56 protein-coding genes (1 of these 56 only partly in view) are annotated in these 55,120 nt (G+C 66.2%); 29 read left to right on the forward strand and 27 right to left on the reverse strand.

Annotated elements, in window-relative coordinates; all coding sequences use genetic code 11:
- Window positions 1-46: 46 nt before the first annotated feature.
- The gene (gene treS, locus ACRCUN_RS19125; RefSeq protein ID WP_462143201.1) at window positions 47-1,819 is read left to right on the forward strand and encodes a maltose alpha-D-glucosyltransferase; all 1,773 of its coding nucleotides are present in this window, start codon (window positions 47-49) and stop codon (window positions 1,817-1,819) included.
- Window positions 1,819-3,153 (forward strand): maltokinase N-terminal cap-like domain-containing protein, encoded by a 1,335-nt coding sequence (locus ACRCUN_RS19130; RefSeq protein WP_462143202.1) that lies wholly within the window; start codon window positions 1,819-1,821, stop codon window positions 3,151-3,153. Before treS ends, ACRCUN_RS19130 begins: the two co-directional genes overlap by 1 nt.
- 7 nt (window positions 3,154-3,160) lie before the next feature.
- Here the strand turns inward: ACRCUN_RS19130 and ACRCUN_RS19135 are convergent, their stop codons facing one another.
- The gene (locus tag ACRCUN_RS19135; protein ID WP_462143203.1) at window positions 3,161-4,267 is read right to left on the reverse strand and encodes an acyl-CoA dehydrogenase family protein; all 1,107 of its coding nucleotides are present in this window, start codon (window positions 4,265-4,267) and stop codon (window positions 3,161-3,163) included.
- Between the two features lie 8 nt (window positions 4,268-4,275).
- A complete protein-coding gene (locus ACRCUN_RS19140; protein ID WP_462143204.1) occupies window positions 4,276-5,433 on the reverse strand; it encodes an acyl-CoA dehydrogenase family protein in 1,158 nt (385 codons plus the stop codon).
- A 114-nt stretch (window positions 5,434-5,547) separates the two neighbouring features.
- Here ACRCUN_RS19140 and ACRCUN_RS19145 point away from each other — a divergent pair, with 114 nt between their 5' ends.
- Window positions 5,548-6,000, forward strand: coding sequence for a YkgB family protein (locus tag ACRCUN_RS19145; RefSeq protein ID WP_462143330.1), 453 nt, complete (start codon window positions 5,548-5,550; stop codon window positions 5,998-6,000).
- On the opposite strand, the gene ACRCUN_RS19150 is transcribed toward ACRCUN_RS19145, so the two are convergent.
- The 4 genes from ACRCUN_RS19150 to glgX all read right to left on the reverse strand — a co-directional run bounded on the left by ACRCUN_RS19150 (window position 5,997) and on the right by glgX (window position 10,499).
- A complete protein-coding gene (locus tag ACRCUN_RS19150) occupies window positions 5,997-6,737 on the reverse strand; it encodes an ABC transporter permease (protein WP_462143331.1) in 741 nt (246 codons plus the stop codon). The genes ACRCUN_RS19145 and ACRCUN_RS19150 overlap by 4 nt on opposite strands.
- Before the next feature lie 70 nt (window positions 6,738-6,807).
- The gene (locus ACRCUN_RS19155; protein WP_462143205.1) at window positions 6,808-7,638 is read right to left on the reverse strand and encodes an ATP-binding cassette domain-containing protein; all 831 of its coding nucleotides are present in this window, start codon (window positions 7,636-7,638) and stop codon (window positions 6,808-6,810) included.
- On the reverse strand, window positions 7,635-8,078 hold the full coding sequence (locus ACRCUN_RS19160; protein ID WP_462143206.1) for a MarR family winged helix-turn-helix transcriptional regulator: 444 nt from the start codon (window positions 8,076-8,078) through the stop codon (window positions 7,635-7,637). Before ACRCUN_RS19160 ends, ACRCUN_RS19155 begins: the two co-directional genes overlap by 4 nt.
- A 270-nt stretch (window positions 8,079-8,348) precedes the next feature.
- Window positions 8,349-10,499 (reverse strand): glycogen debranching protein GlgX, encoded by a 2,151-nt coding sequence (gene glgX, locus ACRCUN_RS19165; protein WP_462143207.1) that lies wholly within the window; start codon window positions 10,497-10,499, stop codon window positions 8,349-8,351.
- 90 nt (window positions 10,500-10,589) lie between these two features.
- Here glgX and ACRCUN_RS19170 point away from each other — a divergent pair, with 90 nt between their 5' ends.
- Window positions 10,590-11,405 (forward strand): enoyl-CoA hydratase/isomerase family protein, encoded by an 816-nt coding sequence (locus tag ACRCUN_RS19170; protein WP_462143208.1) that lies wholly within the window; start codon window positions 10,590-10,592, stop codon window positions 11,403-11,405.
- Here the strand turns inward: ACRCUN_RS19170 and ACRCUN_RS19175 are convergent.
- From ACRCUN_RS19175 to ACRCUN_RS19205, 7 genes are all read right to left on the reverse strand, one after another.
- Window positions 11,398-11,949 (reverse strand): isochorismatase family protein, encoded by a 552-nt coding sequence (locus ACRCUN_RS19175; protein WP_462143209.1) that lies wholly within the window; start codon window positions 11,947-11,949, stop codon window positions 11,398-11,400. The genes ACRCUN_RS19170 and ACRCUN_RS19175 overlap by 8 nt on opposite strands.
- Before the next feature lie 11 nt (window positions 11,950-11,960).
- Entirely contained in the window at window positions 11,961-13,247 is a 1,287-nt protein-coding gene (locus ACRCUN_RS19180; protein WP_462143210.1) for a hypothetical protein, read from the reverse strand.
- Window positions 13,244-13,687 (reverse strand): hypothetical protein, encoded by a 444-nt coding sequence (locus tag ACRCUN_RS19185; protein WP_462143211.1) that lies wholly within the window; start codon window positions 13,685-13,687, stop codon window positions 13,244-13,246. The genes ACRCUN_RS19180 and ACRCUN_RS19185 overlap by 4 nt, the downstream gene beginning before the upstream one ends.
- Window positions 13,684-13,851: a hypothetical protein gene (locus tag ACRCUN_RS19190; RefSeq protein WP_462143212.1), complete on the reverse strand. Its 168-nt coding sequence runs from the start codon at window positions 13,849-13,851 to the stop codon at window positions 13,684-13,686. The genes ACRCUN_RS19185 and ACRCUN_RS19190 overlap by 4 nt, the downstream gene beginning before the upstream one ends.
- Window positions 13,852-13,859: 8 nt before the next feature.
- Entirely contained in the window at window positions 13,860-15,707 is a 1,848-nt protein-coding gene (locus ACRCUN_RS19195; protein ID WP_462143332.1) for a hypothetical protein, read from the reverse strand.
- Window positions 15,708-15,811: 104 nt separating this feature from the next.
- Entirely contained in the window at window positions 15,812-16,612 is an 801-nt protein-coding gene (locus ACRCUN_RS19200; protein ID WP_462143213.1) for a DUF427 domain-containing protein, read from the reverse strand.
- A gap of 95 nt (window positions 16,613-16,707) precedes the next feature.
- The gene (locus tag ACRCUN_RS19205) at window positions 16,708-17,001 is read right to left on the reverse strand and encodes a hypothetical protein (RefSeq protein ID WP_462143214.1); all 294 of its coding nucleotides are present in this window, start codon (window positions 16,999-17,001) and stop codon (window positions 16,708-16,710) included.
- A 121-nt stretch (window positions 17,002-17,122) separates the two neighbouring features.
- Between ACRCUN_RS19205 and ACRCUN_RS19210 the strand changes: the two genes are divergently transcribed.
- The 5 genes from ACRCUN_RS19210 to ACRCUN_RS19230 all read left to right on the forward strand — a co-directional run bounded on the left by ACRCUN_RS19210 (window position 17,123) and on the right by ACRCUN_RS19230 (window position 21,284).
- Complete coding sequence (locus tag ACRCUN_RS19210) at window positions 17,123-17,683, forward strand: cysteine peptidase family C39 domain-containing protein (RefSeq protein ID WP_462143215.1); 561 nt, start codon at window positions 17,123-17,125, stop codon at window positions 17,681-17,683.
- Window positions 17,653-18,111: a PPOX class F420-dependent oxidoreductase gene (locus ACRCUN_RS19215; RefSeq protein ID WP_462143216.1), complete on the forward strand. Its 459-nt coding sequence runs from the start codon at window positions 17,653-17,655 to the stop codon at window positions 18,109-18,111. Before ACRCUN_RS19210 ends, ACRCUN_RS19215 begins: the two co-directional genes overlap by 31 nt.
- Before the next feature lie 134 nt (window positions 18,112-18,245).
- Window positions 18,246-19,493, forward strand: a complete 1,248-nt coding sequence (locus ACRCUN_RS19220) for an MMP alpha-(1->4)-mannosyltransferase (RefSeq protein WP_462143217.1) — start codon at window positions 18,246-18,248, stop codon at window positions 19,491-19,493.
- Complete coding sequence (locus tag ACRCUN_RS19225) at window positions 19,487-20,209, forward strand: class I SAM-dependent methyltransferase (protein WP_462143218.1); 723 nt, start codon at window positions 19,487-19,489, stop codon at window positions 20,207-20,209. Before ACRCUN_RS19220 ends, ACRCUN_RS19225 begins: the two co-directional genes overlap by 7 nt.
- A gap of 34 nt (window positions 20,210-20,243) precedes the next feature.
- Complete coding sequence (locus ACRCUN_RS19230) at window positions 20,244-21,284, forward strand: MMP endo-(1,4)-3-O-methyl-alpha-D-mannosidase (protein ID WP_462143333.1); 1,041 nt, start codon at window positions 20,244-20,246, stop codon at window positions 21,282-21,284.
- Window positions 21,285-21,297: 13 nt separating this feature from the next.
- On the opposite strand, the gene ACRCUN_RS19235 is transcribed toward ACRCUN_RS19230, so the two are convergent.
- Window positions 21,298-21,969 (reverse strand): class I SAM-dependent methyltransferase, encoded by a 672-nt coding sequence (locus ACRCUN_RS19235; RefSeq protein ID WP_462143219.1) that lies wholly within the window; start codon window positions 21,967-21,969, stop codon window positions 21,298-21,300.
- Window positions 21,970-22,022: 53 nt separating this feature from the next.
- On the opposite strand from ACRCUN_RS19235, the gene ACRCUN_RS19240 reads away from it, so the two are divergent.
- Window positions 22,023-22,592 (forward strand): TetR/AcrR family transcriptional regulator, encoded by a 570-nt coding sequence (locus ACRCUN_RS19240; protein ID WP_462143220.1) that lies wholly within the window; start codon window positions 22,023-22,025, stop codon window positions 22,590-22,592.
- An 11-nt stretch (window positions 22,593-22,603) separates the two neighbouring features.
- Window positions 22,604-23,455 carry an SDR family oxidoreductase gene (locus ACRCUN_RS19245; RefSeq protein WP_462143221.1) on the forward strand — a complete coding sequence of 284 codons (852 nt, stop codon included), beginning with the start codon at window positions 22,604-22,606 and terminating at the stop codon, window positions 23,453-23,455.
- 4 nt (window positions 23,456-23,459) lie between these two features.
- Here the strand turns inward: ACRCUN_RS19245 and ACRCUN_RS19250 are convergent, their stop codons facing one another.
- A complete protein-coding gene (locus ACRCUN_RS19250) occupies window positions 23,460-24,071 on the reverse strand; it encodes a TetR/AcrR family transcriptional regulator (protein ID WP_462143222.1) in 612 nt (203 codons plus the stop codon).
- A 91-nt stretch (window positions 24,072-24,162) separates the two neighbouring features.
- Here ACRCUN_RS19250 and ACRCUN_RS19255 point away from each other — a divergent pair, with 91 nt between their 5' ends.
- On the forward strand, window positions 24,163-25,506 hold the full coding sequence (locus tag ACRCUN_RS19255; protein WP_462143223.1) for a cytochrome P450: 1,344 nt from the start codon (window positions 24,163-24,165) through the stop codon (window positions 25,504-25,506).
- Window positions 25,507-25,509: 3 nt separating this feature from the next.
- Here the strand turns inward: ACRCUN_RS19255 and msrA are convergent, their stop codons facing one another.
- A complete protein-coding gene (gene msrA, locus ACRCUN_RS19260) occupies window positions 25,510-26,025 on the reverse strand; it encodes a peptide-methionine (S)-S-oxide reductase MsrA (protein ID WP_462143224.1) in 516 nt (171 codons plus the stop codon).
- A 55-nt stretch (window positions 26,026-26,080) separates the two neighbouring features.
- Between msrA and ACRCUN_RS19265 the strand changes: the two genes are divergently transcribed.
- From ACRCUN_RS19265 to ACRCUN_RS19280, 4 genes are all read left to right on the forward strand, one after another.
- Window positions 26,081-26,485 carry a hypothetical protein gene (locus tag ACRCUN_RS19265; protein WP_462143225.1) on the forward strand — a complete coding sequence of 135 codons (405 nt, stop codon included), beginning with the start codon at window positions 26,081-26,083 and terminating at the stop codon, window positions 26,483-26,485.
- A gap of 42 nt (window positions 26,486-26,527) precedes the next feature.
- Entirely contained in the window at window positions 26,528-27,031 is a 504-nt protein-coding gene (locus ACRCUN_RS19270) for a nuclear transport factor 2 family protein (RefSeq protein WP_462143226.1), read from the forward strand.
- The gene (locus ACRCUN_RS19275) at window positions 27,028-28,053 is read left to right on the forward strand and encodes an NAD-dependent epimerase/dehydratase family protein (protein WP_462143227.1); all 1,026 of its coding nucleotides are present in this window, start codon (window positions 27,028-27,030) and stop codon (window positions 28,051-28,053) included. The genes ACRCUN_RS19270 and ACRCUN_RS19275 overlap by 4 nt, the downstream gene beginning before the upstream one ends.
- 62 nt (window positions 28,054-28,115) lie before the next feature.
- Window positions 28,116-28,934 (forward strand): class I SAM-dependent methyltransferase, encoded by an 819-nt coding sequence (locus ACRCUN_RS19280; RefSeq protein ID WP_462143228.1) that lies wholly within the window; start codon window positions 28,116-28,118, stop codon window positions 28,932-28,934.
- A 57-nt stretch (window positions 28,935-28,991) separates the two neighbouring features.
- Here ACRCUN_RS19280 and ACRCUN_RS19285 read toward each other — a convergent pair whose 3' ends face one another.
- Window positions 28,992-29,159, reverse strand: a complete 168-nt coding sequence (locus ACRCUN_RS19285; protein WP_462143229.1) for a hypothetical protein — start codon at window positions 29,157-29,159, stop codon at window positions 28,992-28,994.
- Window positions 29,160-29,283: 124 nt separating this feature from the next.
- Entirely contained in the window at window positions 29,284-29,742 is a 459-nt protein-coding gene (locus ACRCUN_RS19290) for an SRPBCC family protein (protein WP_462143230.1), read from the reverse strand.
- A 59-nt stretch (window positions 29,743-29,801) separates the two neighbouring features.
- Here ACRCUN_RS19290 and ACRCUN_RS19295 point away from each other — a divergent pair, with 59 nt between their 5' ends.
- The 4 genes from ACRCUN_RS19295 to ACRCUN_RS19310 all read left to right on the forward strand — a co-directional run bounded on the left by ACRCUN_RS19295 (window position 29,802) and on the right by ACRCUN_RS19310 (window position 32,630).
- A complete protein-coding gene (locus ACRCUN_RS19295) occupies window positions 29,802-30,161 on the forward strand; it encodes a DUF427 domain-containing protein (protein ID WP_462143231.1) in 360 nt (119 codons plus the stop codon).
- A 41-nt stretch (window positions 30,162-30,202) separates the two neighbouring features.
- On the forward strand, window positions 30,203-31,102 hold the full coding sequence (locus ACRCUN_RS19300) for a DNA-3-methyladenine glycosylase family protein (RefSeq protein WP_462143232.1): 900 nt from the start codon (window positions 30,203-30,205) through the stop codon (window positions 31,100-31,102).
- Window positions 31,103-31,180: 78 nt separating this feature from the next.
- On the forward strand, window positions 31,181-31,744 hold the full coding sequence (locus tag ACRCUN_RS19305; protein WP_462143233.1) for a Dps family protein: 564 nt from the start codon (window positions 31,181-31,183) through the stop codon (window positions 31,742-31,744).
- 58 nt (window positions 31,745-31,802) lie between these two features.
- Window positions 31,803-32,630: an MBL fold metallo-hydrolase gene (locus ACRCUN_RS19310; protein ID WP_462143234.1), complete on the forward strand. Its 828-nt coding sequence runs from the start codon at window positions 31,803-31,805 to the stop codon at window positions 32,628-32,630.
- Here ACRCUN_RS19310 and aqpZ read toward each other — a convergent pair.
- The 3 genes from aqpZ to ACRCUN_RS19325 all read right to left on the reverse strand — a co-directional run bounded on the left by aqpZ (window position 32,618) and on the right by ACRCUN_RS19325 (window position 35,737).
- Window positions 32,618-33,397 (reverse strand): aquaporin Z, encoded by a 780-nt coding sequence (gene aqpZ / locus ACRCUN_RS19315; protein ID WP_462143235.1) that lies wholly within the window; start codon window positions 33,395-33,397, stop codon window positions 32,618-32,620. The two genes, ACRCUN_RS19310 and aqpZ, sit on opposite strands and share 13 nt — an antisense overlap.
- A gap of 133 nt (window positions 33,398-33,530) precedes the next feature.
- Complete coding sequence (locus tag ACRCUN_RS19320; RefSeq protein WP_462143236.1) at window positions 33,531-34,901, reverse strand: chloride channel protein; 1,371 nt, start codon at window positions 34,899-34,901, stop codon at window positions 33,531-33,533.
- Window positions 34,902-34,933: 32 nt separating this feature from the next.
- Window positions 34,934-35,737: a PaaI family thioesterase gene (locus ACRCUN_RS19325; RefSeq protein ID WP_462143237.1), complete on the reverse strand. Its 804-nt coding sequence runs from the start codon at window positions 35,735-35,737 to the stop codon at window positions 34,934-34,936.
- 62 nt (window positions 35,738-35,799) lie between these two features.
- On the opposite strand from ACRCUN_RS19325, the gene ACRCUN_RS19330 reads away from it, so the two are divergent.
- The 3 genes from ACRCUN_RS19330 (at window position 35,800) to ACRCUN_RS19340 (ending at window position 44,359) form a co-directional block, all read left to right on the forward strand.
- Complete coding sequence (locus ACRCUN_RS19330) at window positions 35,800-37,890, forward strand: heavy metal translocating P-type ATPase (protein ID WP_462143238.1); 2,091 nt, start codon at window positions 35,800-35,802, stop codon at window positions 37,888-37,890.
- 432 nt (window positions 37,891-38,322) lie between these two features.
- Complete coding sequence (gltB, locus tag ACRCUN_RS19335; RefSeq protein ID WP_462143334.1) at window positions 38,323-42,900, forward strand: glutamate synthase large subunit; 4,578 nt, start codon at window positions 38,323-38,325, stop codon at window positions 42,898-42,900.
- Window positions 42,893-44,359: a glutamate synthase subunit beta gene (locus ACRCUN_RS19340; RefSeq protein WP_462143239.1), complete on the forward strand. Its 1,467-nt coding sequence runs from the start codon at window positions 42,893-42,895 to the stop codon at window positions 44,357-44,359. The genes gltB and ACRCUN_RS19340 overlap by 8 nt, the downstream gene beginning before the upstream one ends.
- 666 nt (window positions 44,360-45,025) lie before the next feature.
- On the opposite strand, the gene ACRCUN_RS19345 is transcribed toward ACRCUN_RS19340, so the two are convergent.
- A complete protein-coding gene (locus ACRCUN_RS19345) occupies window positions 45,026-45,877 on the reverse strand; it encodes an LLM class F420-dependent oxidoreductase (protein ID WP_462143240.1) in 852 nt (283 codons plus the stop codon).
- Window positions 45,878-45,938: 61 nt separating this feature from the next.
- On the opposite strand from ACRCUN_RS19345, the gene ACRCUN_RS19350 reads away from it, so the two are divergent.
- A complete protein-coding gene (locus ACRCUN_RS19350) occupies window positions 45,939-46,544 on the forward strand; it encodes a TIGR03086 family metal-binding protein (protein ID WP_462143241.1) in 606 nt (201 codons plus the stop codon).
- A gap of 52 nt (window positions 46,545-46,596) precedes the next feature.
- Complete coding sequence (locus ACRCUN_RS19355; RefSeq protein WP_462143242.1) at window positions 46,597-47,943, forward strand: NAD-dependent succinate-semialdehyde dehydrogenase; 1,347 nt, start codon at window positions 46,597-46,599, stop codon at window positions 47,941-47,943.
- A gap of 3 nt (window positions 47,944-47,946) precedes the next feature.
- Here the strand turns inward: ACRCUN_RS19355 and ACRCUN_RS19360 are convergent, their stop codons facing one another.
- Both ACRCUN_RS19360 and ACRCUN_RS19365 read right to left on the reverse strand, forming a co-directional pair.
- Entirely contained in the window at window positions 47,947-49,593 is a 1,647-nt protein-coding gene (locus ACRCUN_RS19360; RefSeq protein WP_462143243.1) for a SulP family inorganic anion transporter, read from the reverse strand.
- A complete protein-coding gene (locus ACRCUN_RS19365; protein WP_462143244.1) occupies window positions 49,590-49,967 on the reverse strand; it encodes an ArsR/SmtB family transcription factor in 378 nt (125 codons plus the stop codon). The genes ACRCUN_RS19360 and ACRCUN_RS19365 overlap by 4 nt, the downstream gene beginning before the upstream one ends.
- An 89-nt stretch (window positions 49,968-50,056) precedes the next feature.
- On the opposite strand from ACRCUN_RS19365, the gene ACRCUN_RS19370 reads away from it, so the two are divergent.
- Both ACRCUN_RS19370 and ACRCUN_RS19375 read left to right on the forward strand, forming a co-directional pair.
- Window positions 50,057-50,434, forward strand: coding sequence for a thiol-disulfide oxidoreductase DCC family protein (locus ACRCUN_RS19370; RefSeq protein ID WP_462143245.1), 378 nt, complete (start codon window positions 50,057-50,059; stop codon window positions 50,432-50,434).
- Window positions 50,435-50,436: 2 nt separating this feature from the next.
- On the forward strand, window positions 50,437-51,444 hold the full coding sequence (locus ACRCUN_RS19375; protein WP_462143246.1) for a PHP domain-containing protein: 1,008 nt from the start codon (window positions 50,437-50,439) through the stop codon (window positions 51,442-51,444).
- A gap of 2 nt (window positions 51,445-51,446) precedes the next feature.
- Here ACRCUN_RS19375 and ACRCUN_RS19380 read toward each other — a convergent pair whose 3' ends face one another.
- Entirely contained in the window at window positions 51,447-51,575 is a 129-nt protein-coding gene (locus ACRCUN_RS19380; RefSeq protein ID WP_462143247.1) for a hypothetical protein, read from the reverse strand.
- A gap of 64 nt (window positions 51,576-51,639) precedes the next feature.
- On the opposite strand from ACRCUN_RS19380, the gene ACRCUN_RS19385 reads away from it, so the two are divergent.
- A complete protein-coding gene (locus ACRCUN_RS19385) occupies window positions 51,640-52,071 on the forward strand; it encodes a hypothetical protein (protein ID WP_462143248.1) in 432 nt (143 codons plus the stop codon).
- On the opposite strand, the gene dinB is transcribed toward ACRCUN_RS19385, so the two are convergent.
- Entirely contained in the window at window positions 52,068-53,279 is a 1,212-nt protein-coding gene (dinB, locus tag ACRCUN_RS19390) for a DNA polymerase IV (protein ID WP_462143249.1), read from the reverse strand. The two genes, ACRCUN_RS19385 and dinB, sit on opposite strands and share 4 nt — an antisense overlap.
- 36 nt (window positions 53,280-53,315) lie before the next feature.
- Entirely contained in the window at window positions 53,316-53,957 is a 642-nt protein-coding gene (locus ACRCUN_RS19395) for a TetR/AcrR family transcriptional regulator (protein WP_462143250.1), read from the reverse strand.
- A gap of 78 nt (window positions 53,958-54,035) precedes the next feature.
- Between ACRCUN_RS19395 and ACRCUN_RS19400 the strand changes: the two genes are divergently transcribed.
- Window positions 54,036-55,120 carry the 5' portion of a flavin-containing monooxygenase gene (locus ACRCUN_RS19400; protein WP_462143251.1) on the forward strand. 385 nt of this gene lie beyond the right edge of the window, so the window shows 1,085 of its 1,470 coding nt (coding positions 1-1,085); it begins with the start codon at window positions 54,036-54,038; the stop codon falls past the right edge of the window.

The raw sequence follows: 55,120 nt of genomic DNA on the forward strand, positions 1-55,120 counted from the left end.
TCCAACACCTTCGAAGTGGGTACGTTGAACCGAGGATGGGAGGGAGATGGACGTCAATCAGGGAAGCCACGTCGAGGCAGGCGTGGTGGAGCATCCGACCGCTGAGGATTTCGCTCATGCCAGGGCCCTGCCGACCGACCGCAGCTGGTTCAAGCGGGCGGTCTTCTACGAGGTGCTGGTGCGGGCGTTCCACGACACGAATGCCGACGGCGTCGGCGATCTGCGCGGCCTGACCGAGCGGCTGGACTACCTGAAATGGTTGGGGGTCGACTGCCTGTGGTTGCCCCCGTTCTACGATTCGCCGCTGCGCGACGGTGGTTACGACATCCGTGACTTCTACCGGGTGCTGCCCGAGTTCGGCACGGTCGACGACTTCGTCGAGCTCCTCGATGCCGCACACCGGCGCGGGATCCGGGTCATCACCGATCTCGTGATGAACCACACCTCGGATTCGCACGAGTGGTTCCAGGAATCCCGGCGCAACCCCGACGGGCCGTACGGCGACTACTACGTCTGGAGCGACACCAGCGACAAGTACCCGGATGCGCGGATCATATTCGTCGACACCGAGGAGTCGAACTGGACGTTCGACCCGGTTCGCCGCCAGTTCTACTGGCACCGGTTCTTCTCCCATCAGCCCGACCTCAACTACGACAACCCGGCCGTGCAGGAAGCGATGATCGACGTGCTGAGGTTCTGGTTGGACCTCGGCATCGACGGATTCCGGCTCGACGCGGTGCCCTATCTGTTCGAACGCGAAGGCACGAACTGCGAAAACCTCCCGGAGACACACGCGTTCCTCAAGAAGTGCCGCAAGGTGATCGACGACGAATTCCCCGGGCGCGTGTTGCTCGCGGAGGCCAACCAGTGGCCGGCCGACGTGGTGGAGTATTTCGGTGATCCGGCCACCGGCGGCGACGAATGCCATATGGCCTTCCATTTCCCGCTGATGCCACGGATTTTCATGGCTGTGCGGCGGGAGTCGCGCTTCCCCATCTCGGAGATCCTCGCGCAGACACCGCCCATACCGGACATGGCGCAATGGGGAATCTTCCTGCGCAACCACGACGAGCTCACGCTCGAGATGGTCACCGACGAAGAGCGCGACTACATGTACGCGGAGTACGCCAAGGATCCGCGGATGAAGGCCAACGTCGGTATCCGGCGCAGGCTCGCACCGCTTCTGGAGAACGACCGCAACCAGATCGAGCTGTTCACCGCGATGCTGTTGTCGCTGCCGGGTTCGCCGGTGCTGTACTACGGCGACGAGATCGGCATGGGTGACATCATCTGGCTGGGCGACCGCGACAGCGTGCGCACCCCGATGCAGTGGACGCCGGACCGTAACGCCGGGTTCTCCAAGGCCAATCCGGGCCGGCTGTACCTGCCGCCCAATCAGGACGCGATCTACGGGTACCAGTCGGTCAACGTCGAAGCTCAGCGCGACAGCTCGAATTCGCTTCTGAACTGGACGCGCAACATGTTGTCGGTGCGTAGCCGTCACGATGCGTTCGCCGTCGGATCGTTCCGGGAGTTGGGGGGGTCCAACCCCTCGGTGCTGGCTTATGTGCGTGAGATCGACGGCGGCAACGGGGACAGCGGGACCAAAGACGCCGTGTTGTGCGTCAACAACTTGTCGCGCTTCCCGCAGCCCATCGAGCTGAACCTGCAGGAGTGGATGGGCTACATTCCAGTTGAGATGTCCGGCTATGTCGAGTTTCCCAGTATCGGCCAACTGCCGTACCTGCTCACGTTGCCGGGGCACGGGTTCTACTGGTTCGAGCTTCGTGAGCCTGACCCAGAACCGGGAGCACAGTGATGAATATTCCTTTCGGCGATTGGCTGTCGGGGCAACGGTGGTATGCCGGCCGCAACCGCGAATTGACCTCTGCCACACCAGGTATGGTGGCGACACTGCGTGACGGATTGAAACTGGTGCTGCTCGACGTGACCTACGCCGGCGGCGCATCCGAGCGGTACCAGGTGATCGTCGAGTTCGACCATGCGCAGATCAAAGGCCCGATCGACGAATACAGCAATGTCGCGACCATCGGCTCAGAGGACGACCGCACCGCCTACGACGCGCTGTACGATCCGGACGCCGCGCGATACCTGTTGTCGCTCATCGGCGAATCCGCGACCGTCGACGGGGTGACGTTCTCCAGCGAACCCGGTGCCGAACTGCCGCTGGAGGCCCCACCGCGCGTGTCGTCGGCAGAGCAGAGCAACACCAGCGTGGTGTTCGGGCAGGACGCCGTGCTGAAGGTGTTCCGGCGTATCACGCCCGGCGTGCATCCCGACATCGAACTCAACCGCGTCCTGGCAAGGGCCGACAACCCGCACGTGGCCCGGCTGCTCGGTTCGTTCGAAACCACTTGGGACGGTTCGCCGTACGCGTTGGGTATGGTCACCGAGTTCGCCGCGAACTCCGCCGAGGGCTGGGACATGGCGACGGCAAGCACCCGCGATCTCTATGCCGAGGGCGATCTGTACGCCGATGAGGTCGGCGGCGATTTCGCCGGCGAGTCGTACCGGCTCGGCGAAGCCGTCGCGTCGGTGCACGCGTGCCTGGCCGATGCGCTCGGTGCCGAGTCCGCACCCTTCCCCACCGAGATCATGTTGCAGCGGCTTGCGGCTGCCGTGGAGGCGGTACCGCAACTGCGCGAATATGTTCCGCTGATCGAGGAGCGCTATCACAAGCTCGCCGGTGAACTCGTCACCGTGCAACGCGTGCACGGTGACCTTCACCTCGGCCAGGTGCTGCGCACGCCCGAGCGGTGGCTCCTGATCGACTTCGAGGGTGAACCCGGCCAGCCGCTCGAACAACGCAGGCGCCCGGATTCACCGGTGCGCGACGTCGCGGGCATACTCCGGTCATTCGAGTACGCCGCACACCAGCGACTGGTGGAGCAGGCGGCCGACGAGGACCGGGCCCGGCAGCTCGCGGCACGCGCCCGCGAGTGGGTGGACCGCAACAGCGCGGCGTTCTGCGACGGCTACGCAGTTGTCGCGGGCGCCGATCCGCGCGATCAGCCCGAGCTGCTGGCCGCCTACGAACTCGACAAGGCGGTCTACGAGGCGGCCTACGAGGCCAGGCACCGGCCGAGCTGGTTACCCATCCCGATGGGTTCCGTGGCCCGGCTGGCGGGCTGACGCACTCTTACAGGGTGACGATCTCGTAGTCGGCGAGTTGCCCGATGAGGGTGTGCAACTGGTCCTGCGACGAGCCGAGCGTGTGCTCGATCGCGGTGAGCCGCGCCGCGTAATGCCCGACGGGATACTCCGCGGTGATGCCGATCCCGCCGTGCAGCTGAATGGACTCCTGCGCGATGTGCCTGCCCGAGCGACCGATCTGCAGCTTTGCCCGCGCCGCGATGACCGGGTCGAACTCGCCGTCGGCGATCGACATGGCGGCGTAGTTCGTCATGCTGCGTGCCAGTTCCAGCGACATGTACATGTCGGCGGCCCGTTGCGTGAGCGTCTGGAACTTACTCAGGGTGACGCCGAACTGCTTGCGCTGCTTGAGGTAATCGGTCGTCAGGCGCAGCGCCTCTTCCATCGCGCCGACCGCCTCGGCACACAGTGCCGACGAGATCCGCACCAGCGCACGGGTAATGGCGCCCGTCGCGTCGACCGGTTCGCCGAGCGGCTCGGCTTGCGCGGCGGCGAGCTCGATCTGGGCGCCGCGCCGTCCGTCGAAGGTCCGGTAAGCGGTGCGCGTGACCCCGCTGCCCGACGCGTCCACCAGGAACAGTCCGACGCCGCCGTCCGGCAACGCCGCACTCACGATCAGCGTGTTGGCGCTGTCGCCGGCCAAGACCGGATTCTTGGTGCCGGTCAGTGTCCACGAATCACCTTCGCGGGCAGCGGTCGTGGCGATCGCCGCGCCGCGCGGTCCGGGTTCGGCGTGGGCGAAGGCGAGCAGCCGTTGTCCGGCAGCCACCTCGTCGAGCAGTGCCCGCTGGTCGGCGCTGCCCTGTTCGGCGATGAGCGAACCCGGCCCGATCGCGCCGTGCAGCACCGGCTCGGGCGCAAGCTGACGCCCGAGCTCGTTGAACACCAGCATGATCTCGATCTGTCCGCCGGAATCCTCGTCGAAACCCAGTCCGAGTACGCCGATGTCGGCGAGCTGGCTCCACACCTGCGGGTTGTAGCCCGGGTCGGAATCGACGACCTTGTTGCGGGTCTCGGCGTCATAGCTCGACGACAGCAGGTCACGCGTGGTGTCTGCCAGCAGGGTCTGTTCGTCGGTCAGCTGAAAATCCATGGCTCAACTCACAATCCGAGAATGGTGGACGCGATGATGGTGCGTTGTACCTCGTTACTGCCGCCGTAGATCGAGGTCTTGCGGTAGTTCAGGTAATGCGGTGCGGCCAGCTGGGCCCACTCGGGTGACGCGATGTCGCCCGCGTCGAACGGAAGCGCATCGGGGCCTGCCACCTCGACGAGCAGCTCGGTCGCGGTCTGCTGGAGCTGACTGCCGCGCAGCTTGAGCACCGACGACGCCGGGCTCGGCTTGCCGTCGGCCGATGCCGAGGTGACCCGCATCTGGGTGAGCTCAAGGGCGAGCACGTCGTTCTCCGCCTCGGCCAGCCGCGCGGCGAACAGCGGGTCGGACAGCAGACCGGATTCCTTGGCCCTTTCCTTCACCTCGGCGAGGCGGACCTTTGTCCGGGCCACCTGCGCGATGCCGGTGCGTTCGTTGCCGAGCAGGAACTTGGCGTACGTCCAGCCCTGGTTCTCCTCACCGACGAGCTGGTCGGCGGGCACCCGGACGTCTTCGAAGAACACCTCGTTGACCTCGAAGCTGCCGTCGACCAGCTTGATGGGCCGCAGCGTGATGCCCGGGGTGTTCATGTCGATCAGCAGAAACGAGATGCCGGCCTGCTTCTTGGGCGCGTTCGGGTCGGTGCGCACCAGGCAGAAGATCCAGTCGGCGTGCTGGCCGAGCGTCGTCCAGGTCTTCTGGCCGTTCACGACGTAGGTGTCGCCGTCGCGGATGGCCGTTGTCCGCAGCGAGGCCAGATCGGATCCGGCCTCGGGCTCGGAGAAGCCCTGGCACCACCAGATGTCGAGGGCCGCGGTCGGCGGCAGGAAACGCTCCTTGACCTCCTGCGACCCGAACTCGGCGATCACCGGTCCGACCATCCTGGCGTTGAAGGTCAGCGGCTCGGGGACACATGCCAGCTGCATCTCGTCGAGCCAGATCTGATGCTGGTTGGGTGTCCAGTCCTTGCCGCCCCACTCGACCGGCCAGTTCGGCACCGCCAGACCGTGCTCGTGCAGGATCTTGTGCGCGGTGACGAAGTCTTCCTTGCGCAGTTCGAGACCCTGGCGAGACCGCTCGCGGATCTCGGCGGGGATCTTCGTGGTGTAGAAGGTGCGCAGCTCGTCTCTGAAGGCTGCTTCCTCCGGTGTGAGCGCCAGTTGCATGACCGTCTCCCTGCTCGGTGGATCTGACTGCACACTAAACCACCGGTTGGTTGGGACGTGTAACGGTCCAGCTTCGGCCACGCACTACGGGGCATGACGAACAACAACTCATTGATGAATCGCACCGATGCCACGCTCGACACCGTCGCCGGCCTGGCGGCGCGCTACGGCCTGGTGGTGGTGATCGCCTGGTTCGGCGGCCTGAAGTTCATGGCCTACGAGGCCGCGGGTATCCAGCCGCTGGTCGCGGCCAGCCCGTTCATGGGCTGGCTCTACGACATCTTCTCGGTCCGCGCGTTCTCGAGCCTGCTCGGCGTGTTCGAGCTGGCCGCCGCGGTGCTGCTGGCCGTCAAGCCGTGGTGGCCGAAGGTGTCGATCGGCGGCAGCCTGCTTGCGATCCTGCTCTTTCTCGCCACGATCAGCTTCCTGTTCACCACGCCAGGTGTCTTCGAGGCGTCGGCGGGCGGCTTCCCGGCGCTCTCCGTCACCGGTGGATTCCTGATCAAAGATGTTGCCCTGCTGGGCATCTCGATCTGGACTCTGGCGGACGCCCTGCGCGCCCGCTAACGAACCAGCCGTCTCAGCAATGTCGATGCGACCGCGACCCCCGCTACGGCGGCCACCACCAGAACAGTGATGTCGAGCAGCCAGTTTGTCGGCGTACCGATCAGCAACCCGCGCAGCGCGTTCACCTCGTAGCTGAGCGGGTTCACGGTCGACAGCCAGCGCAGCCAGCCCGGCATGATGTCGACGGGATAGAGCGCGTTGGACGCGAAGAACAACGGCATCGTGATGGCCTGTCCGATCCCCATCATGCGATCGCGCTTGCGCACGAGACCGGCGAGCGTCATCGACAGGCATGCGAAGAACGCCGAGCCGAGGACCACCACGCCCATCGCGGCGAGGATCCGCAGCGGGTTGACCGTCATCGCGATGCCCATGAGATAGGCGAGCACGACCACGCCGAGCACCTGGACCACCGAACGCACGCCCGCCGCGAATGCCTTACCGCTCACCAGTGCCGACGCGGGTGCGGGCGTCACCATGAGCTTGGCCAGAATGCCCGCATCCCGGTCCCAGATGATCTGGATGCCGTAGAAGATCGAGATGAACAGCGCGGACTGCGCGATGATGCCCGGTGCCAGGAACGTCAGGTACGGCAGTCCGCCGGTGTCGACGAGGTGCAGGCGGCTGAACGTCTGGCCGAAGATCAGCAGCCACAGGGCGGGCTGGACCAGTCGCGTGAACAGCTCGGTCCGATCGTGGCGGAGCTTCTGCAGTTCGACGAGCGCGAACGCGCCCATCCGCAGGACCAGGCCGCGCAGGCGGCGCCAGCCCCGCGGTGCGTAGACCAGTCGGGTGCGTGCGGTCGATTCAACTGACACGGCGGGCCGTCCTTCTCGTGGCGCGGATTTCGCGGATACCCGAGTGCTGGGTTTCGGCATCGAGATCCGAACCCGCGAAGTGGCGGAAGACGTCTTCCAGCGTGGTTTCGGCGGAGCCGGTTTGCCCGGACACCGTGGTCTTCAGCTCGGCGGGCGTGCCGACGGCCTGCAGGCGGCCGTGATGCATGAGTGCGACGCGATCGCACAACGCGTCCGCTTCGCCCATGTAGTGGGTAGTCAGCAGCACCGTCATGCCGAACTCGGCCTGCATGTGGCGCACTTGTTCCCAGACACTGTCGCGGGCAATCGGATCCAGGCCAACGGTCGGTTCGTCGAGGATGAGCAACAGCGGCCGGTTCACCAGGGCCTGGGCCAGTTCGAGGCGGCGCACCATGCCGCCGGAGTAGGTGCCCGCCGCGTCATCGGCGACGTCGAGCAGGTGCATCGATTCCAGCGCCGCGGTGACGCGCTCCGCACGCTCGGCCCGGGGTACGTCGTACAGCCTCGCGAACAGCTCCACGTTCTGTCGGCCGGTCAACGCCGACTCGATCGAAAGTTGCTGGGGTACATAGCCGATGTTGTGCCGGATATCCATGGTGTGTTTGCCGGCGCGCAATCCGAAGATGCGGACTTCGCCGTTCTGAACGGGGGTGAGGGTGGTGAGCACCCGCACGACGGTGGTCTTGCCCGCACCGTTCGGGCCGAGCAGGCCCAGCGTCTCGCCGGGCTGTACTTGCAGCGTGAGGTCGTCGACCGCGGTGAACTCACCGTAGCGGTGGGTCAGATTACGGCAGTCGATGGCAGGTGGCTGTTGGGTCATGTGCCCTTCTCGTGCAGCAGGCGGGTGAGTTCGGACAGCACATCCAATCCCTTTGCCAGGTTGTCGATTTGACCATCGTCGAGTTCGGCGAGCGCGGCCGCGAGCGCCGCGCGCCGCGCGGCCCTGGATTCGTCGGCGATGCGCTGTGCGGACGGGGTGAGTTGCAACCGGCCCACGCGGCGGTCGGCCTCGTCAACCGTCCTGACCAGCATGCCGTCGGCGACCAGCCGCGACACCAGAGTGGATGCGGTGTTGGGGACGAGGCTGAGCTCGGCCGCGGCTTCGCGCACCGAGATCCCGGGCCGGCGGCCGACGAGGCGCAGGAGCTCGCCTTGGGACTGCGTCAGTCCGGTGCTGTCGAATCCGCCCCCGGTCGACCGGCGCAACTGACGCCGGAATCGACCGACAACGTTGAAGAGTTCGCCGACCAGATCGTCCACACGGCCAGGATAACTCTGTAACAGAGGTATTTCACATCGAGAGGGTGTCGCGGCTGTCGAACGTGAGGAAATGGGGACTCTCGAATGCCGCAGCCGTGGCCGCAGGGTAGTTGCCGCCGCTCTTCGGCTTCCACCCCCGGCCCGCCCGGCCGGTGGCACCGAGCGGTAGCTCGGCGCCTGCTAGGCGGCCACGGCTGCTACTTGAAAAACGTACCATACTTCCTGGTACACACCGGGATATCGCAACGGTTAGCAACTCCTACGCAAGCGTCAATTTTGGTCGCTCCGCAACACCAGTGCGGCCCGTGCCTCGACGGTGACATGCGCACCGGCCGCGATCGGTTCGGCGGCGGGATTTTCGGCGGTGCTGATCACCGGCACCCACTCAGCCCCGAAATCGCTCGGCGGCAAGGCGAATTCGATGGGCTCGTAGTGCGCGTTGAAACACAGGAAGAACGAGTCGTCGGTGACCCGCTGGCCACGGGCGTCACGATCGGGGATGCCGAGACCGTTGAGAAACACCGCGACCGACTTCGCGAACCCCGAACCCCAGTCCTCGCCGGTCATCTCGGATCCGTCCGGCGCGAACCACGCGATGTCGGGCAGGCCTGCCTCGCCACGCCTGCCGACGGGTTTCCCGCTGAAGAAGCGCCGCCGGCGGAACACCGGATGTGCGGCGCGCAACGCCGACACCGACCGGGTGAACTCCAGCAGATCGACATCGGCGTTCCCCCAGTCGATCCAGGTGAGCTCGTTGTCCTGGCAGTAGCCGTTGTTGTTGCCGCGCTGGGTGCGGCCGAGCTCGTCGCCGTGGCTGATCATCGGAACGCCCTGCGACAGCAGCAGAGTCGTCAGGAAGTTCCGCTGTTGGCGCCCGCGCAGCGCCAGGATTTCGGCGTCGTCCGTCGGCCCTTCGACGCCGCAGTTCCACGACCGGTTGTGGCTTTCGCCGTCCTTGTTGTCCTCGCCGTTGGCTTCATTGTGCTTCTCGTTGTACGACACGAGATCGGCCAGCGTGAAACCGTCGTGTGCGGTGACGAAGTTGATCGAGGCGACGGGCCTGCGGGCGGTGTGCTCGTAGAGATCCGCCGAACCCGTGAGCCGGTAAGCGAATTCATCGAGCGTCGCCGGCTCGCCACGCCAGAAGTCGCGCACCGTGTCGCGATACTTGCCATTCCATTCGGTCCATTGCGGCGGGAAGTTGCCGACCTGATAGCCACCCGGACCGACGTCCCATGGCTCGGCGATCAGCTTGACCTGGCTGACGATCGGATCCTGTTGTACGAGTTCGAAGAACGCGGCAAGTCGGTCCACGTCGTAGAACTCGCGGGCCAGTGTCGCGGCGAGATCGAACCGGAAACCGTCGACGTGCATTTCGGTGACCCAGTACCGCAGCGAATCCATGATCAGCTGTAGCGAATGCGGATGCCCCACATTGAGGCTGTTGCCGGTTCCGGTGTAATCCATGTAGTAGCGCTTGTCGTCATCGACGAGCCGGTAGTACGCCGCGTTGTCGATTCCGCGCATGGACAGTGTCGGGCCAAGGTGGTTGCCTTCGGCGGTGTGGTTGTAGACGACGTCGAGGATCACCTCGATGTTCGCGTCGTGCAGGGCACGCACCATGGCCTTGAATTCCTGAACCTGGCCGCCCGGGGTTGAACTGCTGCCGTATTTGTGGTCGGGCGCAAGGAATCCGATGGTGTTGTATCCCCAGTAGTTCGACAGTCCCTTGTCGACGAGCGTCGAATCGTTGGCGAAATGATGTATGGGCATCAGCTCGAGCGCGTTGACGCCCAACGACTGCAGATGCTCGATGATCACCGGATGTGCGACCGCGGTGTAGGTACCGCGGATCTGATCGGGGATGTCGGGATGGGTTTCGGTCAGGCCCTTGACATGCGCCTCGTAGATCACGGTGTCGGCGTACTCGTGGTTAGGCGGGCGGTCGGTGCCCCAGTCGAAGTACGGATTGATCACGACGGACTTCGGCATGCTGGCCGCCGAGTCCTCGTCGTTGCGGCTGTCCGGATCGCCGAAGTTGTAGGAGAACAGTTCCTGCCCCCACGTGAACGCACCGTCGATGGCCTTGGCGTACGGGTCGAGCAGCAGTTTGTTCGGATTGCAGCGGTGGCCAGCGGCCGGATCGTAGGGACCGTGCACGCGATAGCCGTAGCGCTGGCCCGGTTCGATGCCGGGGATGAACCCGTGCCATACGAATCCGTCCACCTCGGGCAGGACGATCCGGGTCTCCCGCGCTCCACCGGCGCCGTCGTCGTCGAACAGGCACAGCTCGACCCGGTCGGCGACCTCGCTGAACAGCGCGAAATTGGTGCCGGAGCCGTCATACGTCGCGCCGAGCGGGTAGGCCTTGCCCCGCCAGATTTCCAGTTCGGTCTCGGATGTTCGGTCTGCGGGATGCACAAATCGACCTTAGGCCGCCGCGGTGGCGGCGGTGGCGCAATGCACACTGGAGCAACACCTCGGCCTCGTGCGTGCGAGAGGGAGCCGCCTTTGCCCACCAGCTCTGACCTGCCCGACTACCGAACGCTGAATTTCAAACTCGAAAATTCTGTTGCAACCATCACGCTCAACCGCCCACAGCAGCGCAACGCTTTCGGCGATGGGATGCGTGAGGAACTGGCCGAGGCCTATACGCGCTGCGACCGCGACGACGGCGTCCGGGTGATCGTGCTGACCGGCGCGCCGCCCGCATTCTGTGCGGGCGCCGACCTCAGTGCCGGCGACCGCACGTTCGCCGAACCGGGTCCGGACTTCAGCGCCGCGGGCATCGCGGTGCCGGCGTGGACGCTGGCCAAGCCGGTGATCGCCGCGGTCAACGGTCACGCGATCGGGCTGGGGCTGACCCTGGCGTTGCAGTGCGATATCCGGTTCTTCGCGGCCGACGCCCGTTACGGCGTGGTGCAGACGCGGCGCGGCATGGTGGGTGACGCGTACTCGCACTGGATCCTGCCGCGCCTGACCGGGCTCGCCAACGCCGCCGAGATACTGTTGAGCGGCGGGACTTTCGACGGGCATCGCGCCGTGCAACTCGGTCTCGGCAGCCGGGTACTGCCCGCGGACGACGTGCTGCCCGCGGCGCTCGAGTTGGCGCATGACATCGCCGTCAACACCGCGCCGATGTCGGTCGCGGCCAGCAAGCGGCTGCTGTGGGATTCGTTCGACCTCGATCGGCACGCCGTCGGCGCCAGGGAGACCGAGATCCACCTGCGGCTGATGGGCCACGACGACGCGCGCGAAGGCGTGCGCGCCCACACCGAGCGCCGCGACCCGCGCTGGACCGGCCGCCCGATCGATCCGACTAGCTGACTTGCACTCCGGCGGAACGCAATTCGCTGACCGCCGTGGCGGTGCTGTCCGGTGCGACACCGGCCGTCAGGCCGGTCAGGACGCGCGTCGTGAATCCGGCTCGTGCCGCGTCGGTCGCGGTGGCCGCGACACAGTAGTCGGTCGCGATGCCCACCACGTCCACCGTGTCGACGTCACGCTGCCGCAGCCAATCCACGAGCGTCGTCCCGGAATCGTCAGTGCCCTCGAACCCGCTGTAGGCCGCCGAGTAGTGGCCCTTCTTGAACACGGCCTGCACCGTCGACGCGTCGAACTCCGGATGAAACTCGGCCCCCGGCGTCTCGGCCTCGCAATGGCGCGGCCAGGACACCCGGTAGTCCGGGGTTTCGGAGAAGTGCTCGCCCGGGTCGATGTGAAAGTCCTTGGTCGCCACCACATGGTGATAGCCGTGCTCGCCTGCCAGCAGCTCGGTGATGGCGCGCGCCACGGCCGACCCACCCGCCACCGCAAGCGAGCCGCCCTCGCAGAAATCGTTCTGCACGTCGACGACGATGAGTGCCTTCATGCTTCTAGAAACTACCCGCCGAACAACAGGTACAGCCCGGTGAACGTATAGCCCACCATCACGAGCATCATCGCGAGCTGTCCGGTCAACTGGTTGGGCTTCGGCAGCAGCCGTAGCGCGCGGTCGTGCGCGGCGATCACCCCGGCGACGTGACCGGCAAGAACGAAGCCCACCTTGAGCGTCGCCAACAACGAGGGATGTTGCGACAAAAAGTAATTGACCTCGACACCGTCGAGACCGAACAGCAGGATGACGGTCTGCTGCCCCTTCTCAACGAGGTAGGACAGGTAGTGGGCGAACACGTAGCCGATCACGATCGGGATCAGTGAATGCGCCATGAGGCCGGGCAGCTCGCGGCGGCGTTCGCGGTCGACCCCGCCGGTGGCGCGGGCGGCCAACCAGAACGTTCCCGCCACCGTGCCGGCGAACACGAGCAATCCGGCTGTGCGGATCAGGGAGGCTTCGAGCGCCGAACCGGAGTTGTCGTCGACGAAATTGCGCCATTGCGGCATCGCCGAGAAGCTGTCGAATGCCGTCGAGCCGAGCAGCACCGCGAGCACCGCGACGACACCGGGCCGCACCGGCAACGACGGCAGATGGTCGAACGGGTTCCCGATCGCGATGCGGCCTTCGGACCGGCGCAGCGGCGACAACCGCGACGCCACCATGCTGTACACGTCGAAGGGGTCGGCGTTCGACAACCATCGCTCACCCCAGCACACCGCGCCTGCGAGCGTCACCGCGAGATACACGAGCAGCCAGTTGCGAATGGCCGCAAGCGATCCCGGGTCCGGGCTGGCCAGCTCGAGCCACACGAACGCGAACAGGCCCGCGGCGGCGGGCCAGTAGCCGAGGCGTTCGGGATACCGGCGCGTGGTGCTCGGGAGAAACCGGTAGACGGTGCGCACGGGCGAGATGACCCGCCACACCGGACCCATGAGAAGTGACAGCGCGACCAGGCCGACCCACAGCAGCACGTAGAAGATACCGGGCAGCGGATTCGACGCGTCCTGCGGCCCGAGGAACGCGGCGACCGCGACCCACCCGGTGAACGCGAGCGCCAGCAGGCCGACCGTCCACCGGGTGACAGGGGAGTCCACCACGGTCGTCACCCAGCCCGGCAGCGGCCGTCCCGGCTTCGCGGGATCGAATCTCGGCCGCCGCCAGGCCAGGGCCACGACGGCGAAGGTGAACGTCAGCGTCCACGCCGCACCGATCAGTGCGTACGTGTACGGAATCGGAAGATCGGTCGAACCGCCGAGGCCATGGGCCAGCAGCGCGGTTCGGTCCGAAGTCACTGCTGCACTTGCACGCTGGCGATGACGCGGCTCAGCTCGTGCAGCTCGATGTCGACGGTGCCGGGAACGTCGACCGTGAACTGGAACTGCTGGCCATTGCGCGGCTCGATCTTGAAGGTGTGCTCGGGATTGGAGTGCACATGGAGTTCGTCGGCGGCGTCGCTGTTGACCCGCACCACGATCGGATCTTTGACCTTGGCCTGCAATTGGGCGTTGGTCGGGGTCACCTCACCACCCTTGATGGTCACGTCGATCACCAGTCGGTTGGGCGCCTGCTGCTGATCGGTCATGTCCGACGGGCTGACGGTGGACTCTGACGGGGTGGCCGGGCTGCTCGCTGCGCTGCCCGTGCCCTCGGAGTTCTCCGAACCCCCACAACCGGCCGTCACCAGTGCGAGAGCGGTCGCCACGACGATAAAACTGCTTCTACGGTTGGTCACGGTGAACCATCTTGGCCTGCGTCGTCCTCACCTTCACTGTGAGCCACGTCTCCCCGCCGCCGGTCCCGCATGGCGATGTAGACAACCACCCCGACCACCACCACGGCGGGCGCAAAGGCGGGCAACGCCAGCAGCAACGTGTGGTCGGCCTGGTAGGTGGTCATGGCAGCTATCACGTCTGCGGTTGCACCGGCCGTGGCTCGTCGATCTTGCTGCCCGCGGCCAGCTCTCGCGCGTTGATCCGGCCCGCACCCCACGTCAGTGCGGCTATCAGAATCAGCGTGCACACGAGCACCACCAGCGAAGCCACGTTGAACAACCACGACGGGTGGTTCAGGTTGCGTTCGCGCTGCAGCAGCGTGATCTCCTGCACGAAATCTCGCGTGGCAGATGCCTGCGCGGGAGTCTCCTCGGCACCGATGCCGGGGTCGGCGGGCAGGAACACCGGAACGCCGGCCATCGTGGTCCCGTCCTGGACCCGCAGAACCGTCTTCCAGCTGCCCGACACCGGGATCGGCTGGGTCGAGCGGTAGTGGCCGGGGCCGACCTTCTCGAGCCGGTCGACCACCAGTCCGCGTTCATTGTCGAGCCCGCCCTGCCAGGCCAGGATCGACACCCATTCCGGGTTGTCGCTGATCAGGTTCGCCGGGGTGATCTGTACGTCGGCCGAAACCATGCGCTGGTCGGTGTCGCTGGGAAGGTCGGTCAAAGTGACTGTCGCGTTGGCGCTTTCGGGCACCTCGGTACGCAGGCCGTTGGTAACCGCTCCGCCGATCACCAGGACGGTCGCCACGACGATCGAGATGCCCGCGGCGGGCCGCGGCAGACGCTGGCCCGTGAGCACGAGCGCGAGCAGCGCACCGCACAACCCCATGCCGATCGCCACGGGTATCGCCATCGCCAGCGCCTCGCCCCACATGCTGGTGGGCCATGGGTAGCGGTACACCGCGCCGATCCACAACGACTCCAGCCACAGCCCCACCGTCGCAACGCCCAGTCCGCCGACCGCGCCGAAGATGATGGGCCGCTTGACTAGTGGGGTCAGTGCCAGCAGCTCCACCACCAGTGCCGGGCCAAGGTACAGCGCGAACCAACTGGTCGGAGCACCCAGGACGGGGCCGACGATCAACGCGACCGCACCACGCAGCACGATGGCAAACGCCGCGGCGATGAGCGCCCCGCCCGGGCCGAGCACGAGCCGCGCCGCGACCGCGGCCAGCGCCGCGGCGCCTGCGATCATCATCGGTTGCAGCACGAGGCGGAACTGTTCGACGCCGAAGTCGTATTCGATCTGGAACACCGACAGCCCGATGAACAGGCCGCCGAACGACAGGTAGTAGAGGAACTTGTTGAACTTCGTGTCGTCGGCGAGTTCGGGCCCCATCGCCACGCGGCCCTCGTGTTCGAGCAGCAGCACTGCGATCAGTGACAGTCCCGCACCGCCGATCAACATCAGATGTGTTGGGCCCCAAAGGGTCACGTCCTGACCGAAGATGCGATGCCAGACATCGTCGAGCGGGAAGCCGATGAGGGCGTACAGGCCGCACAACGCCATCAGGACGCCGCCGACGGGCGCATACCAACTGCGGGTGATCCGGATCGCGGCGGGCCCTGGCTTGTCGTAGGGCAGCACGATCGCCATCGAGCCCGCGATGAACAACAAGAAGAGGCCGATCAGGATGAAGTAGTGAGCCGGGTTGGCCAGCGGCCCGGCGTCGCGGCCCTTCCCGATGTGCAGGCTCACGTCCCAGATGAAGCCGAACAGCGCGCAGATGATGGTCGCGGTGAACAGGAACACCTGCAGCGCGACCCACGGCGGCCGGTGGAACTTGCGCCCGAGCCGTTCGGCGAAGTTGTTGAGCCACGTGATGCGGCGCTGCCGGTGCAGGTAGCCGATCCACAACAGCGCGACCGTGACGATCATCGCGACGACCGACATGCCGATCACCTGGTCGAGTGCGGCGCCCCCGCCCTCGGTGCCTGCCGCAGCGCTGACCGAAACGTTCGACGAACCGATCATGATCCCCACCCACTGACTATGTCCGAACGGATGTCACGGTGGGTGATGTTGCCAGAACTACTGGCGAGTAAACAGAGGTACCCGGTACCGCTGGGTTGGGATATTCAGCGCCTGCTCCACGGCGTCGCCGGGCGATCCCGGCGTTCGCCGTCCACGAAGACGTCGACGTGCTCGTCGAAGAAGCAGATGCGATCGCGCACGGGTTCGGCGTCGACGAGGGGCTCGTGATAGGTCCAGGCCAGATCGGCAGGTCCGCCCGGCACCGAGTAATAGCTGGCACGGCCCTTGTACGCGCAATATGTGACGGTCTTGCTGAGGTCGAGAGCCGTCGACACGTCCTCGCGTGGGAGGTAGAACCGCGTCGGCAGCCCGGTTTCGAACAACAGCAGCGGGCGGGACGACTCCGCGATGGCCTTGCCGTCGAGTTCGATGCGAACGGTGCGACGGCTGCGCCTGATGTCGATGCGGTGGAACGGGTCGTGCGGGTGGGCGACGATCGGCTCGTCCTCTTCGCGCCATTCGAAGGTCGCGAAGTCGAGGATCACGTACTCGGCAAGGTCCGGATCGTCGGGCTGGAAGGCCGCCGCCGGCCCGGTCTCCTCGCCGGCGATGACGTCGAAGCACGTGCCGGGGGAGGTGTGCGCGGTGAACGGCACCGACGGATCGAGGAACCCAGGTATCTCATCGTCGCCGCAATCGCCACCGGCCGGGACGAGTTGAGCGCTGAGGGCGGCGCGCGGCACCGCATAGGTCGGCACCACCCGCCGCGGTTCCCACACCAGCACGGCTTCGCACGTGTCGACAACGGGCTCGCCGCCCATGCAGGCTCGAATTCGTTTGGCAGTCGGCTGATATCGCAGCGATTGCAGGTGACTCGCCAAGAGATCGGCCATTTTCACCGCCATTTCTTCATTATCGACCGCAGCAGGCAGTTCTGCGTGCCGGTCGGTAAAAGCAAAGAGCCCCTGCCTGGTGGCAAGGGCTCTGGTTATCGCCGACGCTACTTCACGTCGACGTATACCGTCCGCTGGGTGACGCTCGAATTGAGTGTGTCGGTACGGCTGTAGTTCTGGCCGGGCCGAACCGCCACGACGGTGGCCTGGTCGAGCGGCGCCGAGCCGAGCCGATTGACTATCACCACATAGCCCTGCCGCTGCAGTTGGCTGATCGTCTCCTGGGCGTTGTCCGGTCCGCTGGGTGCGGCTTGGCTTGGTCCGGCCAAACCGATGATCGCGGCGGCCAATCCACTTACGGCGATGGTGGCAACCCCGAACCCCTTCGCTGTTTTCTGCACTTTCGCGCTCCTTCTGTTCCTCTTCGCTAGGCTGCGTTACATCTGGATAAACCAGCAGGTCAGACCCTTTAATTCCAGTGGCAGGAATTTATTGACCGATGTCAGAATTTGTGTGCAGACAATGAGACCGGCGTCAATGCGGCTGCGTCAGCGCGACGGGATCACATGCGGACCGGCCGTTGCGACCGTCGCGGGTGCAGTGCTTGACCCGGCCCGCCGCGCGAGGCTGTCGCAACCCGATGGCGAAGCGTGGTTCGCCGGAGAACAGGGCCGCATCCACGCCTCGGTCAACCGGGTCTGGCCGCGCCGGCTCGGCACGACACCGGCAGGCATGGCGCGGGCGTTGACCGACCTGGGCGCGGCTCGCGGAGTTGCCTACAAATGGCGGCGGTTTCGGGGCAGGCGCGACGCTCTCGTGGATGTGCTTGGAGCGGTGACCGAAGGTTTCCCGGTCGCGATGCTCATCGGTGAACGGGGCATACCGCGGCACTGGGTGCTGATCGTCGATGCGGACGACGATGCGCTGCAGTGCTACGAGCCGTCATCGGGTCGCGTCATCGGCGTGGGGGTGGCGGCCGTGCGGGAGGCGCGCATAACCGGCCTGGGATTCGCCCGGCCGTTCGCGTTGGTACTTCCCACTAGCGTCGCAGTATGGCCAGAAACTATGCGACCGCAGACGTAGTAGGTATCGACGAGCTTCTCGACTTCGTGCGGCCCAGGCACCGGATGGTGTTGACGACCTTCCGGGCCGACGGATCACTGCAGAGTTCCCCGGTGACCGGGGGTGTGGACGAGCAGGGGCGCATCGTGATCGCGAGCTACCCGCAGCGAGCCAAGTCGGTCAACATCGGCCGCACGCCGCGGGCCAGCGTGACCGTGCTGTCCGATGAGTTCAACGGACCGTATGTCCACATCGACGGCGACGCCGAGGTGATCGGGCTGCCCGACGCGGTGGAACCGCTGGTCGACTACTTCCGGTCGATCTCGGGTGAACACCCCGATTGGGCTGAGTACCGGCAGGCGATGGTGGATCAGGGCAAGTGCCTCATCCGCGTCACGCCGACGCGGTGGGGTCCGGTCGCGACCGGCGGGTTTCCACCGCCGCGGTGAGCCGCCGCCCAGCGAACGCGTTGCGTCGGCTAGCACGTCAAACTATAGTCTGGACACATGTCCAGAGGGTTCGGAGTCGGCGCGTGACCGCGTCTTGCCAGTTCAGCGCGATTCCGGACGCCGGGTGAGCTGATATGCGCATCGCATTGCTGTCGTACCGGAGCAAGACCCACTGTGGCGGGCAGGGCGTCTATGTGCGCCACCTCAGTCGCGGCCTCGCCGAGCTCGGCCATGACGTTGAGGTTTTCTCGGGGCAGCCGTATCCGGACGGCCTGGACCCGCGGGTGAAGCTGACCAAGGTGCCGAGCCTCGACCTGTACCGCGAGCCGGACCCGTTCCGGGTTCCGCGGCCCAGCGAGATCCGCGACCACATCGACGCGCTTGAGCTGCTGACGATGTGGACGGCCGGCTTCCCGGAACCCCGCACGTTCACGATGCGGGTCGCGCGCATCCTCGCCGAACGCCGCGACGAGTTCGACGTAATTCACGACAATCAGAGCCTTGGCTCCGATCTGCTCAAGATCGCCGGGTTGGGTCTACCCGTGGTCGCGACTGTGCACCATCCCATCACCCGCGACCGCGTTGTCGACGTGGCCGCGGCCAAGTGGTGGCGTAAACCCTTGGTGCGCAGGTGGTATGGATTCGCCGAGATGCAGAAGAAGGTTGCCCGGCAGATCCCGGAACTGCTCACGGTGTCGTCATCGTCTGCCGCCGACATCGCCGAGGACTTCGGGGTGGCGCCGGGGCAATTGCACATCGTCCCCCTCGGCGTGAACACCGAGCTGTTCAAACCCGCCGAGCAACGGGTGAGCGGCCGGATCATCGCGATCGCCAGTGCCGACGTACCGCTCAAGGGCATCAGCCATCTGCTGCATGCCGTTTCGCGGCTGCGCGTGGAACGCAATCTCGATGTGCAGCTGGTGTCCAAGCTCGAGCCCAACGGCCCGACCGAGAAGCTGATCGCCGAGCTCGGCATCTCCGACATCGTGCACAGCTCGAGCGGGCTGACCGACGATGAACTGGCCGGCCTGCTGGCCTCGGCCGAGGTCGCCTGCATTCCCTCGCTCTACGAAGGCTTTTCGCTGCCCGCGGTCGAGGCGATGGCCAGCGGCACGCCGATCGTGGCCAGCCGTGCCGGTGCCCTTCCCGAAGTGGTCGGGCCGGATGGCGAATGTGCGCGGCTGGTGCGGCCGGCCGATGTCGACGAACTCACCTCGGTGCTCGGCGAGTTGCTCGACTCGCCGCTGGAGCGGCGCAAGCTGGGCGCGGCAGGCCGGCAGCGGGCACTGGATGTCTTCAGCTGGGAATCGGTTGCGGCGCAGACGGTATCCGTTTACGACCTGGCGCGGGAACGGATGGGGAAGAAGGTGGAGCCATGCTGACCGTCGATTTCGACCGGCTCGGCGTCGGCCCCGGCACGTCGGTGATCGACGTGGGCTGCGGCGCGGGCAGGCACACCTTCGAGGCGTACCGGCGCGGCGCGCACGTGATCGGCTTCGACCAGAGCGTGTCCGATCTGAACGACGTCGACACGATGCTGCAGGCGATGCGCGAAGAGGGCGAGGTTCCGCTCTCGGCGCGGGGCGAGGCGGTCAAAGGTGACGCGCTGGATCTGCCGTACTCCGACGGCACCTTCGACTGTGTCATCGCCTCGGAGATCCTCGAGCACGTTCCCGAGGACGACCGCGCCATCGCCGAGCTGGTCCGGGTGCTCAAACCCGGTGGCTCCCTGGCGATCACAGTTCCGCGCTGGCTGCCCGAGAAGGTGTGCTGGCTGTTGTCGGACGAATACCACGCCAACGAGGGCGGCCACATCCGGATCTACAAGGCCGACGAGCTTCGCGACAAGGTGCTCGCACACGGGCTCAAGCTGACCCACACCCATCACGAGCACGCCCTGCATTCGCCCTACTGGTGGCTCAAATGTGCTGTCGGCACCGAGAAGAACGATCACCCGGCAGTCAAGGCGTATCACCAGCTGCTGGTATGGGACATGATGGGCCGGCCATGGCTCACCCGGACCGCCGAATCGTTGCTCAACCCGCTCATCGGCAAGAGCGTGGCGCTGTATTTCGTCAAGCCGGGCAACGGCAAGTAGGTGGTGGATCTTGCGCTTGCCTGAGCTCCCCAGGGTGCCCGGTGTGTTGACGCCGGACGACTGCCTACAGACCGCGCGGTCGATTGCCGCAACCCAGGAATCCTCAGGTGCGCTGCCGTGGTTCGACGGCGGCCACACCGATCCGTGGGATCACGTCGAGAACGCCATGGCGCTCACGGTGGCCGGTCTGATCGAACCGGCCCGCGCGGCGTTCGACTGGTGCCGCACCGTGCAGCGGGCCGACGGCTCCTGGCCGATCCAGCTGCGCAACGGTGTCGTCGAAGATGCCAACAGCGACAGCAACTTCTGTGCATACGTCGCGACCGGGGTGTGGCACCACGTGCTCATCACCGGCGACCGGGGCTTCGCCGAGACGATGTGGCCGGTGGTGACCCGAGCCATCGACTTCGTGCTCGGGCTGCAGGCGCCGGGCGGCGAGATCTATTGGGCCAGTACGCCTTCCGGCCCGGTCGAGGAGGCGCTGCTGACGGGATGTGCGAGCGTCTACCACAGCATCCGCTGCGGGCTGGCCCTTGCGGACTACCTCGGCGATCCGCAACCGGAATGGGAGGTCGCGGTCGGCCGCCTCCGCCACGCCATCGCCGAACATCCGGAAGCGTTCGCGGCCAAGGACACTCATGCGATGGAGTGGTACTACCCGGTGCTGGGCGGTGCGCTGCGCGACGATGCCGCCAGAGCCCGGATCGATGGCCGTTGGGACGACTTCGTCGTGCCGGGACTGGGCATCCGCTGCGTCGACCACCGGCCGTGGGTCACCGGAGCCGAGACGTGCGAGCTCGTGATGGCGCTCGACGCGATCGGCGACACCCGTCGGGCCCACGAGCAGTTCGCCGCCATGCACCATCTGCGGGAGGGCGACGGATCTTATTGGACCGGACTGGTTTTCGCCGATGGCAAGCGCTGGCCGGAAGAGCGAACCACCTGGACCGGTGCGGCGATGATCCTGGCCGCCGACGCGCTGTCGTCGGCCACCGCCGCGAGCGGCATTTTCCGCGGCGAGGGTCTGCCACGCGGACTCGAAGGCGAATACGACTGCGAGTGCGTGGTCAACTAGACCGGCTGGGGCGTCAGTCCAGCTCGCCCGGTGTGCCCGAAGTGCGTTCCAGTACGCGCATCGAACCCGTCGCCGAGACCTCGCGGAACGCTCCGGTGTTCAGCGCGCGCTGATAGATGTGGAACGGCGCCTGCCCGCCGTCGTCCGGATCGGGGAAGACGTCGTGGATGATCAGCGTGCCGCCGACCTCCACCCAGCGCGCCCACCCCTCGAAGTCGCGCTGGGCCGCCTCTTCGGTATGACCACCGTCGATGAACAACAGCCGCAACGGCATTCGCCAACCACGGGCGACGATTGGCGACTTTCCGACGATGGCGACCACATGCTCGTCGAGGCCTGCCGCGTCGAGTGTGTGCCGCATCGTGGGCAGCGTGTCGAACAGTCCCGTCTTCGGGTCGACCAGGGTGGTGTCGTGGTACTCCCAGCCGGGCTGGTGTTCCTCGGAACCATGGTGGTGATCGACGGTGTAGAGCACCGAGCCGGTCTCTTGAGCCGCCGCGCCGAGCATGACCGTCGACTTGCCGCAGTACGTGCCGATCTCTACCCCGACGCCGCCGTGGAGGTAGGTGACCGCGGCGTCGTACAGCGCACGGCCCTCATCGGCGGGCATGAAGCCGATGACCTGCTCGGCCAGGGTGAACAAGCGCTCGGCGCGCGGCGGCAGCGCGGTGTCGGCGGGGCTCATGGGTGACAACATACCGTTGCTGGTCACCCGTAGTTGTAGTAGCGTCCGGACACGTGTCCGATCCGGCTCTGGAGTCGACTCGCCGTCGTCTGAGCGCACGGCAGGCTGACACCGTCGAACGTCTGGGCCGGGCCGCCGTTGAGCTGATCAGCCGCGAGGGTTTCACGGGGCTGACGGTGCGCCGGGTCGCTGCCGAGGCAGGCGTCGGTTCGGCGACTGCCTATACCTATTTCTCGTCGAAGGAACACCTTGTCGCCGAGGTGTTCTGGCGCCGGCTGTCGGGCTCACCGCCCGCGGTGCACGAGTCATCCGACCCCGCCACCCGTGTCGTCGAGGTACTGCAGCACATCGCGTCGCTGGTCGCCGACGAGCCCGAGTTCGCCGGTGCGGTGACCAACGCGCTGCTCGGCAAGGACCCCGATGTCGACGTCCTGCGGCAGCGCATCGGTGCCGACATCCGCCTGCGTCTCGTCGCGGCGCTCGGCCCCGACGTGGATGCCGACGTGATCGAGGCACTCGAGCTGCTCTATACCGGCACCCTCGTGTGGGCCGGTATGGGTTACGAGTCGTACCCGGATATCTCCCGGCGCCTGGAGAAGTCGGCGCGGCTGGTGCTCAGCTGAAGCTCGCCGCGATGGGTACGTACGCAGTCACCGGGTCGGCGTCCGGCATGGGTTTCGAGGCGGCTCAGCGGTTGCGCGCGGCCGGTCACACGGTCATCGGCGTCGACATCAAGGACAGCGATGTCGTGGCCGACCTGTCGACCGAGGACGGGCGACGGGTGGCCGCCGATGCCGTCCTGGCGCGGTGCGCGGGGACGCTCGACGGCGCGATACTAGCGGCGGGGTTGGGGCCCGCTTCGGGTCGTGAGCGCCAGATCGCTCAGGTTAACTTCTTCGGGGTCGTCGCGTTGCTGACGGCGTGGCGTCCGGCCCTGGCTCGCGCCGGCCGCGCCAAAGTCGTTGTGGTAGGCAGTAACTCGACGACCACGACGCCCGCAGTGCCGAAGCGGGCTGTGCGGTCACTTCTGGCCGGAGACGCCGACAGAGCTGTGCGGGCGGTGCGCTTCTACGGCAGGGCCTCGGCCGTGATGATCTACGCCGCCTCCAAGACCGCGGTGTCGCATTGGGTGCGTCGCGAGGCGACGCGCGTCGAGTGGGCCGGCGCAGGTATCCGCCTGAATGCGCTGGCTCCCGGCGCGATCATGACACCCCTGCTCGAAGAGCAGTTGGCCGATCCGGCGGACGCCAAGGCCGTCAAGGCGTTTCCGGTGCCCGTCGGTGGTTACGGCGATGCCGGCCAACTCGCCGACTGGATGATGTTCATGCTGTCCGATGCGGCCGATTTCCTTTGTGGCAGCGTAGTTTTCGTCGATGGTGGTTCCGACGCCTATTTCCGTCCCGATGCCTGGCCGACTCGGGTTCCGGCCAGATCCGTGCCGCGGTACCTGTTGCGTTTCCTCGGCTATTCGCGTTCGCGCCGCTGACGCGCTAGTCCGGCCGGGGCCCGAGGATGGCTTTCGACGCCGCCAGCGCCGGCTCGTAGATCTCGCGAATGTCGCGATCGTCCTCGACGATGAGCGCGGTGAGTTCGCGTAAACCGCCCAGCAGGATGATCGCCATCGGCCGGGTGAGCGTAGGCAAGTCGGCATGCCGAAAACCCGCGCTGTCGCTGAGTTCGATGAGCAGATCGGTGAGTTCGCGCAGGGCGGCGCGCTGGAGTGGGCGGGCCGCGCTGCCCAAGGCGGGCAGTTCGCGGATCCAGCTCAGCGTGATCGCCGGCGCCGACTCGATGTGGTCGACGTAGGCGCCGACGGCCTGGCCGATCTGGTCCTGCCACGCCGCATCGGCGTCGACCGAGGCGCGGATCCGGGTGACGAGCGCGGCGTTGTTGGCCCGCAGAAGCTCGATGAAGCACTCTTCCTTGCTCGCGAACTGGTCGTAGAACGTGCGCTTCGATGTACGGGCGTGGCGGACGATGTCGGCGACCGTCGTGTCGCGGTAGCCCTTGTCGTTGATGGCGGCGGTCAGCCCGTCCAGCAGCCGCAACCGGAACGCGTCGGTGCCGGTATTCGAGCCGGCACCGGTGAGCGCAGTAGTCATGAGACCCCCTTGCGCTGTGTGGTACCTGCGAGTACCGTACTACACATTGCTTCTGGTACACCGCAGTACCAAGACCTGGCTTGGAGATGGCATGACCGAAACAGTGCCCGTTCTCGAAACTTCCGCGCACGCCCACCGGATCCCGCCGGGCCCGCAGCTGCCCAGACTGGTGCAGGGCGTGGCCTTCATGGCGGCGCGCCGCTGGGTCGTCAAGCAGGTGTCGCGCCGTTACGGCGACATCTTCACCCTGCAAGTCCCGGTGTTCGGACGCGCGGTCATTGTCGCCGAACCGCAACTGGCCAAACAGCTTTTCCAGGCCAACACCGACGACGTCGGCAACATCCAACCGAACCTGAGCCGCATCCTCGGCTCGGGATCGGTGTTCGCACTCGACGGCGCCGATCACCGCGGCAGGCGCAAGCTGCTCACCCCGCCATTCCACGGCAAGAGCATCAAGAACTACGAGAAGATCTTCGAAGAAGAGACCCTGCGGGAGTCGGCGACCTGGCCCGAGGGGCAGGAGTTCGAAACGCTCGAACCGATGATGCGGATAACGCTCAACGCGATTCTGCGTGCGGTGTTCGGCGCCGACGGTGAGCAACTCGACGAGCTCCGCAGAATCATTCCGCCGTGGGTCACGCTGGGCTCTCGGCTCGCCGTGTTGCCGACGCCGAAGCGCACCTATGGCCGGTTCGGCCCGTGGGGCCGGCTGGCGGCTTACCGCAGGCAGTACGACGACGTGATCGAACGGCTGATCGACCGGGTCGAGTCCGATCCCGATTTCGACCGTCGCGACGACATCCTGGCGCTGTTGCTGCGCAGCGCCTACGAGGACGGTTCGACCATGTCCCGCAAGGACATCGGGGACGAGCTACTGACGCTGCTTGCGGCCGGGCACGAGACGACGGCCTCGACGCTGGGCTGGGCCTTCGAGCGCATCAGCCGCCATCCGCAGGTGCTGGCGCGGCTCGTCGCCGAGGCGGCCACCGACGGCAACGAGTACCGCCAGGCCACCATTCTGGAAGTGCAGCGGGCCCGCACCGTGATCGACTTCGCGGGCCGGCACGTGTACGCGCCGTCGTTCCAACTCGGCGACTGGGTGATCCCGCGCGGGTACTCGATCATCGTCGCGATCTCGCAGATCCAGGAACGCCACGAGGAGTTCCCCGATCCGGACCGGTTCGACCCTGAGCGGTTCGTCGGCAGCAGGCCCGGATTGGGCTGGATTCCGTTCGGCGGCGGCACCCGGCGTTGTGTCGGCGCCGCGTTCGCCAACATCGAGATGGACGTCGTACTGCGAACGGTGTTGCGGCACTTCATCATCGAGACAACCACTGAGCCCGACGAGAAGGTGCACTCCCGCGGGGTGGCCTACACGCCCGCGGCGGGCGGACGAGTTGTCGTCCGCCGCCGCACGGAGCCGCTGGGCGCCTGACGCCTACTGGGTGGCCGTCTCGCGCCTGGGCAGCTTCCAGCCCGGCCGCGGGAAATGGCACGTGTACCCGTTGGGGTAGCGCAGCAGGTAGTCCTGATGCTCGGGTTCGGCCTCCCAGAAATCAGTGGCAGGCGTGACTTCGGTGACCACCTTGCCCGGCCACAGGCCCGACGCGTCGACATCGGCGATGGTGTCAAGCGCGATGCGCTTCTGCTCGTCATCGAGATAGAAGATCGCCGACCGGTAGCTCGTGCCGACGTCGTTGCCCTGGCGATCCTTCGTGGTCGGATCGTGGATCTGGAAGAAGAACTCCAGCAGGGCGCGGTAATCGGTCTGCGCGGGGTCGTAGACGATCTCGATCGCCTCGGCATGGCCGGGATGGTTGCGGTACGTGGGATGGTCGTTGCGGCCGCCGGTGTAGCCCACGCGAGTGGACACCACGCCGGGTTGCTTACGGATCAGGTCCTGCATGCCCCAGAAGCAGCCGCCGGCGAGGATGGCCGTGGAGTGGTTGCTCATATGCGCGTTCTCTCCTTCTGTCACCTTCATTGTGCGCGGCGCTACGGTGGAGCGCATGCGTGTAGTGGTAACCACCGCGCTCACCGGTTTACTCCTCGCCGCAACGGCGCCGGTCGCAGCCGCCGAGCCGAACACCGTCGTCGTGCCGGAGGCGCCTGCCGATCCCGCACGTACGGTCCTCGACGACAACCCCTGGATCGTCGATCAGCACACGACCAAGATCGACTCGTGGAGCCGCGACGGGCAGGGCCTGCGGATCAACTTCACCGCGGGCACCCCGGACTGCTTCGGCGTACACCTGACCACGCAGGAGACGTCCGAAACGGTGATGGTCGAACTGCACGGCGGGACACCGCCGGAGGCCGTCGGCCGGATGTGCATCGCGCTCGCGGTCGACGCGACGATGGACGTGCCGCTGCAGGGCCCGCTCGGCGATCGGGTCGTCATGGCCGTGGAGTGAGGACCCTCGACAAACGCGACTAGAACGTGTTCTAGTTCTCTCGTGAGCAAGTTCAGCCGCGACGAACTGGCCGCCGCATTCGAGACGTTCGAGCAGACCGTCGACCGGGCCGCACAGACCAAGGACTGGGACGTGTGGGTCGAGCACTACACGCCCGACGTCGACTACATCGAGCACGCCGCGGGCACGATGAAGGGCCGCGAACAGGTGCGCGCCTGGATCTGGAAGACCATGACGAGCTTCCCCGGCAGCTACATGACGGCGTTCCCGTCGCTGTGGTCGGTGATCGACGAGCCGACCGGACGCATCATCTGCGAACTGGACAACCCCATGGTCGATCCGGGTGACGGAACCATCATCAGCGCCACCAACATCTCGATCATCACCTACGCCGGCGACGGGCTCTGGTCCCGGCAGGAGGACATCTACAACCCCATGCGGTTCGTGTCCGCGGGTATGAAGTGGTGTCGCAAGGCCGCCGAACTGGGCGATCTGCCCGACGAGGCCGCCGCCTGGATGGAGCAGTTCGGGGGCAAGAACAAGTGAGTGCCCAGCTGGTCATCGGAGCCAACGGGTTCCTCGGTTCGCACGTCCTGCGCCAACTCGTCGCGCGTGACGACGGACGCGAGATCCGCGCGATGGTGCGGACCGGCGCGAACACCGTGGGTATCGACGACCTGCCGGTCAAGCGGCTCGCCGGCGACATCTTCGACGCCGGCGTGCTGCGTGCGGCCATGTCCGGCTGCGAGGTCGTCTACTACTGCGTCGTCGACGCAAGGGGTTGGTTGCGTGACCCGGCCCCGCTGTTCCGCACGAACGTCGACGGCACCCGCCACGTGCTCGATGTCGCGACCGAACCCGACATCGCGGCCGGGCTGCGGAAGTTCGTCTACACGAGCAGCTACGTCACCGTCGGCCGCAAGCGCGGCCGGCGCGCCGCCGAGGACGACATCGTCGACGTGCGCCGGGTGACGCCGTACGTGCGGTCCCGGGTCCAGGCCGAGGAGCTCGTGTTGCGGTATGCGCGGGAGCGTGGCCTGCCCGCCGTCGCGATGTGTGTATCCACCACCTACGGCAGCGGCGACTGGGGACGCACCCCGCACGGTGCGATCATCGCCGGTGCCGCGTTCGGCAAGTTGCCGTTCGTGATGAGCGGCATCGAACTGGAGGCGGTCGGCGTCGACGATGCCGCGCGGGCACTGATCCTGGCCGCCGACAAGGGAGCCGCGGGCGAGCGTTATCTGGTCTCGGAGAAGATGATCAGCAACGCAGAAGTGGCGCGGTTGGCCGCTGAGGCCGCGGGGGTGGCGCCGCCGGCCAAATCCATCCCGCTTCCGGTCTCGTACCTGCTGGCGGCGGCGGGCAGCATCAAGGGCAAATTGCGTGGCACCGACGAGCGGCTGTCATTGGAGTCATTGCGGTTGATGCGGGCCGAAGCCCCACTCGACCATTCCAAGGCCATGCGCGAACTCGGTTGGCAGCCACGGCCGGTCGAGCAATCGATCGCCGAGGCGGCGAAGTTCTGGGTGGGGCTTCGCGCCGCCAAACAAGCCCGCAAGGCCGGCTGAACGCCACGCCGGTCGGCGTTAAGCCACTGTGCCGCAAATCTATTGCGGGCTAGCGTTGGCGTATGACCGACAAGCTGAAAGTCGACCTCAGCGGGGCGCCGCAGACCATGCTCGCGACGTTCTACGCGAAAGCGCTCGATGCCGGGCTGCCAAAGCCCATCCTGGGTGACCGGCTGGCGGCCGAGATCGCCGAGCGCATCGACTACGACTGGAGCAAGACGTCGATCACCGCGGCGAACTCGCCCTCGGTGACCACGCGCAGCGCACACTTCGACCGATGGGCGCGCCAGTTTCTCGACGTGCACCCGCAGGCCGTGGTGCTGCACCTGGGCTGCGGCCTTGACGGCCGGTTCTTCCGGCTCGAGCCGGGGCCGGGCGTCGAGTGGTACGACGTCGACTACCCCGACGTCGCGCGCCTGCGCGAACAGCTCTACCCGACGCACGAGCACTATCACGTGGTGTCGGCGTCGGTGACCGATCCGGCTTGGCTGCAAGGCATTCCGGCTGACCGCCCAGTGCTGATGATCGGCGAGGGCCTCACCATGTACCTGACCGAACAGGACGGCGTCGCATTGCTGCGACGCGTCGTCGACCGGTTTCCGTCCGGGGAACTGCAGTTCGACGCGTTCAATTCGTTGGGCATCAAATCCCAGTGGATGAACGCGGTGGTGCGGCGCTCAGGTTCGACGTTGTACTGGGCGATCAACAAGCCCGACGACATTCTGCGCGCCGTGCCCGGCACCAGGCTGCTGGCGTGGTCATCCCCGTTCGACGACGCGGTGTTCAACGAAGTGGCGTGGTACTTCCGGCTGATGGCCGCCATCATGCGGCCCGTCCCCGCGCTGCGCTACATGGCGCAGTATCACCGCTACGCGTTCTGAGTGCGCACATGAAAAGGGGCGCCCGTGTGGGCGCCCCTTCTCAACGGTGATGGCGTGTCAGCGGCCGTTGCCGAAAACCGGGGCGGTCTGGCTGACGGTGGCACGCTGCTGGATGTCGTGCACCCAGTCGTGGTGGCCGACGTCGGCGGAGGCCTGCCCGGCCAAGCCGATGAATGCGGCGGCAAAACCGGTGGCGATGGCGCTTGCGATTCCGAACTTCTTCATTTCTCTGTCTCCTCTGACATTCGCTGTATCGCGTATGTCTGTCTAAACAGACTGGTCAGAGGGTTAATTCCGGTGGCAGAGATTGATCGTGAGTTGGCAGAAACAACTATGTTCTCGCCGTGTTCTACGCAGTTTCAGCCTTCGCTTTGAGCCGCTGCAGGGTCAGTTCGATGTGCTTGGCATTGGCCGTATCGCGGTCGGTGATCCCGGTCGCGCGGCCCGCGATCGCCTTGAACCAGCCGGCGCGGCGGTCCCACGTCGACTCGGTCACCGTGCACCCGGAGTCGGTCGGCGCGATGTCGTAGCGCCAGTGCGCGACGGGGAACACGAGCGACTTGACGTCGAACGCGAACGTTTTGCCGGGTTCGGCGTCGGTGACCGTGCACGTGGTGCTCCACGTCTTCGAGCCGTTGCGGTTGTGACCCTTGAACACCGCGCCTGGTGTGGCCGACCCGCCTTTCTGCCACTCCATCGCAGTCGCTTCCTCGGCGAGCGATGCCAGCGTCGGCAGATCGGTGATCATCGCGTACACCGCGGCGGGGTCGGCGGCGATCGAGACGGAGGCTTTCACGGGAGCAGTCATGCGATGAATCGTATTGTCCGAGCCGGAAGAATGGTGAGCGCGGTCACGTTGAGAGATATATGACCGAACGCCCCGTGCTGCAGCCCTCTGCCGCACATCCCATCACTGTCACCCCTACGGGCCGGCACGTCACCGTGCGGGTCGACGGCGTTGTCGTCGCGGAGACCGACGACGCGCTGACGCTTCAGGAATCCACCTACCCGGCCGTGCAGTACATCCCACTGTCGGATGTGGTGTCGTCGGCGCTCACCCGCAGCGACACCACGACGTACTGCCCGTTCAAGGGTGAGGCCAACTACTACAACGTCGGCGCGGCCGAAGACGTCATCTGGACGTACGAACAGCCCTATCCGGCGGTCGCCGAGATCGCGGGCCGGGTGGCGTTCTACGCCGACAAGGCCGACATCACGCTGTCCTGAGGCTTTACCGCCCGGGTTTCTATCGGGCATAGCCTGGTGCGATGCCCAGTGCGAGCGTCGTGTTCACCGGTCCGGCCAGCCCGGGCCTGACGCTGGCTCCGTTGCGCCGCGGCGGTGGTGACCCGTGCTTCGGGATCGCGGCCGACGGCGCCATCTGGCGTACGAGCATGATGACGAGCGGCCCGGTCACCGCACGGATCAGCAAGTCGAGCCCGGACACCGTGGACTGCGAGGCGTGGGGCGAGGGCGCCGGGGAGTTTCTCGACGGGCTTGGTCCGCTACTGGGAACCGAGGACGACGATTCCGGTTTCGACCCCGTCGAGCCGACGATCGCCGAGGCATACCGGCGCGTCCCGCACCTGCGGCTCGGACGAACCGGGCGGCTGTTGGAGGCGTTGATCCCGGCGATCCTCGAGCAGCGGGTGTACGGCATGGACGCGTGGCGGGCGTGGCGCAGGCTCGTGACGAAGTACGGACCGCCGGCGCCCGGCCCCGCGCCCACCGGCATGCGGGTGCCACCGGCGGCTGACGTGTGGCGGCGCATACCGTCCTGGGAATACCACCGCGCCAACGTCGATCCGGGCCGGGCACGCACCATCGTCGGATGCGCACAACGCGCGGACTCGTTGGAGCGGCTGTCCGCCGAGCGCGCCGTCGTGGGTCTGCGCTCGCTCCCCGGCGTGGGAGAGTGGACGGCCGCCGAGACGGTACAGCGGGCGTTCGGTGACGCCGATGCGCTGTCCGTCGGTGACTACCACTTGTCGAAGATCGTGGGGATGAGCCTGCTCGGCAACCCGATCGACGACGACGAGATGGTCGAATTGCTGGAGCCGTTGCGACCCCATCGGCATCGTGCCGTGCGATTGCTGGAAGCCAGTGGCCTGGTGGGCTATCAGCGGCGTGCCGCCCGTCAGGCCATCCCGAACCTGCGCGCGCTCTAACGTTCGCCGGTGATTAGCCGGTGGTGTCGTTGGGTACCCGAGGGCCGAACTACACCGCAGGCGAAAGGAGCCGACGACATGCCCTCATCGAAGAACACCTTCACCATCCCCGGCCTCACGGACAAGCAGGGCGCAGAGGTAGCCGAGCTCTTGCAGAAGCAGTTGAGCACCTACAACGACCTGCACCTGACGCTCAAGCACATTCACTGGAACGTCGTGGGCCCGAACTTCATCGGCGTACACGAGATGATCGACCCGCAGGTGGAGTTGGTGCGCGGCTACGCCGATGAGGTCGCCGAGCGGATCGCGGCCTTGGGCGCGTCTCCCAAGGGCACGCCGGGCGCCATCGTCGCCGACCGCACGTGGGACGACTACTCCGTCGGCCGCGACAATGTCCAGGCACACCTGGCCGCGCTCGATCTCGTCTACAACGGCGTCATAGAAGACACCCGCAAGGCCATCGAGCGACTCGAAGACCTTGATCTCGTCTCGCAGGACGTTCTGATCGACCATGCCGCCGAGCTGGAGAAGTTCCAGTGGTTCGTGCGGGCGCATCTGGAGAGCGCAGGCGGTCAGCTCGCGCACGAAGGCCAACCGACCGAAAAGGGAGCTGCCGGTAAGGCACGCCGCAAGAGCGCGTGATCTCGACCCGCCGCCAGGCTGTTGACCTCAACCTCTGTTGAGGTGCCAGCCTGGTGGCATGCCAACTTGGATATGCACCGGATGCGGTGTCGAGCACGCCGATTCCGGCCGCCGGCCGCCGGAGAACAGCTGCGTGTTCACCTCCGATGTCGTCTCGATCGAGGAGCGCGGTGATCTGCCGCCGCACGGAACGTGGACGACCCTGGAAGCCCTTGCCGCGCAACAGCATCACACTGAGCATGTCGACCACGGGCGCGGCGTGCACGGTCTCCGGCGGGCGCCCCGGTTCGCGATCGGGCACCGCTCGTACGTGGTTGAGACGGCGGCGGGGAACCTGCTGTGGGATGCGCCGAGTTACCTCGACGACGAGATCATCGGAGTGGTGCGACAACTCGGCGGCGTCGCAGCGATCGCGGCCAGCCACCCGCACATGTTCGGCGCCCAGCTCAGCTGGAGCCGCGAATTCGGCGGGGTGCCGGTCTACGTGAACAAGCTTGATGCGGAGTGGCTTCCGTATCCCGACACGGTGATCGAGTTGTGGAACGGAGAATCGCAGCCGGTTGCCGGTGTGCGGCTCGTGCACGTCGGCGGGCACATGCGCGGCAGCTCGGTGGCGCTGACCGCCGATGGCACGCTGCTGACCGGTGACTCCATCAGCGGCGGGCTGGCCAAGAACTGGGTTTCGTTTCAGCGCAACTTCCCCAAGCACGTCCCGTTGTCCGCGGCGGTGGTGAGACGCATCGTGGATCGGCTCGAGGCGTATGACTACGACCGGCTCTACACCCTTGGCGGCGACGAGATCGACAGCGCCGCCAAGGATGTAGTGCGCCGGTCAGCTGATACGCATATCCGTTGGGTCAGCGGCGAATTCGATCACCTGACCTGATCCGGCGGCTCGAGTGCGTCGTCGCGGACCGGCCGGTCGGCGAGTTCCTCGGCGACGCCGAACAGATACGGGTAGGCCACACCGGCGATCGCTGCGCCGATCAGCGGTGCCACCCAGAAGACCCACAGCTGTGTGGGTGCACCGTCACCGTTGAAGAACGCGACCGCGGTCGACCGGGCCGGGTTGACCGACGTGTTCGAGATGGGGATCGAGATGAGGTGGATCAGTGTCAGGGTGAGGCCGATCGACAGTCCGGCGAAGCCCTTCGGCGCGCGGTCATCGGTCGAGCCGAGGATCACGAGCAGGAAGATGCCCGTCAGGACAATCTCGGCGATCAGCACCGCCACGAGCGTGTAGCCGCCCGGTGAATTGTCACCGTAGCCGTTGGCCGCCATGTTGCCGGTCGCGGTCCAACCGTCCTGCCCCTTGGCGATCACATAGATCACCAGGCCGGCCACCAGGCCGCCGACGACCTGGGTGATCCAGTACGGCACAACCGCTTTCCATTCGACGCGACGGGCCAGCGCCGCCCCGAGCGTGACGGCCGGGTTGAAATGGCCGCCCGAGATGACGCCGAACGCGTACACGCCGGTGAGCACCGTCAAGCCGAATGCCAGCGAGACACCGAGAAAGCCGATCCCCAGCGATATCCCGTCGTCGGCGACGAACTTGGCGGCGAAGACCGCGCTACCGCAGCCGCCCAGAACCAGCCAGAACGTGCCGATGAACTCGGCCGCCAATCTATGTGTCATAGTGGGCGTATTCATGAGGACTCCTCCACTTCGGGTGTGGTCCTCGGTACGGTCGCACGCCATTCCTCGATGGCAGAGTCAATGTTGCCAAACTGTGCGCTGACCGAAATTTACGCTACCCCACCGAAATCGATGCTCCACGTTTCTGTTACACGTGATCGCGGTCGAGTCGTTGCGACCGGTAGATCGACACATCGGTCCGGGAGATGAGCAGGTATGCGATACCGACCGCGACCATGGCACACGGGATTACGGAGAAGGAGCCGGTCATCTCGCACACCATGATCATCACGGCCAACGGGGCGTGTGCGACGCTGCCGAAGCACGCCATCATGCCGACCACGACGAAAACCGCTGGGCTGTCCGGCAAGCCGGGCACCCCGACCAGATCGCCGAGGCGCCACAGCGCGGCACCGAGGAATGCGCCGATCACCACGCCGGGGCCGAAGATGCCGCCCGATCCGCCGGTGCCGATGGACAGGGACGTGGCGAGGATCTTCGCGAACGGCAACAGAAGCACGATCCACAACGGGATGGCCATCAAAGTATCGGTGGCTGCGGCCTTTTCGGCCCAGCCGTAGCCGCTGGCCAGTACCTGCGGGATGGCCAGGGCCAGCAGACCGACCGCGAGCCCGCCCAGCGTGGGTTTGACGACCTTGCCACCGGGCAGTTTCGCGGTGAGTGCGACGGTGCCGTAGAACACTCGCGCGTAGAGCCAGCCGACGCCCGCGGCGAGCACTCCGAGAACGACGAACCAGCCGAGATCCAGGGGATGGTCGAATCGGTAATCGGCGGCCAGGAAGCCGAACAGCGGGTCGAACCCGAGGATCGAACCTAGGACCGCGTATGCGGTCGCCGACGTGATGAACCCGGGCACCAATGCCTTGTAGTCGAAGTCCTCGCGGAAGACGATCGACGCCGCGAGCACCGCCCCGCCAAGGGGTGCGCCGAAGATCGCGCCGATACCGGCGCCGATTCCCAGCGACACCGCCAGTCGGCCGTCCTCGTCGGACAGGTTGAGCCAGCGCGTCAGCAACGAGCCGAAACCGGCCGATATCTGAGCGGCCGGACCCTCCCGTCCGCCCGACCCGCCAGATCCGATCGTCAGTGCGCTCGCAATGGTTTTCACCACGATGGCCCTGACCCGGATGCTGCGCGGGTCGGTATGTACGGCCTCGATCGCGTTGTCGGTGCCATGGCCTTCGGCCTCCGGCGCGAATCGGGCCACTAGCAGGGCCGAGACCAATGCGCCACCGCACGCGATGAGCGGTATGGCCCACGGCCGGTCGAACCCTGCCGAGCCAGGATCGCCGCCGTCACCGCTCGGTTTCGGGATGTCGTAGCCGCCGAGGTAGCCGAGCAGGAACCGGCCGGCATAGTCGAGTGCCAGGTAGAACACCACCGCGCCGAGCCCGGCGATGATGCCGATCGATATGCCGAGGATCAACCACTTACGCAGATAGCCGGAGCGTCGAATGAATCCGCCGAGACCACCGTCGGATTCGTGCGTCTGGCGCATGGTGCGGATGGTACTGGGGAAGCGGCCGACGTTCAGCGGTACGCGGTGAGGCGGGCCAGGAGGGCGACCTTGCCGTCGTCGCCGACAGCGGATGCGTCGGCCACGGCGGTACTGCGGCCTACGCGTACCGCGGTGCCCTCGTAGCGGGATTCGTTGCCGCCGCGGAACTGGCGCAGAAAGTTGATGCGCAACGACCCGGTCCGCATGGGGCTCGCGTCACGGCCCTCGTTCACCGCGGCCGACGCCACGAGTTCCAGGGCCGCGGCCGACATGCCGCCGTGCACGATGCCCAGGCTGTTGTTGATCACCGGGTCCGACAGCTGGCGCAGCACCTTCGTCGCTCCGCCGCTTTCGGCCACCTCCACGGCCATCCGCTCGGTCAGTGTCGCGGGCAGCGCGACGTCGGCCGCGTCGGTGGGCCACTCGACGAGGTGGCCCGGCGCGGCGATGTGGAACGACCGGACCGTGGCAGTCGCCAACAGCTGACCCCCATGGGTCAGTTCGCACGACGCCAGCGGCGCGGACCCCGTCGGACCGAAGGGCCGCCCGGTGGCCACCACCGGAAGGTGCGGTGCCGCGTCGACGAGCTCGACGGCGTCCGGGACGAACTCCACCGCCAGCTCGCTCGACACCGTCCACTCATCGGGGCCGCGGCGGTGGTGGTTGACCAGACCACCGACATGGTCGATGAGCATCGCCACCGGCGACAGAGTCGGTGCGCCCGTGAATGGGTTGATGAGCCCGCCGGCGGGAATCGAGGCCACACACCGCTCAGGGCCCTCGACCTGGGTTTCGACGCCCATGCGGCCCAGCGGGGTGGTCAGCGGGTAGCTCATGGCCGTCCACAGTGCCGTTCCGCGTGGTGGCCATATACCCCCAGGGGGTATAGCATTGCGGCATGACCATGACCGATCACGCGCAACACGGACATTCCGGCCACGCCGAGGGGCACGGCGGCGGTCACGGCGATCACGCCGGGCAGTTCCGGCGGCTCTTCTGGATCATGGCGGTGCTGGCGATCCCGACCGTGTTCTGCTCGCCGATGTTCGCGATGCTGCTCGGCTATTCGATTCCCGATGTCACGGGCCTGCGCTGGGTGTCGCCGGTGGTCGGAACCGTCATGTTCGTCTGGGGCGGCCGGCCGTTCCTGGTCGGTGCCGTCAGCGAAATACGCTCGCGCGCACCGGGAATGATGCTGTTGATCGGGTTGGCGATCACCGTCGCGTTCCTCGCCTCGTGGGGTGCCAGCCTCGGCCTCTTGCATCACCAGCTCGACTTCTGGTGGGAGCTCGCGCTGCTGATCGTGATCATGCTGCTCGGGCACTGGATCGAAATGCGTTCGCTCGCACAGACCACGTCGGCGCTCGACTCGTTGGCGGCGTTGTTGCCCGACGAGGCCGAGCGGGTCGACGACAGCGGCGGAACCGAACAGATCGTCACGGTCGCGCCTGCGGACTTGCGGGTCGGTGACGTCGTGATCGTGCGACCGGGCGGCAGTGTCCCGGTCGACGGGCGGATCGTGGACGGCTCGGCCGACGTCGACGAATCGATGGTGACCGGCGAGTCGCGGCCCGTGCGCCGCGGCGTCGGCGACAACGTCGTCGCCGGCACGGTGGCGACGGATTCCGGCATGCGGATCACAGTGACCGCCGTCGGCGAGGACACCGCGCTCGCGGGCATTCAACGGCTGGTCACCGATGCGATGAACTCCTCGTCTCGCGCTCAGCGGCTTGCGGATCGGGCGGCGGGCTGGCTGTTCTGGTTCGCCTTGGGCGCAGCGATTCTGACCGCGATCGTCTGGACGTATCTGGGGCAGCCCGACGAGGCCGTCGTCCGCACGATCACCGTGCTGGTGATCGCCTGCCCCCACGCGCTCGGATTGGCGATTCCGCTCGTGGTGTCCATCGCGACCGAGCGAGCCGCGCGGGGCGGTGTCCTGGTAAAGGACCGGCTGGCGCTGGAGACCATGCGCTCGGTGAAGGCCGTGCTGTTCGACAAGACCGGGACCCTCACCAAGGGCGAGCCCGCGGTGACAGGTGTGCTGGCGACCGGTGCAAGCGACGACGAGGTGCTGACGCTTGCGGCCGCGGCGGAAGCCGCGTCGGAGCACCCGCTGGCCAAGGCGATCGTCGCGGCGGCGCAGCGTCGCGGTCTTCCGGTGCCGTCGGCCACGGAATTCACGTCGTCGCCCGCGGTCGGAGTCAGCGCGGTCGTGTCGGGCCGGCGGGTCCAGGTCGGCGGACCGCGGCTGCTCGAGCAGGCCGGTGTCGGTCCGATGCCGGAAACCGGCAAGTGGCGCGGGGCCATCGTGCTGCACGTCCTGGTGGACGGTGCGGTGGCCGGTGCGCTGGCCCTGGCCGACGAGATCCGCCCAGAGTCCAGGCAGGCGGTCGATGCGCTCCACGGCCGTGGGGTCAGCGTCGTCATGATCACCGGCGACGCCGAACCGGTCGCGGCGGCCGTCGCCGCAGAACTGGGTGTCGACCGCTTCTATGCCGGCGTGCGTCCCGAGGACAAGGCCGCCAAGGTCGCCGAGCTGCAGCGTGAAGGACTCACCGTGGCGATGGTCGGTGACGGTGTCAACGACGCACCGGCGCTGGCGCAGGCGGACGTCGGTATCGCGATCGGCGCCGGTACCGATGTCGCGATCGGGTCGGCCGGGGTGATCCTGGCGAGCTCCGATCCCCGCTCGGTACTGTCGGTCATCGAGCTCTCGACACAGTCCTATCGAAAGATGCGCCAAAACCTTTGGTGGGCAGCGGGTTACAACCTCATCTCGGTTCCGCTGGCGGCGGGTGTGCTGGCTCCGGTCGGATTCGTGTTGCCGATGTCGGTGGGTGCGGTGCTCATGTCGGCGTCGACCGTGGCGGTTGCGCTGAACGCCCAGTTGTTGCGTCGGCTCGATTTGCGGCCCGAATCCGCGGTTCGGGCGACTCGAACGGAGGCGGCGGCAAATTCTAAGAATCTGACTAAGCTTTTCAGCAAATAGGATAGTTACACATAACAGCATGATAACAGCGCCATAACTCAGCTGTGGCAAATGAAATTGCTACATGAGGCGGTGTGGGGAGGTTGGCGGGTCACCGGGCGGGCGGCGGGTGGGAATGTGAAAGTTCAAGTGCCACAACATCATCCGCGAACTTGGCCGCTCCCGCGCCGCCGCGGAACCGCGATGACCAGCGAGTATAGTTAGGCTTAGCTAAGTTGGCATGTCGCCCGGTATCTGTCTTATCGTTTTCTCCACTTATGGCGTGTGGGGCATAGCCGTCGTTCAGTGCTGCACGAACGGCTTCCACCGCCGAGCCGGCTAACGCCAGCTAGTCGCTGTAAGTGGTGACTAGCGGCGAAGCTCCAGAAATGCATGTTGAAGGGCCAGGTGGGAATGACGCCCCAGAGCCAGAGTGGGATCAGCTCCTCGCGTATGCAGGGCATGTACAACCCCGCGTACGAACATGACGCGTGCGGCGTCGCAATGGTGGCCGACATGCATGGCCGCCGCAGCCGCGACATCGTCGACAAGGCCATCACGGCGCTGGTGAACCTTGAGCACCGCGGTGCCCAGGGCGCCGAGCCCAACACCGGCGACGGTGCGGGCATCCTCATCCAGGTGCCCGACGCCTTCCTGCGCGACGTCGTCGAGTTCGAACTTCCCGAGGCGGGCAGCTACGCCACCGGCATCGCATTCCTGCCGCAGTCGTCGCGCGACGCCGCGACCGCATGCGAGGCCGTCGAGAAGATCGCCGAGGCCGAAGGCCTTGAGGTTCTCGGCTGGCGCGAGGTGCCCACCGACGACTCTTCTCTCGGCGCGCTCGCCCGGGACGCCATGCCGACCTTTCGCCAGATCTTCCTTGGCGGCGCGTCGGGCATGGAGCTGGAGCGTCGGGCATACGTCATGCGCAAGCGCGCCGAACACGAACTCGGCACCAAGGGCCCGGGCCAGGACGGTCCCGGACGTGAAACGGTTTACTTCCCAAGCCTTTCCGGTCAGACCTTCGTCTACAAGGGCATGCTGACGACCCCGCAGCTCAAGGCGTTCTACCTGGATCTGCAGGATGACCGGCTGACCAGTGCGCTTGGCATCGTGCACTCGCGGTTCTCCACCAACACGTTCCCGTCGTGGCCGCTGGCCCACCCGTTCCGGCGCATCGCCCACAACGGTGAGATCAACACCGTCACCGGCAACGAGAACTGGATGCGTGCCCGTGAGGCGCTGATCCGCACCGACCTGTTCGGCACCGAAGGTCTCGACAAGATCGTTCCGGTCTGCACACCAGGGGCGTCGGACACCGCACGCTTCGACGAGGTTCTCGAACTGCTGCACCTCGGCGGCCGCAGCCTGCCGCACGCGGTGCTGATGATGATCCCCGAGGCGTGGGAGCGCCACGAGTCGATGGACCCCGCGCGGCGGGCGTTCTACCAGTACCACGCGTCGCTCATGGAGCCGTGGGACGGACCGGCCTCGGTCTGCTTCACCGACGGCACCGTCATCGGCGCGGTGCTCGACCGCAACGGCCTGCGTCCGTCCCGCATCTGGGTGACTGACGACGGCCTCGTCGTGATGGCTTCGGAAGCGGGCGTGCTGCCACTCGACCCGTCCACCGTCGTCAAGAAGATGCGCCTGCAGCCCGGCCGTATGTTCCTGGTGGACACCGCGCAGGGCCGCATCGTCTCCGACGAAGAGGTCAAGGCCGAACTCGCGGCCGAACAGCCGTACCAGGAATGGCTCGAATCGGGCCTGTTCCACCTTGATGAGCTGCCGCCGGGCGACTACGTCCGCATGCCGCACCACCGCGTCGTGCTGCGCCAGCAGATCTTCGGCTACACCTACGAGGAGCTCAACCTGCTCGTGGCGCCGATGGCCCGCACGGGCGCCGAGGCGCTTGGGTCGATGGGCACCGATACGCCCGTCGCCGTCCTCTCGGCGCGCCCGCGCATGCTGTTCGACTACTTCCAGCAGCTGTTCGCCCAGGTGACCAACCCGCCGCTGGACGCCATCCGCGAAGAGGTGGTGACCAGCCTCCAGGGCGTGATCGGGCCGGAAGGCGATCTGCTCAACCCGGGCGCCGAATCGTGCCGCCAGATCGTGCTTCCGCAGCCGATCCTGCGCAACGCCGACCTGTCGAAGCTCATGTGCGTCGACCCCGACCACGAGATCCGCGGTCACAAGCACGGCATGCGTGCCGCGGTGATCCGCTGCCTGTACCCGGTGAACCGGGGCGGCAAGGGGCTCAAGGAAGCGCTCGACAACGTGCGCGCCAAGGTATCCGAGGCGATCCGGGACGGTGCGCGCATCATCGTGCTGTCCGACCGGGAATCCAACGAGACGATGGCGCCGATCCCGTCGCTGCTCTCGGTTGCGGCCGTGCACCATCACCTCGTGCGCGAGCGCACCCGCACCAAGGTCGGCCTGGTCGTCGAGGCCGGTGACGCCCGCGAGGTGCACCACATGGCCATGCTGGTCGGCTTCGGCGCCGCGGCGATCAACCCGTACATGGCGTTCGAGTCGATCGAGGACATGGTCGACCGTGGCGTCATCACCGGCATCACGAGTGACAAGGCCAAGGCCAACTACGTCAAGGCGGCAGGCAAGGGCGTGCTGAAGGTGATGTCCAAGATGGGCATCTCCACGCTGGCCTCCTACACCGGCGCTCAGTTGTTCCAGGCCATCGGCATCAGCCAGCAGGTGCTCGACGAGTACTTCACCGGGCTCGCGTGCCCCGTCGGTGGCATTGACCTCGACGACATCGCCGACGACGTCGCGACCCGCCATTCGCTGGCGTATCTGGACCGCCCCGACGAGCGCGCCCACCGTGAACTCGAGGTCGGTGGCGAATACCAGTGGCGCCGCGAGGGCGAGTACCACCTGTTCAACCCGGACACGGTGTTCAAACTGCAGCACTCGACGCGCACCGGTCAGTACTCGATCTTCAAGGAGTACACCAAGCTCGTCGACGACCAGAGCGAGCGGATCGCGTCGCTGCGTGGGCTGTTGAAGTTCCGCGACTCCGAAGACACCGGGCGCCCGTCCATTTCCATCGATGAGGTCGAGCCGGCGTCAGAAATCGTCAAGCGATTCTCGACCGGTGCCATGAGCTACGGCTCGATCTCCGCCGAGGCGCACGAGACGCTCGCGATCGCGATGAACCGCCTTGGCGGACGCTCGAACTCGGGTGAGGGCGGCGAGCACGTCAGCCGCTTCGACCGCGACGAGAACGGCGACTGGCGCCGCAGCGCCATCAAACAGGTGGCATCGGGCCGGTTCGGTGTGACATCGCACTATCTGACTAACTGCACCGACATCCAGATCAAGATGGCGCAGGGTGCGAAACCCGGTGAGGGCGGCCAGCTTCCGGGGCACAAGGTGTACCCGTGGGTGGCCGAGGTGCGGCACTCGACCCCGGGTGTCGGCCTGATCTCGCCGCCGCCGCACCACGACATCTATTCGATCGAGGATCTGGCGCAGCTGATCCACGACCTGAAGAACGCCAACCCGCAGGCCCGCGTGCACGTCAAGCTGGTCAGCGAGAACGGCGTCGGCACGGTCGCCGCGGGCGTCTCGAAGGCCCACGCCGACGTGGTGCTCATCTCCGGCCACGACGGCGGTACCGGCGCCACCCCGCTGACCTCGATGAAGCACGCGGGTGCACCGTGGGAGCTCGGCCTGGCCGAAACCCAGCAGACCCTGCTGCTCAACGGTCTTCGCGACCGCATCGTGGTCCAGGTCGACGGCCAGCTCAAGACCGGTCGCGACGTGGTCATCGCCGCGCTGCTTGGCGGTGAGGAGTTCGGTTTCGCCACCGCGCCGCTCGTGGTCTCGGGCTGCATCATGATGCGCGTGTGCCACCTCGACACCTGCCCGGTGGGTGTGGCCACCCAGAACCCGGTGCTGCGCGAACGGTTCAACGGCAAGCCGGAATTCGTCGAGAACTTCTTCATGTTCATCGCAGAGGAAGTCCGCGAGCTCATGGCACAGCTCGGCTTCCGCACCGTCAACGAGATGGTGGGCCAGGTCGGTTCGCTCGACACCACCCGTGCCGCCGAGCATTGGAAGGCACACAAGCTCGACCTGTCGCCGGTGCTGCACGAGCCGGAATCGGCGTTCATGAACCAGGATCTGTACTGCAGCTCGCGCCAGGACCACGGCCTCGACAAGGCCCTGGACCAGCAGCTGATCACGCAGAGCCGTGAGGCACTGGATTCGGGTACGCCGGTGCGTTTCTCGACCAAGATCACCAACGTCAACCGCACCGTCGGCACGATGCTCGGCCACGAGGTCACCAAGGCATATGGCGGGCAGGGGCTTCCGGACGGAACCATCGACATCACGTTCGACGGGTCGGCCGGAAACAGCTTCGGCGCGTTTGTCCCCAAGGGCATCACGCTGCGGGTCTACGGCGACGCCAACGACTACGTCGGCAAGGGCCTGTCGGGTGGGCGGATCGTCGTGCGCCCCGCCGACGAGGCGCCGGTTGGCTTTGCCGCGGAGGACAACATCATCGCCGGCAACGTGATCCTGTTCGGCGCCACGAGCGGTGAGGCGTTCCTGCGCGGTCAGGTGGGCGAGCGGTTCGCCGTCCGTAACTCCGGCGCCCACGCGGTCGTCGAAGGCGTCGGCGATCATGGCTGCGAGTACATGACCGGCGGCAAGGTCGTGATCCTCGGACCCACCGGCCGCAACTTCGCGGCAGGCATGTCCGGCGGCATCGCATATGTGTACAACGTCGCCGGCACGCTGTCGGAGAACCTGAACACCGAGATGGTGGAGCTGGAAGAGCTTGAAGACGTCGATGTCGAATGGCTGCGGGGCATACTCGCCGCGCACGTCGATGCGACGGATTCGACTGTTGGACAACGGATCCTGTCTGATTGGGATAACGAATTGAAGCATTTCGTCAAGGTCATGCCGCGCGACTACAAGCGCGTGCTGACGGCCATCGCCGAGGCCAAGCGCGCCGGCGAAAATGTGGACGAGGCGATCATGGCGGCCGCCAGTGGCTGATCCGCGCGGTTTTCTCAAGCACACTTCTCGGGAACTTCCGTCCCGCAGGCCGGTTCCGCTGCGCCTGAAGGACTGGAAAGAGGTCTACGAGGACTTCGCCCACCCGGTTCTGCAGGACCAGGCGGCACGCTGCATGGATTGCGGTATCCCGTTCTGCCACAACGGTTGTCCACTGGGGAACCTGATCCCCGAGTGGAACGACCTGGTGTACCGGGACCGGTGGCGCGACGCGATCGAGCGTCTGCACGCCACCAACAACTTCCCGGAGTTCACCGGTCGGCTGTGCCCGGCACCCTGTGAGGCGTCGTGCGTCCTCGGCATCAACCAGGATCCGGTGACCATCAAGCAGGTCGAGGTCGAGATCATCGACAACGCCTTCGACCAGGGCTGGGTCGTTCCGATGTTGCCCGACGTGCAGACCGGCAAGAAGGTCGCCGTCGTCGGGTCCGGGCCTGCCGGTTTGGCTGCCGCCCAGCAGCTGACGCGGGCCGGCCACACCGTGACGGTGTTCGAGCGCGCCGACCGCATCGGCGGCCTGCTGCGCTACGGCATCCCCGAATTCAAGATGGAAAAGCGCCACATCGACCGGCGCCTGGAACAGATGGCGGCCGAGGGCACCCAGTTCCGGCCGGGCGTCAACGTCGGCGTCGACATCACCGTGGCGCAGCTGCGGCTGAACTACGACGCGGTCGTGCTCGCAGGTGGCGCCACCGCATGGCGTGATCTGCCGATCCCGGGCCGCGAGCTCGACGGCATCCACCAAGCCATGGAGTTCCTGCCGTGGGCCAACCGCGTGCAGCTCGGCGACGACGTCCTCGGTCCGGACGGCGAACCGCCGATCACCGCCAAGGGCAAGCACGTCGTCATCATCGGCGGCGGCGACACCGGCGCGGACTGCCTGGGCACCTCGCACCGTCAAGGCGCGGCGAGCATCCACCAGTTCGAGATCATGCCGCGCCCGCCGGAGACTCGCGCCGACTCGACCCCCTGGCCGACCTACCCGCTGATGTTCCGGGTGTCCTCGGCTCACGAAGAGGGCGGCGAGCGGGTGTTCTCCGTCAACACTGAGGAATTCGTCGGCGAGAACGGTCATGTCACGGGGCTGCGCGCGCACGAGGTCAAGATGAACGCAGGCAAGTTCGAGAAGGTGGAAGGCACCGACTTCGAGCTCAAGGCCGATCTCGTGTTGCTCGCGATGGGCTTCGTCGGACCCGAGAAGGCAGGCCTGCTGACCGATCTCGGTGTCGAGATGACCGACCGCGGCAACGTCTCACGCGATGCGAACTACCAGAGCTCGGTTCCCGGTGTGTTCGTGGCCGGCGACATGGGGCGTGGGCAGTCTCTGATCGTGTGGGCTATCGCCGAAGGCCGGGCCGCCGCAGCAGGCGTCGACCGCTACCTGATGGGCCGCACGGCACTGCCCGCACCGATCAAGCCCACCGCTGCGCCGCAGCGCTGACTTGGTTTTCCCGCGCTACCCGCGCGCGATTGTCACGCCAGAGTGGCGCTGGGCGTCCAGAGTCACTCTGGCGTGACAAATGGTTGAGTGAGCCGGCGCCGGCAGGCGGTCCTGGGATCTGGACCGGTTAGCAATTACTAAGACGCTCTTAATTAGCTTGTGTGGGGTTCGTCACGTCCGAAGGATCGGAGAAAGCCCTGGCAGATGTGGTGTAGGCCACAAAACTAGTCGCCTGGACGCCACATAAGTCACATCAGTCACAAGAAAAACACTCAGAATTTTACGCGGCGTGGCACGCGCTGTTTGCCGGAAACCGGGTATCTAATGACTTGGTGAGAGCTCTGCGGTAACGTGGGGTTACGGGTACAGCTATCAAGAAGCCGCAGGAGTGATCACCGTGTATCTCAGTCCGATCAGTCGGTCACGGATGGGTCGAATTGCCTGGTCATTGCTACGTCACCCGGTGAAGAGTCGCGAATTCCCCGCGAAGAACGAGCGGTTGGTCACTGCTGACGAGCTACTCCGCTTCGGGGTATAGCGCGCCGCAAACCGCGTAGGTGAACGGCTCTCGCAGCCGTTCGTCAATTTTTGCCTTCTGTCAGCAGGCACGAAATGGCCGGCACCGCTAGATGAACACGATGCCGGCCGTGCCGATCGACGCGTGTACTAGCTGGTCAACTGCCCGGAATCCCTGATCGCCTGTGCCAGAGGCTCGAGCACGGCCGTGTCGTAGGGCGGCGGCAGATAGATGATCGCGAGATCCAGGCCTTCCGCACCGAGCGCGGCAGCCTCGTCGACGACCTTCGCGTAATCCCGATCCTCGCCCAGCCGGACATGCGCAGAAAGCGTGATCTCCTTGGGGTCGCGGCCGATGTCGGCACAATGCGACGCGAGGACGTCACGCTTGCGGGCGAACTCCTCGGGTGGCCCGCCGACGAAATTCCAGTGGTCGGCGTACTTGGCGGTGATGCGCAGCGTCCGCTTTTCGCCGCTGCCGCCGATGCAGAACGGCGGATGCGGCTGCTGCGGGCCCTTCGGCTCGTTGCGCGCGTCCTTGAGCTGGTAGAACTTGCCGTCGAACGTCGTTGTCTCCTGGCTCAGCAGGCCCTTGAGCACCTCGCAGGCCTCCTCGAACCGGTCGAAGCGCTCCTTGATGGAGCCGAGTTCGATGCCGTAGGCGCCCGATTCCTCTTCATTCCACCCGGCGCCGATACCGAGTTCGAGGCGTCCGTTGGAGATGATGTCGAGCGCCGAAGCCATGTTCGCCAGCACTGCGGGATGCCGGTAATGAATGCCGGTCACCAGCACGCCGACACGCAATCGCTCGGTCGCCTGTGCCAGCGCGGTCAGTGTGGTCCACCCTTCCAGGCACGGACCGGTCGAATCGGAGAAGATCGGATAGAAGTGGTCGAAAGTCCAGCCCGACTCGTAGACATCGATATCGTCGGCGGCTTTCCAGATGGCCAGCATGTCGGCCCAGGTCGTGTTCTGCGGGGAAGTTTTGAAGGCGAATCGCACAACACTCCAAACTAGACACACTTCCCGATTAATTCCTGTGCGAGAGCGGGTCAATTACGTCATGGTCGATCTGACGAGAGCATGTGAACGCACCGCACGCCTGCTGAGCGGTGTCGGGGACGCCGAGCTCGACGGGCCAACTCCGTGCGAAAAGCTGACGGTCGGTGAACTGGTGGCCCACCTCGGCAGGCTCGCGGTGGCCTTCGCTGCAGCGGCGCGCAAGGAACGCAGTGCGCTGACCGAAACGCCGCCGGAGGTCGGTGGCTACCAACTCGATGAAGACTGGCGTGCCAGTTATCCCGCTCAACTCAGCCGTCTCGCGCAGGCGTGGCGGGTACCCGAGGCGTGGACTGGCATGACACGGGTCGCCGGCATCGACTTGCCGGGCGACGTCGCCGGTTCGGTGGCACTCACCGAGGTGGTGATCCATGGATGGGACCTCGCTCGCGCGACCGGTCAACCTTATGAAGTCGAGGACGATGACGCGGAAGCTGTTCTGGCGCATGTAGCTTCAGTGGCGGCCGAGGGCCCGACGGAGGGGTTGTTCGGCCCTGCTGTTGCGGTGGCTGACGACGCCGCGCCTCTCGTGCGCGCGCTGGCCCTGAGCGGGCGGAACCCCGTTCCGGGGACCGACGGGGTCGGTGCCGAACTTCCAGACCCCAATTGACGGCGCGCTCGGTAATCTCGCGGGTGCACACCGAACACACCCGGGAGTGAACATGAGCGAGTACGCAGTGACCAACCCCGCGACCGCTGAGGTGGTCGCCACCTATCCCACCGCAACCGACGCCGAGATACAGGCCGCGATCGAGGCCGCCGCGAAGACCGGCCGCACGTGGGCGCGCACCTCGACGGTTGCCGAGCGCGCCGCGATGCTCGGCAAGGTGGCCGATCTGCACGAGCAGCGCCGCGAACAACTCGCCGACGTCATCGTCCGCGAGATGGGCAAGCCGCGCGACCAATCGCTGGGCGAGGTCGACTTCTGCGCGGCCATCTACCGGTACTACGCCGACAACGCCGAGAAGTTCCTGGCCGACGAGGAGATCAAACTGCTCGACGGCGAGGGCACGGCGGTGGTCAAGCGAGGCCCCATCGGAGTGCTGCTCGGCATCATGCCGTGGAACTACCCCTACTACCAGGTGGCCCGGTTCGCGGGCCCAAACCTGGTGGTGGGCAACACGATTCTGCTCAAGCATGCCCCGCAGTGCCCCGAATCGGCCGAGCTGCTGCAGCTGCTGTTCCTGGAGGCCGGTTTCCCGCAGGGTGCCTACATCGACATCCGGGCGACCAACGAGCAGGTCGCTGACATCATCGCCGATCCCCGGGTCGCCGCGGTGTCCCTCACCGGATCCGAGCGGGCCGGAGCCGCTGTCGCCGAGATTGCCGGGCGCAATCTCAAGAAATGCGTCCTTGAGCTCGGCGGGTCAGACCCGTTCATCGTGCTGTCCACCGACGATCTCGACGCGACGGTGGAATCCGCGGTCGAAGCACGGCTGGAGAACACCGGGCAGGCATGCAACGCCGCCAAGCGGTTCATCGTGGCCGAGAACCTTTACGACGACTTCTTGACCAAGTTCACCGACAAGCTGCTGGCAGCAGCCGACGGGATCGCGCCACTGTCCTCCGAGCAAGCCGCCGAACGGCTCGAACAGCAGGTCAAAACTGCCGTCGACCAAGGGGCGCAGCTGACTTCATCGGGGGAACGGCGCGGCGCGTTCTACCCGCCTGCCGTGCTGACCGGGGTGACGGAGGACAACGACGCCTATCGGCAGGAACTGTTCGGGCCCGTCGCCATGGTGTACAAGGCCGGCTCGGAGGACGAGGCCGTCGCGATCGCCAACGACACCCCGTTCGGGCTCGGCTCCTACGTGTTCACCACCGACAAGGATCAGGCCCAGCGCGTGGCCGAGAAGATCGACGCGGGCATGGTGTTCGTCAACGCCGTCGGTGCCGAAGGTGCCGAGCTGCCCTTCGGCGGCGTCAAGCGTTCCGGGTTCGGACGTGAGCTGGGCCGGTTCGGCATCGAGGAGTTCGTGAACAAGAAACTGATCCGCACCGTGAGCTGAGCGTCAATGCGGCTTTCTGGCGACGTGGGTGCGGGCATGTTCGACGGCGTCGTCGAGTGAATCCAGCAGATGATTCTCGTGCCGGAGTGACTCGAACACCCCGACATTGGCGAGAAGATCCATGTGTTCGGGCCGCACGCCCTTGATGATCACGGTGACTCCGCGCGACTCCAGGTCGGTGGCGATCTCGGTGAGCGTGTGAGCACCGGTGGCGTCGAGCATGCCCAGTTGTGACATCCGGATGATGACGACGGATGTGTGGGGATGCTCGGCGTCCACGATCGCGTTCGAAATTCGTTCGGCCGCACCGAAGAACATCGCGCCGTCCAGGCGCAGCAGCGCTATTTGTTCGTCGCCGGGACGGTGCGGTTCTGGCAACTCTTCGCGCACCACGCTGCTGCGCCGCGCAACCGAACGCAACGCGAAGAAGGCTGCCGCCACGATGCCGATCTCGACGGCCTCGATCAGGTCGAAGCACACCGTGACCGCCGCGGTGAGCGCGAAGATCAAAGCGTCCGACCGTGTCGAACGTAAGATCTTGCGGACGGTCAAAATCGATATCATCCGGAACGACGTCACCATCAGCACACCGGCCAACGCCGCCAATGGAATCGCCGAAACCGGGCCGGTGGCCAAGTACACGACGGCCAGCAGCACCAGTGAATGCACGATCGCCGCGACCCGAGTTCTGGCTCCCGATCGCACGTTGACGGCCGTGCGCGCGATGGCACCGGTCGCCGGCATCCCGCCGAAGACCCCGGATGCCACAGATGCCAAGCCCTGACCGACCAATTCGCGGTCGGGGTCGTAAGGCCCCGTGGGCGACATCGTCGCAGCCACCCGCGCCGACAACAACGATTCGATCGCCGCGAGTGCCGCGATGGCGAGTGCCGCACCTAGCAGCGTGCGCAGAGAACTTGCGTCGGCGTGCGGAAGCACCGGAGCGGGTAGATGCGACGGCAAAGTGCCGATCGAGGCGACCGGTAGGTGCAACACCACCACGAGCACGGTCGCCGCGATCACCGCGGTGAGCGACTCCGGAATCGCGCGGTGCACGTTCGGTAGCGCGATCATCAGCACGGCGACAAGTGCCACGACCGCAAGGGTTTTCGTGGCTTGTGACCAGTCGGCGTTCCACAGGACGGTGACCGCCGCCGTCAGCGTGCGTTGTCCGGCCGGTGTCTGCTGTGCCAACGCGGCCGGCACCTGTTGCAGAAAGATGATGGCTGCGATCCCCAACGTGAATCCTTCGATCACCGGCCAGGGAATGAACGTCACTGCCCGGCCCAACCCGGTGACGCCTGCCGCCAGGACCAGTAGGCCAGCGAACACCGTGACCATGGCGATGCTGCCGAGGCCGTGTGCTGCGACGATGGGCGCCAGCACCACCGCCATCGCGCCCGTCGGTCCCGAAACCTGCACATGCGAACCGCCGAACACCGCCGCCACCAGGCCGGCAACCACCGCGGTGATCAGGCCGGCGGCAGCCCCGACCCCGGAGCTGATGCCGAAGGCCAATGCCAGCGGCAGCGCGACCACTCCCACGGTGATGCCGGCGAGGACGTCCTGCCGCCACGAACGAGGCAGGTCGGAGTAGTCGCTGCGACGAGGCAGCAACCGGCCGAGGTTGCCGACCGCCGCACCGATCACTGTCGATGCCCGATGGGTGGCAGGGATTGCAGTGCGGCCAGCTGATCACGCTGCATACCGAGGGTGTCGGCAAGGAACGTGCGCGCGATCACCAGCAGCTCGGAGATCTTCGGGTGGGCGAGCTCGTACAGCACGGCATTGCCCATCCGCCGGCTGCTCACGACATGATGGCGTTTGAGAACCGCCAGGTGCTGTGACAACAGCGTCGGCTCGATCTCGGTCTCGGCGAGGATTTCACTGACCGGCGTCGGTTTCCCACTTGCCGAGAGGATTTCGAGCACACGGATGCGGGCGGGATGAGCGAGCGCCTTGAACAGGTTCGCCTTGATCTCATAGAGGGGTTGTTCGGGGCTGGCGGGGAAGGGATGCGGCACGAGCAGACCTGACGAATTGATGGATTGAACGAAAGCTCAATTCAACGTAGCGGGGTTCGCCCGCAGCCACAACCGGGCACACTTGAGGTATGAGCGGCGTGCTGTATTTCGACGGCAATTGCGGCATGTGCACGCGTAGCGTGCATGCCCTGACCGACCGGCAGCGGACCGGTGACGTGCGGATCGCTCCGTTTCAGCAGCCGGGTACCGCCAGGCGACTGGATGTGCCGACGGACCTGATGGTGGAAGCGGCGTGGTGGCATGACACGTCAGGAGTGGTGTACCGAGGAGCGGAAGCAATAAATGCCGCGCTGGCAGCCGGCTACGGAACTCAGATTCCGTTGCGGCTGTATCGGTTACCTGGCATGCGCCTGCTTCAGGACGCGGTCTACCGCTGGGTTGCCACCCACCGGTACCGGTTTCCCGGGACGACGCCACATTGTGCGGCCCATCCGGGAGACTGCTGACCATGGATCCGGTCACCGCGCTGCGCCAGATCGCCTATTTCAAGGACCGGGCCCGGGAGGACCCACGCCGGGTGATGGCCTATCGCAACGCCGCTGACATCGTCGAGAAGTTGACCGATGAGCAGCGGGAGCGGTTGGGCGCGGCCAATGGCTGGCAGTCGTTGCCCGGCATCGGCCCGAAGACCGCCAAGGTCATCGCGCAGGCGTGGGCCGGCCGGGAGCCTGATGCGCTCGTCGAATTACGGTCCGCGGTAGCCGATCTCGGCGGGGGAGACATCCGTGCCGCGTTGCGCGGTGATCTGCATGTGCATTCCAACTGGTCGGACGGGTCAGCCCCGATCGAGGAAATGATGTTGGCGGCAAGGGATTTGGGCCATGAATACTGTGCGCTGACCGATCACTCGCCACGGCTCAAGATCGCCAACGGGCTGTCCCCGGAGCGGCTGCACGAACAACTTGCCGTCATCGACGAGGTGCGTGAGCTCGTCGCGCCGATGCGCATCCTCACGGGCATCGAGGTCGACATTCTCGAAGACGGTTCGCTGGACCAGGAACCCGAATTGCTGGAGCGCCTCGACGTGGTGGTCGCCAGTGTGCACTCCAAACTCGCCATGGACGAGACAGCCATGACCCGCCGCATGATCAAAGCCGTCACCAATCCACACACCGACGTTCTGGGTCACTGCACGGGACGACTGGTCACAGGCGGCCGGGGCATGCGGCCCGAATCGAAGTTCGACGCCGAAAAGGTGTTCACCGCATGCCGTGACAGCGGGACCGCCGTCGAGATCAACTCGCGTCCCGAACGCCGTGACCCGCCAACGCGGCTGTTGAAACTCGCACTGGAGATCGGCTGCCTGTTCAGCATCGACACCGATTCGCACGCGCCGGGACAGCTCGATTTCCTCGGCTACGGTGCCCAACGCGCGTTGGACGCCGAAGTGCCGGTGGAGCGCATCGTCAATACGTGGCCGGCCGACCAGCTTCTGGAGTGGGCCGCGACGACCTGAGCTCAGCCGCTGAACGGATTATGTTCGGCGATCAGCTTTTCCATGCGTGCCTCGTCGAGACGCACGCAGGCGATGGCGGCCTGGAGGAAAAACGCGGCGGTGACTTTCGCTGTGTCGTTGAGGGCGTTCATACACCGAGCCTGGCGTAGCTCGCCGCCCGGCGGATGCGTGAGAATACTCAACTACACTCACGCGATGCGCGCGGATCTTGGCGTCGACACAATCGTCACACTGCTGGCTGCCGGGCTGATCTTCCTGCTGGCCCTGATCCTTGGCATCTGGAAATACCGGCAGATGGCAACCAATGCGAACCACTTGGCGCATCCGTACGTCGACATCGCCCATCGCGCCGCCCTGCTCTACTCATTCGCGACGCTGCTGGTGGCGGTCTTCGTCGAATTGAGCGCTTGGCCGACGTGGGTCAACCTCACCGCCGCGATGGTCCTGGTGCTGTTCTTCGTCATCGCCATCGTCAGCTATATCGAGCATGGCGCCAAGCAGGACACCACCAACCAGTTCGGCCAGCCGAGCTTCGGACTGCATGCCGGCATGGTGGCGCTGATCGTCGGCGAGGTCGGTGGCTTCGCTGTCCTGCTCGCCGGATTCATAGCGGCACAACTGCTTTAGTCGGGCAGCATAGGCATCTCCAGCCCCGGATCGCGACCGACCAACACGCCACGCGTCAGCACTGCGTTGCCGAACCGTTGGCGCACCTGGTCGATGGCGCAGTCGATCGCGATCGGATCGGGTGCGGCGCCGAACGGAAGTTCCAACTGCTGGCTGCCCTCTCGGTCGATGTTGGACACCGCGAATCCGATGAGCGTCAAGCCGCGTTCGGCGATCAGCGGTGCGGCCGCAGACACCAGATCCCGTGCGGCGTCCAGGATCGCGTCGGTCGACGCGGTTGCGCGGGGCAGGGTGTGCGAACGCGTCGCCCGCCCGAAATCGTCGAACCGCAACCGCAACACAACGGTGCGGCCGGTACGGCCGGCAGCGCGCATGCGACGCGTGATCCGGTCGATCAGATTCACCACCACAACGTCCACTTCGGCGCCCGACATGGTGTTGCCGCGCCGGCCAAGAGCCCGCTGAGCCCCCACCGAGCGGCGTCGCACCCCCGTCGTCACCCGCCGTCGATCGATGTTGCGGGACAACGCGAACAGCTGACGACCCATGGCGCCGCCGACCATGGACCCCAGTGCCGCCTCGGAGAGTTCAGCGACGTCGGCCACGGTCTCGACGCCATGAGCATGCAGCTTCTCGGCGGTCTTGGCGCCGACGCCCCACAACCGGCGCACGGGTAGCGGGTGCAGGAACGCCAGTTCGCGGTCGGGTGGCACGAGCAGCAATCCGTCGGGCTTGGCTTCCTGGCTGGCCACCTTGGCCAGGAACTTGGTCCGCGCGATGCCGACGGTGATGGGCAACCCGACCTGCTGCTTGACCTGTGTGCGCAGCCGACTGGCGATCTCCACGGGCGTGCCCGAAACGCGGCCAAGCCCGGACACGTCGAGGAACGCCTCGTCGACGGACAGCGGCTCGACGAGCGGGGTCGTGTCGTGGAAGACCGCGAAAACGTCCTTGCTCGCCTGCGAATACGCGGCCATGCGGGGCGGGACGACGATGGCTTGTGGGCACAGCGCCCGAGCCTGGCGCCCGCCCATCGCGGTGCGGACCCCATGGGCCTTCGCTTCGTACGACGCCGCGAGCACCACACCGCCGCCGACGATGACCGGGCGCCCGCGCAGCGACGGGTCGTCGCGCTGCTCGACCGATGCGTAGAACGAGTCGAGGTCAGCGTGCAGGATGTCGGCCGCCTGAATACCGGACACGAACATATGTTCGCATCAGGGGCCGACAGTTGGCGAGAACTGTCAGGTGGCGCTGCCGTAGATGCTGTTGAGCCAGATGTGCGAGAGGGTGTCGACGACCTTGTCGTGTTCGACGGCCGGCTGTTCGGCGGACAGGGCCGCCATCATGGTCCGCTCGTTCATCAAGTTCAGCGAGGTTGCCAGGTCGAGTGCGGGAATGGTGTCGGGTGCGGCGCCGCGCTCCCGCTCCGCGGTGATCAGCGCCGCCGTCAGAGCGATCCATTTCTGCATCAGCCCAGACCAGAAGGTGCGGAATTCGGGGCTGCTGTTGAGTGCCTCGGTTCCCGCGCGGGCCGTTGCCGGATGTGAACCGAATGAGCTGAAGAAGATTTCGATGCCCCGGCGGATCGCGCGGTGCGGATCGGCGGGCATGCCTTCGAGTGCGTTGTCGAACCCGGTGTCCGCGCGCTTGATCAGCGGATCGAGCAGCGACAGCAGCACGGCTTCCTTGGACGGGAAATAGAAGTAGAACGTCGGCCGCGAGATACCGGCGCCTTTGGCGAGGTCATCGACCGAAATGTCGGAGAACTTCTTGTTGTCGAGCAACCGCTCGGCCGTCGCGAGGATGGCCGCTTCCCGATCATCGCCCGAGGGGCGGTTGGAGCGGCGGCCGCGCGGGGCGCGCGCCTGGCTGGCGGTGGTCACAACCAGGAGTTTAACACTGTGTCGATTTTCTCAACAGAGTGTTGACCGACTCAACACCCTGTTGATACCGTCGGTTCCATGAACGAACACCTCGACGTTGTGATCGTCGGTGCCGGAATCTCCGGCATCAGCACGGCCTGGCATTTGCAGGACCGCTGCCCGACCAAGAGCTACGCGATCCTGGAGCGCCGCGAGAACATCGGCGGTACCTGGGACCTGTTCAAGTACCCGGGCATCCGATCGGACTCCGACATGTTCACGCTCGGCTTCCGGTTCAAGCCGTGGACCTCGGCCAGGTCGATCGCCGATGGCGAGGCGATCTGGAACTACATCAACGAGGCCGCCGAAGAGAACGGCATCAGCAGGCACATCCGGGTCAACCACCGGGTGCTGTCGGCCGATTGGTCCGACGCCGAGAACCGCTGGACGCTCACGATCGACAAGGGTGGTGAGCAGATCGAGATGACCTGCTCGTTCCTGTCGGTGTGCAGCGGTTACTACAACTACGACGAGGGCTACTCGCCGGAGTTCCCCGGGGCGGCCGACTTCGCGGGTCAGATCATCCACCCCCAGCACTGGCCCGAGGATCTCGACTACGCGGGCAAGAAGATCGTCGTCATCGGGTCCGGCGCGACAGCCGTCACGTTGATCCCGTCCCTCGTGCAGGGCGGTGCCGGGCACGTCACGATGCTGCAACGCTCGCCCACCTACATCGGCGCACTGCCGTTGGAGGATCCGTTCGCGAAGCGCGCCAACAAGTACCTGCCGAAGAACCTGGCGCACTTCGTCAACCGGTGGAAGCAGATCGGTTACAGCACCGGGCAGTACCAGATCGCCAGGAAGTTCCCGGCCGTGTTCAAGAAGGCGCTGCGCCAGATGGCGACGCGCCGACTGCCCGAGGGCTTCGACTACGACAAGCACTTCAGCCCGCGCTACAACCCGTGGGACGAGCGAGTCTGCTTGGCGCCCAACGGCGATCTGTTCAAGACGATCCGCTCGGGCAAGGCCGACGTCGTCACCGACACGATCGAAACCTTCACCGAGACCGGCATCAAGCTGACCTCCGGTGACGAGCTGGCCGCCGACATCATCATCACCGCAACGGGTTTGAACATGCAGCTGTTCGGCGGCGCGACGGTCACCCGCAACGGCGATGCCGTCGA

Source organism: Mycobacterium venezuelense (assembly GCF_054919535.1).

Bases quoted from the DNA above. Each gene is read 5' to 3' on its own strand.
- ACRCUN_RS19375 (WP_462143246.1), top strand. From the start codon at position 50,437: ATGGATCCGGTCACCGCGCTGCGCCAGATCGCCTATTTCAAGGACCGG.
- ACRCUN_RS19355 (WP_462143242.1), top strand. From the start codon at position 46,597: ATGAGCGAGTACGCAGTGACCAACCCCGCGACCGCTGAGGTGGTCGCC.
- ACRCUN_RS19200 (WP_462143213.1), bottom strand. From the start codon at position 16,612: ATGGCGGTGAAAATGGCCGATCTCTTGGCGAGTCACCTGCAATCGCTG.
- ACRCUN_RS19255 (WP_462143223.1), top strand. From the start codon at position 24,163: ATGACCGAAACAGTGCCCGTTCTCGAAACTTCCGCGCACGCCCACCGG.
- ACRCUN_RS19145 (WP_462143330.1), top strand. From the start codon at position 5,548: ATGAATCGCACCGATGCCACGCTCGACACCGTCGCCGGCCTGGCGGCG.
- ACRCUN_RS19225 (WP_462143218.1), top strand. From the start codon at position 19,487: ATGCTGACCGTCGATTTCGACCGGCTCGGCGTCGGCCCCGGCACGTCG.
- msrA (WP_462143224.1), bottom strand. From the start codon at position 26,025: ATGAGCAACCACTCCACGGCCATCCTCGCCGGCGGCTGCTTCTGGGGC.
- ACRCUN_RS19330 (WP_462143238.1), top strand. From the start codon at position 35,800: ATGACCATGACCGATCACGCGCAACACGGACATTCCGGCCACGCCGAG.
- ACRCUN_RS19210 (WP_462143215.1), top strand. From the start codon at position 17,123: ATGAGACCGGCGTCAATGCGGCTGCGTCAGCGCGACGGGATCACATGC.
- ACRCUN_RS19155 (WP_462143205.1), bottom strand. From the start codon at position 7,638: ATGACCCAACAGCCACCTGCCATCGACTGCCGTAATCTGACCCACCGC.
- ACRCUN_RS19280 (WP_462143228.1), top strand. From the start codon at position 28,116: ATGACCGACAAGCTGAAAGTCGACCTCAGCGGGGCGCCGCAGACCATG.
- ACRCUN_RS19295 (WP_462143231.1), top strand. From the start codon at position 29,802: ATGACCGAACGCCCCGTGCTGCAGCCCTCTGCCGCACATCCCATCACT.
- ACRCUN_RS19300 (WP_462143232.1), top strand. From the start codon at position 30,203: ATGCCCAGTGCGAGCGTCGTGTTCACCGGTCCGGCCAGCCCGGGCCTG.
- ACRCUN_RS19285 (WP_462143229.1), bottom strand. From the start codon at position 29,159: ATGAAGAAGTTCGGAATCGCAAGCGCCATCGCCACCGGTTTTGCCGCC.
- ACRCUN_RS19140 (WP_462143204.1), bottom strand. From the start codon at position 5,433: ATGCAACTGGCGCTCACACCGGAGGAAGCAGCCTTCAGAGACGAGCTG.
- ACRCUN_RS19175 (WP_462143209.1), bottom strand. From the start codon at position 11,949: ATGAAGGCACTCATCGTCGTCGACGTGCAGAACGATTTCTGCGAGGGC.
- ACRCUN_RS19310 (WP_462143234.1), top strand. From the start codon at position 31,803: ATGCCAACTTGGATATGCACCGGATGCGGTGTCGAGCACGCCGATTCC.
- aqpZ (WP_462143235.1), bottom strand. From the start codon at position 33,397: ATGAATACGCCCACTATGACACATAGATTGGCGGCCGAGTTCATCGGC.
- ACRCUN_RS19215 (WP_462143216.1), top strand. From the start codon at position 17,653: ATGGCCAGAAACTATGCGACCGCAGACGTAGTAGGTATCGACGAGCTT.
- ACRCUN_RS19380 (WP_462143247.1), bottom strand. From the start codon at position 51,575: ATGAACGCCCTCAACGACACAGCGAAAGTCACCGCCGCGTTTTTCCTC.
- ACRCUN_RS19385 (WP_462143248.1), top strand. From the start codon at position 51,640: ATGCGCGCGGATCTTGGCGTCGACACAATCGTCACACTGCTGGCTGCC.
- ACRCUN_RS19290 (WP_462143230.1), bottom strand. From the start codon at position 29,742: ATGACTGCTCCCGTGAAAGCCTCCGTCTCGATCGCCGCCGACCCCGCC.
- ACRCUN_RS19195 (WP_462143332.1), bottom strand. From the start codon at position 15,707: ATGATCGGTTCGTCGAACGTTTCGGTCAGCGCTGCGGCAGGCACCGAG.
- ACRCUN_RS19265 (WP_462143225.1), top strand. From the start codon at position 26,081: ATGCGTGTAGTGGTAACCACCGCGCTCACCGGTTTACTCCTCGCCGCA.
- ACRCUN_RS19305 (WP_462143233.1), top strand. From the start codon at position 31,181: ATGCCCTCATCGAAGAACACCTTCACCATCCCCGGCCTCACGGACAAG.
- dinB (WP_462143249.1), bottom strand. From the start codon at position 53,279: ATGTTCGTGTCCGGTATTCAGGCGGCCGACATCCTGCACGCTGACCTC.
- ACRCUN_RS19150 (WP_462143331.1), bottom strand. From the start codon at position 6,737: ATGGGCGCGTTCGCGCTCGTCGAACTGCAGAAGCTCCGCCACGATCGG.
- gltB (WP_462143334.1), top strand. From the start codon at position 38,323: ATGCAGGGCATGTACAACCCCGCGTACGAACATGACGCGTGCGGCGTC.
- treS (WP_462143201.1), top strand. From the start codon at position 47: ATGGACGTCAATCAGGGAAGCCACGTCGAGGCAGGCGTGGTGGAGCAT.
- ACRCUN_RS19235 (WP_462143219.1), bottom strand. From the start codon at position 21,969: ATGAGCCCCGCCGACACCGCGCTGCCGCCGCGCGCCGAGCGCTTGTTC.
- ACRCUN_RS19250 (WP_462143222.1), bottom strand. From the start codon at position 24,071: ATGACTACTGCGCTCACCGGTGCCGGCTCGAATACCGGCACCGACGCG.
- ACRCUN_RS19245 (WP_462143221.1), top strand. From the start codon at position 22,604: ATGGGTACGTACGCAGTCACCGGGTCGGCGTCCGGCATGGGTTTCGAG.
- ACRCUN_RS19220 (WP_462143217.1), top strand. From the start codon at position 18,246: ATGCGCATCGCATTGCTGTCGTACCGGAGCAAGACCCACTGTGGCGGG.
- ACRCUN_RS19135 (WP_462143203.1), bottom strand. From the start codon at position 4,267: ATGGATTTTCAGCTGACCGACGAACAGACCCTGCTGGCAGACACCACG.
- ACRCUN_RS19370 (WP_462143245.1), top strand. From the start codon at position 50,057: ATGAGCGGCGTGCTGTATTTCGACGGCAATTGCGGCATGTGCACGCGT.
- ACRCUN_RS19130 (WP_462143202.1), top strand. From the start codon at position 1,819: ATGAATATTCCTTTCGGCGATTGGCTGTCGGGGCAACGGTGGTATGCC.
- ACRCUN_RS19320 (WP_462143236.1), bottom strand. From the start codon at position 34,901: ATGCGCCAGACGCACGAATCCGACGGTGGTCTCGGCGGATTCATTCGA.
- ACRCUN_RS19190 (WP_462143212.1), bottom strand. From the start codon at position 13,851: ATGACCACCTACCAGGCCGACCACACGTTGCTGCTGGCGTTGCCCGCC.
- ACRCUN_RS19325 (WP_462143237.1), bottom strand. From the start codon at position 35,737: ATGAGCTACCCGCTGACCACCCCGCTGGGCCGCATGGGCGTCGAAACC.
- ACRCUN_RS19350 (WP_462143241.1), top strand. From the start codon at position 45,939: ATGGTCGATCTGACGAGAGCATGTGAACGCACCGCACGCCTGCTGAGC.